The sequence below is a fragment of the Leptobacterium flavescens genome, assembly GCF_010671605.1.
Taxonomy (GTDB): Bacteria; Bacteroidota; Bacteroidia; order Flavobacteriales; family Flavobacteriaceae; genus Leptobacterium; species Leptobacterium flavescens.
Map to the genome: position 1 here is coordinate 691250 of NZ_JAABOO010000003.1, position 57671 is coordinate 748920.

Here is a 57671-nt window from a genome sequence, read left to right on the forward strand (position 1 = left end):
AAAAACTACCCTGGCCAAGATCATCGTGGGCGAAATAGAACACGGAGGAAACCTGAAGCTGGGTCACAATGTAGAGCTGGGTTATTTTGCCCAGAACCAGGCAGAGTACCTGGATGGGGAGATCACCGTACTGGATACCATGATCAATGCAGCTAATGAAGGAAATAGAAGTAAGGTAAGGGATATACTGGGATCGTTCCTTTTCAGAGGAGATGAGGTAGAAAAAAAGGTCAAGGTACTTTCCGGAGGAGAGCGTAATCGCCTGGCCCTGGCTAAAATGTTGCTGCAACCTTTTAATGTGCTGGTAATGGATGAGCCTACCAACCACCTTGATATCAAGTCCAAGAATGTGCTGAAACAGGCATTGCAAAGTTTTGAAGGCACCCTTATCCTGGTATCTCACGACAGGGATTTTCTGCAGGGGCTGACCAATAAGGTGTATGAGTTTAAAGACAGGAAGATCAAAGAGTATCTGGGAGATATTAACTTTTACCTCGAACAGCGAAATGTAAGTGACCTGAGGGAGATAGAAAAGAAAGACAAGCAAAATAATAGGCCTAAGGAGAGTAAGAACAAGCTGTCTTACGAACAGCAGAAGAAATTGAAATCACTTAACAACAGGATCAGTAAGATAGAATCCAATATTTCTCAGTTGGAGAAGGAACTTGCGGAGATAGATGTGGAGCTTGCTATTAACTACGATGAGATCACTTCGGATCCCAACTTCTTTGAGAGTTACCAGGCTAAAAAAGAGCAACTTGAACAATTGATGGTAGATTGGGAGACAGCTACCGAGGAGCTGGAGCTTTATTCTTAAGGGCATTTCTTAAATTTTTTATGAAATCTTTAACGATAGTTGCACATGCAACTATCTTGCTATACGCTAATTTTGCAGAAAATTTATAGCAATAAAGGTGCAGTACGATTTTGAAAAAACACTTTTACCCTGGCTGGGAAGGATCACCAAGGAGTTCAGCTTCCTGGCGGTAAGCGTTTTTGAGAATAATCAGATCGATCTGACCAGGCATCAGTGGCTTTTACTGAAAAAGCTGAATGACAAGGATGGCCAGCCTCAGAACGACCTCGCCTTTATTACCGATCGCGACAAAACCTCCCTTACCCGGCTGATCAATACCATGGAACGCAAAGAACTGGTAAAACGTGTTCCCGATGCAACCGACAGGAGGATCAATCTGGTTTACCTGACCCAAAAGGGCAGGGAGATCCTGGAAAAGTCCATTCCGATCATGAAAGAGCTTATTGGACAAATGCAAAACGGACTGAGTACAGAGGAGCTGGAAAATACCATTACAGCCCTGAAAAAAGTTAAAGCTAATCTCGAGAATATCCCACAAGAAAAAAACAATCGACTGAAATGAGAAATCTGACAATTGCAATCCTTAGTATCCTTATCCTGGGCGGAGCCTCCTACGGAGCCTATTCGCTCATCACCAAAAAGAAAAAGGGAAGACCCAAACCTCCCAAGGTTGTAAAGACCGTTTTTATAGATACGGTAGAGAATAGGACCGTTCCTATTGTGATCCCGGCTAACGGGAACCTTACGGCTTTGAGAAGGGTAGAGCTCTATGCGGAGGTACAGGGCGTTCTTAAAGGCGGAAATAAGCTCTTTAAGCCCGGACAGAAGTATGTAAAAGGTGAAAGCCTGCTGCGTCTGGATGCTTCAGAATATTATGCTACTGTACAATCTCAGAAAAGTAACCTGTACAACCTGGTAACTTCGATTATGCCTGACCTGCGATTGGATTACCCGGAAGCCTATCCGAAATGGCAAACCTATCTCAGTAATTTCGATATCAATAAATCGGTGCCTCCATTACCTCAGATGAATTCCGAACAGGAGAAATTCTTTGTAACCGGCCGTAACATTGTCTCAACCTATTACAATGTTAAAAACCTGGAAGAGCGGCTCTCTAAATACAGCATACGTGCTCCTTTTAGCGGAATCCTTACCGAGGCTCTGGTAACCGAGGGGACCCTGGTACGTAACGGTCAGAAACTGGGAGAATTTATAGACCCTTCCATTTACGAACTGGAAGTGGCCATCAATAAATCCTTTAGTGATCTTCTGAAGGTAGGTGAGGAAGTAAAACTGAACAATCTTGAGAATACAAAAAGCTGGACCGGAAGGGTAAGCAGGATCAACGGAAGAATAGATCAGGCCACCCAGACCATCAGCGCTTTTATTGAAGTGAAAGGTGAAGATCTGAAAGAAGGTATTTATCTGGAAGCTCATCTGAATGCGAGAAACGAAGAGAACGCCATTTCTATTTCCAGAAAACTGCTGGTAGATGAATCTCAGGTATTTGTGGTAAAAGATTCCATCCTGGATCTGATACCGGTAACACCTGTATATTTTTCCGATAAGGAAGTGGTAGTTAAAGGCCTTCCTAACGGAACACGTATCCTTTCCAGAACCGTTCCCGGAGCTTATGCGGGAATGCTGGTAAAAGTATATAGCGAAAAGAAAACCGAAACCGCAAAAGCAGAACAATGAGAAAGGTAATCAGTTATTTTATTAAGTATCCTGTTGCCGTTAATGTGGTGATCATTGCCTTTATTATTTTCGGTACCATAGGAATGATGTCTATGAGATCTTCCTTCTTCCCTCTTGTGGATACGAAGATCATAAATATTAACGTGACCTATCCCGGGGCTTCCCCTCAGGAAGTGGAGGAAGGGATCATTTTAAAGATAGAAGACAACCTTAAAGGCCTGATCGGAATAGACAGGGTAACTTCTACCTCCCGTGAGAACTCAGGAAATATTACGGTAGAGATCGAAAAAGGTTATAATATAGACGTACTGCTGGCAGAAGTAAAGAATGCAGTAGATCGTGTACCTTCTTTCCCTACGGGGATGGAGCCCCTGGTGGTGGCCAAGCAGGAAAGCGTTCGTCAGACCATTAGTTTTGCGGCCAGCGGAGAAGGGATCTCTCTGGCTACCTTGAAACAGATAACAAGACAGATAGAAAGTGATCTGAGAGCCATAGACGGGATCTCTCAGATCGATATTACAGGATACCCGGATGAAGAGATCGAGATCGCAGTTCGTGAAAACGACCTTCTGGCTTATGACCTGACCTTTCAGGATGTGGCCCAGGCCGTATCCAGGGCAAATATCCTGACCACGGGTGGAAATATTAAAACCGAAGCGGAAGAATACCTGATCCGGGCCAATAACCGATCTTATTACGGAGACGAACTCGATAACCTTATTGTTCGAGCCGATAACTCTGGAAGGATCATCCGCCTGAAAGATGTGGCTCATGTGAGGGATCGTTTTTCCGAAACTCCCAACGCTACTTATTTTAATGGGAATCTCTCGGTAAATACAGCCATTACAAGTACCAATTCGGAAGACCTGATCTCATCCGCAGAAAAGGTCAAGGAATATGTAGCCGATTTTAATGAAAAATACAATAATGTGCGCCTGGATGTGACCGACGACAGATCGATCACTTTAACACAGCGTACCCAGTTACTGGCAGAGAATGCAGGAATGGGGGTTCTTTTGGTATTGATCTTCCTTTCCCTCTTTTTAAATACACGTCTTGCATTCTGGGTGGCATTCGGGTTACCGATCGCCTTCCTGGGGATGTTTATTTTTGCTGCCGAACTGGATGTAACGATTAATGTTCTTTCCCTATTCGGGATGATCATCGTGATCGGGATCCTGGTAGATGACGGGATCGTAATTGCAGAAAACATCTATCAGCATTACGAAAAAGGAAAAACCCCTATCAGGGCTGCTATAGACGGGACCATGGAAGTAATTCCTCCTATTGTCTCGGCAATTGTTACCACGGTTCTGGCTTTTGCCACTTTCCTTTTCCTCGACAGCCGGATTGGGGAGTTCTTCGGAGAAGTATCAACCGTGGTGATCCTTACGCTGATAGTTTCACTGGTAGAGGCGCTTATTATCTTACCTTCCCACCTGGCACATTCCAAGGCACTGAGGATGAGAAACGGCAATGGAGAAGTTAAGAAAAAAGGCCTGGAAAAGGTTTTTCAGAAACTGAGAGAATTTAATAAGATAGGAGACTCTATTATGGTCTATCTGAGGGATAACCTCTATAGCCCGGTATTAAATTTTGTACTTAAGCAGAAACTCTTTTCTTTTTCCATTATTGCAGCTGCTTTGATCCTTACGATAGGTTCTATCGGAGGAGGAATCGTTCGAACCACAATTTTTCCGAGTATTGCCAGCGACAGGGTTTCGATTAATCTAACCATGCCGCAGGGAACCAATGAAAAAATGACCGATTCCATCATCACTATGATAGAAGAAGCGGTATGGAAGGTGAATGACGATTATACCGCCAAACAGACCGGAAATCGTCAGGTGGTAGAAAATGTGATCCGTCGTATAGGTCCTGGAAGTGCTCAGGCATCTTTAGCGGCTAATCTTTTACCGGGAGAATACAGGGATTTCTCTTCCCCGGAGATCACCAATGCGATCCGAGAAAAAGTAGGGACGGTTTACGGTGTAGAAAGCCTGACTTTCGGTTCCGGAGGAAACTTTGGGGGAAGCCCCGTAGCCGTTTCCTTGTTGGGTAGCAATATTACCCAGTTAAAAGCTGCCAAAAAGGAATTAAAAGACCGTCTGGCAGAAAACCCTTTATTAAAAGATATTACAGATAACGATCCGGCAGGGATCAAAGAGATAAAAATACAACTCAAGGAAAATGCTTACCTACTCGGGCTTAACCTGCAGGGAGTGATGAGCCAGGTAAGAAATGGTTTCTTCGGTTCTCAGGCACAGCGTTTTCAGCGTGGGCAGGATGAGATCAGGGTTTGGGTGCGTTACGACCGCGAAAACAGATCGTCAATCAATAACCTGGATGAGATCCGTATTTCCACTCCGAATGGACAGAGAGTACCTCTTGCGGAGATTGCGAACTATGAGATAGAAAGAGGAGAAGTAGCGATCAATCACCTGGAAGGTCAGCGAGAGATAAGGATAAGTGCCGATATGAAGGATCCGAATGAGAGTGCTACCGATATCCTGACCGAGATCAGAGAAGTGATCATGCCGGAGATCCAGTCCAAATATCCTACCGTACAACCTTTGTATGAAGGACAGAACCGCGAGGCTCTTAAGATGCAGCGATCTGCAAGAAAAGTGGTGCCGATTATTTTATTCCTGATCTACGCTACCATTGCCTTTACTTTCAGATCCTTTAGTCAGCCCCTGTTTTTATTGCTGATGATCCCTTTCAGTCTGATCGGAGTAGCCTGGGGACACTATATTCACGGTTTCCCTATTAACCTCCTGTCCTATCTGGGAATAATTGCTCTTATAGGAATTATGGTAAACGACGGCCTGGTACTTATCAGTAAGTTTAACAGCTACCTCAGGGAGGGAATGAAGTTTGACAAAGCATTATATGAGGCAGGACGAGCACGTTTCAGGGCGATATTCCTGACCTCCATCACCACCATAGCCGGTCTGGCACCGCTGATCTTTGAGAAGAGTCGCCAGGCACAGTTCCTTAAGCCTATGGCTATCTCCATCGCCTACGGAATTGGAATAGCCACAATACTTACGCTATTGTTGTTGCCTTTACTGTTATCGTTCAGTAACAACGTAAAAGTGTGGTACAAATGGGTAATCACCGGTAGAAAAGTAGAAAAAGAAGAAGTAGAGAGAGCAATTATAGAATTAAACGGAATGTCTGATGAGTTACACTAAGAGATTAATTGCATTTGCAGGAGTACTTTTATCCTTCGGCCCTTTAATGGCCCAGGAACTCCTAACCAAAGAGAAAGCAACCCAGCAGGTATTGGAAAATAACCTTGGGATTAAAATTGCTGAGAATTCAGCCGAGATAGCAGCCAATAATGCAGGGGTTCTGAATTCGGGTTATTTACCCTCCCTTACAGGAAATGCAGGAGCTAATTATGACCGTCAGAATATCGAGGCTCAGTTGACGAATGGTGAAGAGAGGTCTTCCGACGGAGTGGAAACCAGAAGATACAATGCGTCGGTCAATCTTAACTACACGCTTTTTGATGGCCTGGGAAGGTATTATAATTACAAGAGCTTAAAGGAACAGTCCGATCTTTCGGAACTGGAAGCCAGGGAAACCATAGAAACAACCATTTTACAGTTGTTTACCGTGTATTATGAAGTTGCCAGGCTAAGTGAAAACTACGATAATCTGCAGGAAACCCTGAAGATCTCAAAAGATCGCCTGAAACGTGCGGAGTATCAGTTTGAATACGGACAGAATACCCGCCTGGATTTTTTAAATGCTCAGGTAGATGTAAATACAGACAGTATTAATGTGTTAAATGCACGCCAAACCCTTCAGAATGCAAAAAGAGACCTGAACCTGATCATGAACAGGGAACTATCTATTGCCTTTGAGGTGGATACGCTGGTGACTTTTGTTCCCAATCTGTTGATGGAAGATATGGTAAGCCAGGCGATGCAAAAGAACGTAACCCTGTTACAGATAGAAAAAGGCCTGAAGATCAATAATTATAATTATAAATCTATTAAAGGTAATTACCTTCCTACCATAGGCCTTACGGGTTCTTATGGCTGGAATGAAAGTAATAACAATAACCCGGCTGCCTTTACCATACAAAATACCAGCTACGGGCTTTCTGCTGGGATCAGTTTGAGCTGGAGTATTTTCGATGGCGGAAGGACCATTACGTCTGCTAAAAACGCTAAACTTACGTATCAGAATCAGGAGTTGTTAAAAGAACAGACCGAAAAGCAGGTAGAGCGCGATATCAGGAATGCCTGGGAATCTTATAAAAACGCACTGTTTGTCCTGGAAGCACAGAAAGAAAATGAAATTACCAACAGGAATAATTTTAACCGTACTGAAGAGCGTTATAAAATAGGGCAGGCCACCTCTATAGAATTCAGACAGGCACAACTTAACCTGTTGAATGCCATTGTAGCTAAGAATCAGGCTAAATACACAGCTAAGCTGGCAGAATTACAGGTGTTACAGGTAAGCGGGGAGTTATTGAATACTGATTTCTAAACCCGACAGAACCTAAAAATGAGCATATGATCGAGCACTTTTTTCAATGCCTCCCGATAGCTATCGGGACTGGGAAGAGATCTCTATGCTCCTGGATAGTTCAATACGGGAGCAAACCTATGTGGAAGATTGTGAAGTGTGCTGTAATCCCATCGAAATAAGTCCGCTTTTCGAGGATAATGAACTTATAGCTTTTAGAGCAGACAGCCTGGAGCAGTAGGCTTGTAGCGTGTTGATGGTTGTTAAGATTGTCCCCTTGAGGGGACTTTAGGGGTGTATTTTAGTATTTAGAGGAATGTCACCTTGAGCATCTCGACTTGCGCCTCCACTGAAACTTCGGACTAGAAGATTATTTGTCATCTCGAGCGCAGTCGAGAGACGGAACTTAAAAAACAAAAAGAACAAGCAACAACACTCAACCCGAATAATAAGGCAGGTTTTGCTGCTTTGTTCTTTCTGCTTGCCTAACTAACCTAAAAAGCGGAATTTATAATTCCGGTTTTTCTTAATATTGCTCTTTATCAAACAATGCCGTTTCTCCGTTAGCGGTAAGTGTGATGGAAAGTTTTCCGCTATTATTGGCATTTACTCCGTTGATCTCATAACACTGCTCAGAACCTCCCGAAGCGGTAATTTTTAAAAAATAAAGCTCCGGACTGGTACTTTCTCCACAGACATGAGAAATGGAATAATTTGAAGTTGATACTAATTGATTCTCATAATACTGATGAATTTCTCCCGAAGAAGTGAATACCCATTTACTTTTACTGTCTTCTTCATTCACCCAGGTTGCGGTAATTTCAGGAAAAGGGTTTTCATCGGCGTATGCATTGACATTTGTTTGTGTCTGGGCTACGGTATTATCTACATAAAAGATAAATAGCAATAGAAATGCCCCTAATGTTTTTGTTACAGAACTGCTCATTTTTTTCATAATTAACTGGTTTAACAATATTATTTTCTTTACTTACTTGAAGGAATAGTAATACAAATATAATAAATATTATAAGATATATACTACAAATTTCGATGTAAATGCATTTTTTTTGTAAGTAACATTAGATTGAATATGATATGATGCATCAGGCTGTGTTTTAGTATTAAGTATTAAGAGGAATGTCATCGCGAACATAGTGAAGCGATCTCATTATGACATTGAAAGATTACCTGCCTGCCGCAGGCAGGCTTCGTCGTTTCACTCCTCGTAATGATCTAAATGAATGTCATCTCGAGCATCTCGACTTGCGCCTCCGCTGGAGCTAAGGCGGCACGCGGGCACTCGATACAGGCTCGTCGAGAGATGGAATTTGTGATTTGAAATTTATTTCCCCCTACCGAATCCATCAGAATAGAAAAAAAGTTTTATATCTTTCAAATTCAAAGCAATAAAACCTTTTAAACCGATGAAAACCATCCTAAAACTAAGCTTTTGTTTTATTCTTGTTCTGAATACGAATAATGCAGATGCACAAGACAAAAACACCGACTTCTCTGAGATTGATCCGCTTATAAATACGCTGTACGATGTAATTTCCGGCCCGGCCGGGGATAGGGATTGGGATCTGTTTAAATCTCTTTTTCATCCGAATGCCACCATGGGGTCTATCCGGCTTTCTCAGGATGGTAAAAGGGAATTTATCTATTTTGATGTAAACGGATATATTGAAAGAAGCGGTGCCTTTTTTAAGGATAACGGATTTTATGAAGAGGAGATCGGGAGAGAAGTAAAGATCTACGGAGGAGTTGCTCAGGTATTTACTGCTTATCAGTTTAAGCTTAACGATGATCCGAAAGTTGCGCAACGGGGCATTAATTGCATACAATTGGTCTTTAGCAAAGGACGCTGGTATATCACCAATATTGTCTGGGAAGGCGAGAGCGAAGCCAATCCGTTACCGGAAGCAATGGTTAAAAACAAATAAAGACTCACCCGCAGGGATGAGTCTTTACAAAATATTTTAGTTATACCTAAAATACTTCTACCGGACAAAGCATACCTCCGCTTAGGGTTCTACCCGATGTAATCTCAAGGCCCTCAAGGAAAAAACCGGGTCCGATTACCTGTGAGCAATCGGTCGCAAGCATGGCAATATTCTGCCCGTTTATGAATATCTCAATATCAGAACCAAAACGTCCCTCAGAGTCAGTACCGTTAATGGTGAACTCTCCTCCCTGAGATATGGTGGCTTCAAAAATCGTTTCGTCATCACCGGTGGCAATGCGTACGTCGGCTTCTGCTACCTCTCCAATGTATCTGAAGGAAAGGCTGACAATATCACTGTCGCAGTCAACACATCCTTCCATAGCTTCTGTTTCCAGCGAAATATTATCGATCGCTCCGGAATTGTTCATTGCAATCTCCATAAAAGCCACATTAGGTGTACTCTCCAGATCTACATTTAATTTGGAGTTGTTCCCGTTAAAGGGAAGTTCTTTACTCAGCAATACATTTCCGTCAATATCCCTTAAAGTAACCACCGTAGGTTCTGTACAATCTTCAAGATCCAGGATATCGAAGGAATGCAGGGTGAGGTTGGGGGTGGCGCTAAAATCAAAAATAAAGGATGAACCTATTACAAAAGCATCATCCGGATCACTGGAATCCAGGTCTTCCGAAAGGATAAGCACATTCCCGAGGGCAGTGTCGTTACTTTCGGTTCCTCCATCACCTCTTCCGGGGCCTCCGAAGGCCTCATTGGGCGTACCCAGGTCAAAATCATCACCTGTCGGATTGGAAGAATCAAACACCATAGCAGTATTGTTTTCTCCCAGATCGGGGTTATTCCCAAAAGCATTGGCATTCTGAAAGGGCGAAGGAAGCTCAATAACAGAGACAATATCTCCGGCATTGAAGTTCTCAAAATCAATAATAGCCGTGTGGATCACAGGAAATTCCTGTTGCAGGTCATAGCGGAATGACAATCCCGAACCCTTATCCGTATTAGCAGCTAATTCTGATGAAATCGTGTCTGGCTCGCATGAAAATAAAGCAAGTAGCGAAACCATAAGAAGTAGGGGCATTCTTTTCATGGCATATTGGTTTTAATGATTTGGCCCTATAAAGTTACGAAATTATCCCCAAAGTGCAATTTCAGGGCTTAAAACGACCTGAATATCAAATTCTTAAGCAATATTTGCTCGGGCTTTAGGAATTGGGTTTTCAACTGTATATTTGGGGTATTCAATATAGCTTTTATGCAATCTGTTCTTATTATCGGTTATGTATGGCCCGAACCGTCCTCTTCTGCAGCCGGCAGCAGGATGATGCAACTCATCCGGCTGTTTTTAGACATGGGATACAAGTTAACTTTTGCCACTCCCGCCCAGCCCGGAGAATTCAGGGCAGACCTCTCTGTTCTTGAGGTAGAGGAAGTGGAAATTCAGGTAAATGACAGTAGTTTTGACTCTTTTATAAAGGAGCTTAACCCCTCTATTGTACTATTCGATCGTTTTATGATGGAAGAGCAATTCGGTTGGAGGGTAGCAGAGCACTGTCCGCAGGCTATAAGGATCCTGGATACGGAAGATCTGCATTCCCTAAGAGCTGCAAGGTTCACTGCATACAAGGAAAAAAGAGAACTTAATGAAAAGGATCTTGCTTCCGGATTGGCCAAACGGGAAATAGCCAGTATTCTGAGAAGTGACCTTTCCCTGATCATTTCCCGGATAGAATACGATTTATTGGAGGAACACTACAAAATAGATACCTCCCTGCTGTGCTATCTTCCTTTTTTAATAGAACCGGTCCCGGAAGTTAAGTTTGGTAGTTTTCCTGAGTTCGAAGAGCGCAAACATTTTATCAGTATAGGTAATTTTATGCATGAGCCTAACTGGAATGCGGTCCTTTACCTGAAGGAAGAAATATGGAAACTCATCCGAGAGCAATTACCGGAGGCAGAGTTACATATTTACGGAGCTTATACCCCGCCAAAAGCATATCAGCTTCACAAGCCGGAAGAAGGCTTTTTTATTAAAGGAAGAGCAGCAAGTGTAGAAGAAGTCATGAAGAAGGCAAAAGTATGCCTGGCACCTCTTCGTTTTGGGGCCGGACTTAAAGGAAAGTTGATCGATGCGATGAAGCACGGAACCCCTAATGTTACCACATCCGTAGGAGTGGAGGGAATGAATGATAACTCAGACTGGTCCGGGAGCATTGCAGATGATCCCCGGGACTTTGCCAAAGAAGCGATAAAACTTTATACCGATAAGACCAGTTGGGAAAAAGCACAGCAGAAAGGGAGTTCCATCCTCAAAAGGAATTACGATCCGCAGAAATTCGCTCCTGTTTTTACGAATAAACTGAAACAGCTTGAAGAAGGACTGGAAAGCCATCGCCTTAAAAACTTTACGGGAAGCATGCTGATGCATCATCACAGTTTTGGCACTAAATACATGGCAAAATGGATAGAAGCAAAAAACAGGAATAAGGACTAAGCTGATATTTATCATATTTATTCCGGAGTGCACTTTATACTTTTGAATGAAAATTGAAAAAGATATGTGCCATACGATGATCCGGAAATACAATGTGGCGGGACCCAGATATACGAGTTACCCGACGGTCCCCTATTGGGACAATGCTGCGTTCTCTCTTAAAAAATGGAAGGAAAACCTGAAAAGAAGTTTTGAAGAGAGTAATGAAAAAGAAGGGATCAGCCTGTATATACACCTTCCTTTTTGCGAGAGTATGTGTACTTTTTGCGGGTGTAATAAACGGATCACCAAGCGCCATGATGTAGAAGATCCCTATATAACTTCTGTCATTAAGGAATGGCTGATGTATTGCGATCTTTTCGGTCGGCGCCCTCTTATCAGAGAGTTGCATCTCGGAGGAGGTACACCCACTTTTTTCAGTCCGGAGAATCTCGAAAAACTTATCCGGGGGATCCTCAGAAAATCCAATGTAGCCCCGGATGCGGAATTCAGTTTTGAAGGACACCCCAACAATACTACAAAAGAGCATTTAAAAGCCCTGTATAACCTTGGATTCAGAAGAGTAAGCTATGGAGTACAGGACTACGATAAAAAGGTACAGACCGCTATTAACAGGGTACAGCCTTTTGAAAATGTAAAAAGAGCTACCGAAGAAGCACGCGAAATAGGCTATACTTCGATAGGCCATGATATTATTTTCGGACTTCCTTTCCAGACAGAAGAAGCGGTAACAGATACCATCCTCAAAACAAAGGAACTGATGCCGGACCGATTGGCGTTCTACAGTTATGCCCATGTGCCCTGGATTAAAGGTAACGGACAACGGGGCTTTAAGGACGAAGACCTTCCCGGACCGGAACAAAAGAGAAATCAATATGAGAACGGAAAAAAACTATTGGCAGAGGTAGGTTATGCCGAGATCGGGATGGATCATTTTGCTCTGAAAACCGATTCTCTCCACAAAGCAATGACAAACGGAACCCTGCACCGTAATTTTATGGGTTATACTACTTCCGGGAGCCAGTTAATGATAGGACTGGGAGTTTCTTCAATCGGGGACAGCTGGTATGCTTTCGGGCAGAATGTAAAAAGCCTGGAAGAGTATCATCACCTGGTAAAGAACAACATTTTTCCTATTTACCGCGGACATGTCCTTAGTGAAGAGGATTGTATCATCAGAAAACATATTCTCAACCTTATGTGCCGTTTCAGGACTTCCTGGAGTGAAGACGAATTGTATTTCCCTCAGATAAAAGATATCCTTGTAAAGCTGCAGGAAATGGAAACGGACGGCCTGATAGAGATCGATACCAATGAAATACGCATAAGCGAAAAGGGAAGACCTTTTGTTCGGAATGTTTGTATGGCTTTCGATATGCTTCTGCAAAGAAACAAACCCGAGACACAGTTGTTTTCTATGACGGTTTGAGAGTTAAGGACAAAAAGAGAGTTTAGGCTCTCTTTTTAATTTGACTTTATCGCATCTACGATCTGATCTTTAGGTAATACTCCCGACTGTCTCCACAGCTGTTGCTTATTCTTAAAAAGGATCATGGTAGGCACTCCTCTTACCTGGAATTGTGCGGCCAGAGGCTGATTTTTATCTACATCTATCTTTACGATCTTCACAGCTTCTCCCAATTCTTTCTTTACATCTTTAAGGATAGGAGCCAACATTTTACAAGGTCCGCACCAATCTGCAAAGAAATCGACAAGAACGGGAACTTCAGAATCTATAATATCACTAAAACTGGCTTTCATTTCTGCTTTTTTAAGGTTTTGTATATTATTGAGTCGGATAAGAAAGGAATTAATGACATTCCATTGTAGAGGAAACCATTTCGGTAACAGGTTTGGGAGAAACATAGGGAATCCCAAGCCCCATTCCGCGAAGAATAAAAAGAAGGCCGATGATTACTACAAATACCGGAACAGCTTTGCGTATACGTTGCTTTACTGTTGAGGTCAGGAAATTACCGAGATATACGGCCGTTGTCATTAATGGGATGGTCCCCAGGCCGAAAAAGAGCATATAAAGGCTTCCTTCCAGGGCAGTACCAAAGGAAATTGCTCCGAAAACTGCCATATAAACCAAACCACAAGGTAAAAAACCGTTAAGGAAACCAATGGTAAGGAGTACATCCGGGCTCTTTTTTTTCAGTTCTTTCCCAAGAGCGCTTTTTACTTTGGAAATTAGCTTGTACAGTGGTCTGGAAATACTGTATTTACCAAAAGAATTATAAGGAAGAATTACAGCCAGGATCATAAGAGCTCCCACAAAGATCGATAGCTGCTGCTGCATTCCAAAAAGGTTAAAACTCTTTCCCAACAGGCCGAAAATAAGCCCCATGATACCATAGGCCAACAGACGACCCAGATGGTAAAGAGTGATCTGAGCAAATTTTTTCAGGCTGTTACTACGGTCTACGGGCAGCATAAACGCTATGGGGCCACACATGCCCACACAGTGAAAACTTCCTAATAGTCCCAGTATAAAAGCCGAATATATCATCAGTAAGTGATCTGATCTTTAAATAAATATGATTTTCCCTCGTATTGCCAGTCAACGGTAATGTTCCAGCGGCCACCCAACAAACGCTTATCAGGTATGAGCAAATATGTGTCGGATATCACTATTGGTAAGTTGAAATCCAACCGTTTATCAGATGGCCTGTATAGGAACACTTTTCCTTCTATTTTGCCGGGGTCCAGAGAAGCAGGGAATTTCAGTAACCAACCTTCAGCCGTTTTTTCGCCCGAAATATTTTCTTCCAGATGAACGGCATTCTGCTCCGCATCGATCTCTTTCTGAAAGCCCAGTTCCTTTTTGTAATACTCTTCAGATACCAGATCGTGATTGTATTGCTTATTGGTACTCATCGTAATTACGAAATACATGATAAAGCCTATAAAAGCTGCAAAAACCAATACTATTCCTGTTCCCCAATTAATTTTCATGATCTTTATTTTTTTTGCAATTCCTCCTTCGCTTTCGCTCTGGAGTACCGGGCTTTCGGTAGTCGCTTTTTGTTAAAAGAGCTCCGACAATACCTCAATCCCTATTGCGGGTTTAAATTATTTGGTAATATTAAAAGATCGTTTTACAATGACCTTTTACTTAAACCAGTATCTACATTCTTTGACAACCCTTAAAGCTAAGCGCTAATATTTGCAAGCTTGTCATTAACGCTTAGCCATCAGGTTATCAACTAACATCTAAAAACATTCTATTAAGAACTTTCTTTATCTTTTAATAAATCCTCCCACTACTCATCCCTCATCCCGATAGCAATCGGGGCTAAATTCCAAACTCCAAATTCCATCTCTTGACGAGCCTGTATCGAGCGTAGTCGAGATGCTCGAGATGACACTCCTCTCACTACTTATATCTCACTACTCTATACTAAGTACTCAGTACTTATTTATAACTCCTCGGTCCTAAAAAGGCAGTAGTAGTGGTCTCTATAAGTTTCTCTCCGCTGTAGATCCCGATTTTCAACCGCACTTTATCATCTTTCAGGGCCGAACTGTTAATCTCTATAAACAAGGTCCCTTCAGCAAGCTCCCTTTCGGGTATATTGAGTGTTTTATGAGAAACTACTTCTATTTGTCCCTTATGGGACATCAGCTTAAACTGTACATCTTCAATGGCGTTATTGGTCTTATTTACCAGTTTATAGGTATACACATTGCTGATGATATTCCCTTCCTTATGTTCGTACAACTGTCCGGGTAGCCTGAGGATATTGGCTTCCACATCATTTCTTAGGAATAACATACCTATAAAGACCGCTGTCAGGATCCCTAATACCACCGTATAACCTTTTAAACGGGCTGAGAACTGGAACTTCGCCTTTTTCTGAATATTATCTTCACTTGCATAGCGTATAAGTCCCTTGGGCAGGTTTACGCTTTCCATCATATGGTCGCAGGCATCGATACATGCGGTACAGTTCACACATTCCAGCTGAGTTCCGTTCCTGATATCTATTCCGGTAGGGCAGACATGCACACACTGAAAACAGTCTATACAATCTCCTTTTCCGCTGGCAACCCTGTCTTCATTCTTTTTAAACTTGGCGCGTCCCTTTTCTTTTTCACCTCTTTTGTGGTCATAGGCTACTACAATCGATTTATTATCGAGTAATACCCCCTGAAGACGTCCGTAAGGACAGGCTATAACACATACCTGTTCTCTGAACCAGGCAAAAATAAAGTAGAATACTGCCGTAAAGATCAGCAGGGAGACCAGGGTGGTCATGTGCATTGCCGGGCCATCCGTAATATATCTTATCAACCGGTCACTTCCGATGAGGTAAGCCAGGAAAATATTGGCTATCAGAAAGGAAATGATGGCGAAAATGGTCCATTTAAGAGCCCTTTTCCTTATTTTTTCTGCATTCCAGGCCTGTTTGTTCAGGCGTATCTGCTTCCCCCGGTCTCCGTCAATCCAGTATTCGATCCGCCGGAAAACCATTTCCATAAAAATGGTCTGAGGACATATCCACCCGCAGAAAATGCGGCCAAAAGCAACAGTAAAGAAGGTAACAAATACAACGCCTATGATCATCATGATCACAAACAGATGAAAATCCTGTGGCCAGAAGGGAAAACCAAAAATATTAAACCGGCGTTCCAGAACATTGAACATCAGGAACTGATTGCCATCTATCTTGATAAAGGGCGCGGAAAACAAAAAGGCCAATAGTACATAACTTACCAGTTTTCTGTACTCGTAATAGGATCCCTTTGGTTTTTTAGGAAAGATCCAGGCTCTTTTCCCCTCTTCGGTGATGGTGCCTATAGAATCTCTGAATTTTTCGTTTTCCGGTGCTTGCACGGTTTTTTTAATTAATGATCACTATTATGGAGCTGATCAGGTTTTCTATTGTTTTGTTTCAGTATCCGGCTCTGTCCAGATATCTCCTTCCGGAGCCTTGGGCTCTGCAGGGGTTGTTCCCTGGAGTGTAAGGATATAACTGGCTACCTGTGCCATTTCAACGGGCTTGAGGTCCTGTTTCCATGAGATCATCCCTTTTCCATCCCTACCTCCTTCAGAAATAGTTCGGAATACATTTTTTATTCCTCCGCCCAGGATCCAGTATTCATCGGTCAGGTTAGGTCCTATACCACCTCCGCCATCGGCTTTATGACAAGCAACACAGTTGTCCATAAAAACAGTCTTTCCCGCTTGCAGGTCGGAAGCATCGGTCAGAAGGGTTACCGTATTTACATCTACAAGATCTTTAGCAGTACGTTTGTATTCTTCAATGGCAGCACGAGCCTCCGCTACTTCAATTTCATATTCCTCTGCCTGATTTACCCCGTCAAAAATATGGTAACGGGCCATGTAGATCACTGCAAAAATGATGGTGGCATAGAAGCCGTATAACCACCAGGGCGGAAGGTCATTGTCCAGCTCCTTGATCCCGTCGTAATTATGATCGAGAATAATTTCGTGTTCTTCGGAAAGAGGCTTACTCCCCAGCATTTTCTTATAAAAACGCTTTAAGCCTCCAAACTGATTGGCTTTGCGTTCTGCTTCAGCCTCCATGTACTTTTCTTTGGCTTCGGCCTTAAGTGTCCTGACAAGGATACTTCTCAGGGCTTCCACACATATCTCGGTCGCCATAGAAAATAACAACACAATTCCGAGTATGGCCCAGATTACGGGATACTTTTCAATGGCCATCTGATCGCCTGAATCGATGGTAAGCTCCATCAGCAGGAAGGAAAAGATCAGATATCCGATTATTCTTAAATAGGATGCTGTTGTTCTCATAATGGCAGTTCGTTTTCGTTATTAGTATCTAAAGGTATTTGGCTTACTTCCTCTATATGCTCTTTTTTAGCGGTAAATACCCACCAGAACAGAGCGACAAAAAAGATAAAAAAGATCAGCAGTGAGATCATGGGATAGACCTCTATCCCGGTGATCGACTCCATATGGTTTTTTACGAATTTCAACATGACTATTAGTTTTTATTGGAGGTTAATTCGTTGGCATCTTTTATCTTGATATCAGTTCCCAATCGCTGCAGATAGGCAATCAACGCAACAATTTCCCTGTCTCTCATCTCAACAAACTCTTCTCCGTTTTCCTGAGCGTATTTTTTATCTGCTTCATAGGTTTTAGCAAAATCCGGATCAGAATAAAGGTTCTTTTCTATTTGTGTTCCCTGTTCGGTCATCCATTCCTGAGCCCTGGCAATATCTTCATCCGTATAAGGAACCCCCAGTTTTACCATGGTTCTCATCTTGGCTTCCGTATCCGATTTGTCCAGCTCGTCCTTAATAAGCCATTTATAGGCAGGCATGATAGAACCGGCAGAAGTACTCTGAGGATCGTACATATGGTTCAGGTGCCAGTTATCGGAGTATTTTCCACCGATCCTCATCAGATCGGGCCCGGTACGTTTACTTCCCCAGAGGAACGGGTGATCGTAAACATACTCTCCTGCTTTGGAATACTCACCATAGCGCTCCACCTCACTTCTGAACGGACGTATCATCTGAGAGTGACAGGATACACAACTTTCTCTGATGTATATGTCCCTTCCTTCAAGCTCCAGTGGAGTATAGGGTTTTACACTGGTAATTGTCGGGATATTTGATTTGACCATAATGGTCGGAACGATCTGTACAACTCCCCCGATAAGGATAGCAATGGTAGCGAAGATGGTAAGTTTTACCGGCCTTCTCTCCAACCAGGTGTGGTATCCTTCTCCGGCAGTCCTTCTTTTGGTCACTTTTTGCAGTGCAGCAGCTTCAGCCAACTCATCGGTTACCTTGCTTCCGGATTTTATGGTCTTAACCATGTTGTACACCATGATAAACATACCAATGATAAACATAGTTCCTCCTATGGCACGCATCCAGTACATCGGGATGATCTGATTTACAGTTTCCAGGAAGTTCCCGTAAGTAAGTGTTCCGTCAGGGTTAAACTGCTTCCACATAGAAGCCTGAACAAAACCGGCTACATACATCGGAAGTGCATAGAGAATGATCCCCAGGGTACCTATCCAGAAGTGCGTATTTGCAAGTTTGGTAGACCATAGTTTGGTCTTAAATAAACGAGGTACCAGCCAGTATGCCATTCCGAAGGTCAGGAAGCCGTTCCATGCAAGGGCACCTACGTGAACGTGGGCAATAACCCAGTCGCTAAAGTGAGCGATCGCATTTACATTTTTAAGGGAAAGCATAGGACCTTCGAAGGTAGCCATCCCGTATCCGGTGATCGCAACCACCATAAATTTTAAAACAGGACTGGTTCTAACCTTGTCCCAGGCTCCTCTTAACGTTAGAAGTCCGTTAATCATTCCTCCCCATGAAGGAGCGATCAGCATTACCGAAAAAGCAACCCCCAGATTCTGTGCCCAATCGGGTAAAGCAGAATATAACAGGTGGTGAGGCCCAGCCCAGATATATATAAATATTAATGACCAAAAGTGTACAATAGACAGTCTATATGAATAAATAGGCCTGTTTGCCGCTTTGGGGACAAAGTAGTACATCAGCCCCAGAAACGGAGTGGTCAGGAAGAATGCTACCGCATTATGCCCGTACCACCATTGTACCAATGCGTCCTGCACCCCGGCATATACCGAATAACTCTTAAGAGCACTTACCGGAAGCTCCAGGCTGTTAAAAATATGGAGTACGGCAACGGTAACGAAGGTAGCGAGGTAGAACCAGATGGCAACGTATAAATGACGCTGTCTTCTTTTAAGGATAGTACCGATAAGGTTCCATCCGAAAGCTACCCAAACCAGAGCAATGGCTATATCGAATGGCCATTCCAGTTCTGCGTATTCTTTGGAAGTAGTATAACCTAAAGGAAGTGTGATAGCGGCACCTACAATAATAAGCTGCCATCCCCAGAAGTTAATATTACTGAGGAGATCACTGAACATCCTTGCTTTGAGCAAGCGCTGGGTGGAGTAATAAACCCCTGCAAAAATTGCGTTCCCCACAAAGGCAAAGATCACCGCATTAGTGTGCAATGGCCGTAAACGACCAAAACTCAGCCACGAAATACCGTCGGTGAGGTTCGGAAAGAGGAACATAAATGCCAGGAGCAACCCGACACTCATTCCTATTATGCCCCAGAACATAGTGGCATAGATAAACTTTTTTACGATCTTATTATCGTAATAAAACTGTTGTACTTCCATAATTATGATTGTTTTTCTTGACTAGCTTTAATAGTTTTATTTTCCTTATCCTTGACCAGTTCATCCTCGAACAGCATACGCACCGATGGCGTATATGCATCATCATATTGCCCGCTCCTTACCGAAAAAATAAAGGCGGCAAAAAAAATGATGGCGACAATGACGCTAATGGTTAATAATACATAGATTACACTCATACCTCTCTGTAATACGGGTCAAAAGTACCCTTGGTTATTTTCTTAAAAAATGACATTTATCAGCTTTTGTGTTATTTCATTTTCCTGCAGATCATATTGGTTGCCAGGGTGGTAAATACCACAATGCTGATGGAGCTCAAAGGCATTAAAATGGCCGCAATAACCGGTTGTAATTGTCCGGTTACGGCAAAGTATAGCCCTGTTATATTATAGATCAGGGAAAGGAGAAAACTCCACTTGATGATCCCGATCGCCTTTTTCGACGCTTTTATATAGTCCGGAAGGAACCTGAATTTGGAAGCATCCAGAATGGCATCGCAGGCAGGAGAAAAAACATTGACATCTTCTGAAATAGCCACCCCCACATCGCTCTGGGCAAGGGCCCCGGCATCGTTAAGGCCGTCTCCTATCATCATTACAGTTTTATCCTGCTGCTGGAGCGATTTTATATCTTCCAGTTTTCCGTCCGGCTTCCGGTTAAAGTGAAAGGAAGTATTAACCGGCAGCATCTGCTGCAGATATGCTTTCTCTCCTTCATTATCTCCGGACAGAATAGCCAGTTCGTATTCCCGGTCCAGGGAGTTGAACAATTCAGGTAACCCTTGTCTGTATTCGTTGTGAAAAATAAACTGCCCTTTATAATGATCGTCTGCACTGATATGTACAGCGGTATTATCTGATCCGGAATTGCTGCTCTGCTCTACAAATGCAGCCGAGCCGACTTTTATCTTATGACTGCCGGCGTGGGCCTCAAGGCCTTTTCCGACATATTCCTTATAATCGTCCAGGGTACGGATATCGTACTCTGCAAGAAGCTCGTAAAGCTGTCTGCTCAAAGGGTGATTGGATGCCCTGAGGGTACTTTTCAGCAATACGGCCTCTTCTTCAGACAGCGGATTCCCCTCGTAAAGGATATTTGCTGTATTGTTGGTAGTGATCGTTCCTGTTTTATCGAAAATGATCGTATCTACTTTTGCCAGCTGTTCGATAACGGAGGCATTCTTTAAATAAAATTTCTTTTTCCCGAGTATCCGCAGAAGGTTACCCAGTGTAAAGGGCGATGCCAGTGCAATGGCACAGGGGCAGGCAATAATAAGTACGGCTGTAAAGACATTGAGAACCTTGGAAGGATCTGCAAACATCCAGTAGAGGCTGGCTATGGCGGCAATAGCCAATACTGCTATGGTAAAACGCTTGCTGATGCTGTCTGTTAAGGTCTGGAAACGGGAAGTTTTATCTTTGCTGAATACATCATTGCTCCACAATTGGGTAAGATAACTCTGTTCTACAGATTTCAGCGCCTCCATCTCAATAACTCCCGAAAGTTGCTTCCCGCCGGCAAAAAGTTTTTCACCCGAGCTTTTTTGCACGGGATTGGATTCTCCTGTAACAAAACTGTAATCTACGAGTGCATTGCCGTTTATCAGGATCCCGTCTACAGGGATCAATTCTTCATTCCTGATAAGCAGGCGATCTCCCTGTTTAATATCGTATACCTGTATGCTTTCTTCTTTCTTGTCCGGATCGATCTTGGTAATGGCTATAGGGAAGTAGGAGCGATAATCTCTTTCAAAAGATAGAAAAGCATAGGTTTTCTGCTGAAAGAACCTGCCCAGAAGCAGGAAGAATATCAATCCGGTCAGGCTGTCAAAAAAACCACTTCCCAGATCGAAGATGATCTCTGCCGTACTGCGGATAAAGAGAACGGATATTCCCAGGGCGATAGGCACATCAATATTCAACAGGCCGGAACGCAATCCTTTGTAGGCGGATATAAAATAATCTTTTCCCGAATAAAAAACTGTAGGGACCGAAAAGGCAAACATCAACCATCGGAAGAGATGCTTGTATTGCTCCAGCCAGTATTCGTTTACTTCAAAATATTCCGGAAAGGAAAGGAACATCACATTCCCGAAGGCAAAACCTGCCACTCCCAGTTTATAAATGATATCCCTGCTGATCTTTTTACTGCCCGTACTGTAATCTTCCAGGGAAATATACGGCTCATATCCAATGCCGCTAAGTTGTAATACGAGTTCTTTAAGGGAGATCCGGTCCGAAGAAAAACTGATACGGACGGTCTTCTTACCGAAATTTACCTGAGAACTAATGGCAGCAGGATTGAGCTTGTTGAGGTTTTCCAGTACCCAGATACAGGAACTGCAATGAATATGGGGGATATACAAGTTGATGATCTGTGTTTTTCCATCATCAAATTCCAGTAATTTTTCTGTAATGGATGTATTATCGAGGAAATCGTATTTCCCTTCCACCTCCCTGGGAATGGCCCCGGGAGATTGCTGCAGATCGTAATAGCAGCTGAGATCATTTGACGAAAAGATCTCAAAAACAGCCTTACAACCGTTACAACAAAAGGTCTTCTCATCAAAACGGATCGTAGTAGACCCGCATTCGTCCCCACAATGATAACATGTAGACTTCATTTTTTATTTGCTCATAATACCGATGGCAAAGGTTGAAAATGAAGGAGTTAAAAAATATGATAAATGTCAGTTTTCATAATGTTACTTAATTGTATCTTTGTAGCATGAGCAGATGTGAAAATTGCATTATCAGACAGTTTAATTCCCTTAGGGCAATGAATAAAGAGGAATTAAAACGGGTATCTGATAGTAAGGTCACAAAAACCGTTAAGAAAGGCGAACCTATTTTTGAGGAAGGGGAAAAACTCAATGGGGTCTATTGTGTTCGTAACGGGATCTCCAAACTTTCCAAGTTAAGTCCTAACGGAAAAGATCAGATCGTTAAATTGGCTACCAGGGGAGAGATCCTCGGACAACGCTCTGTTGTGGTGGAAGAAAGTACCAATTTAAGTGCGGTGGCCGTAGACGACATGGAACTCTGCTTTATTCCCAAAGAATGTATTACCGATACGATCAGTAAGAATCCGAACTTCACCAAGGAAATGTTACGACATATGGCCCATGAGCTTAAAGAGGCCGATGATGTGATCGTTAATATGTCTCAGAAGAATGTAAAACAAAGAATGGCTGAGGCTTTCCTTTATCTGAAGAATAATTTCGGAGAGGATGAAGAAGGTTTCCTCAGGTTAACACTTTCCCGTGAAGATCTTTCCAATGTGGTGGGAACAGCTACGGAGTCTTGTATACGTATCATCTCTGAATTCAAAAAGAAAGGCTTGCTGGAATCTTCAGGTAAAAAAATTAAAATAGCTGATTTTAAGGGGCTTCAACGACTTTCCGAAAGCCTGTAATTCCAAAACCTGACATTTGTCATAGTTTATTTTCAGATCCATAGCTAGTTTTGAACTATGATTAAAAATGGGTTCCTGAGGTGAACCACAATGGAGTACATATCAAATCGATATACCTAAGTGGCTAATTGTATCAGACCTGAAAAAAAAATAAGCAGATGAAAAACGTTTTATTACCAACTGATTTCTCGAACAATGCCTGGAATGCTGTAGAATATGCTGTTCAGTTGCTAAAAAATGAAAACTGTCACTTTTTTCTGTTAAATGCTTATACACCTGCTATCGTCCACAGCAGGTTTTTTGCTGCTAATGCAGCCGATTTATCCATGGCAGATGCAGCCAGGAATACCTCAGAAAAAGGACTGCAAACAATTAAAAAGAAGATCCTCGAACAATACCCCAATAAAAAGCACCGCATTAGCACTTTGTCTTCCTTTAGTATGTTAACCGATGCCGTAAAGGAAGCCGTTGTACAGGAGGATATAGAAATGGTGGTCATGGGAACTAAAGGAGCGAGTGGGATCAAGGAAATTTTTATGGGAAGCAATACGGTTAATGTTATAAAGACCATAAAAGAATGCCCTGTTCTGGTTATTCCGGAGCATTTCAGTTACTGTATTCCGGATGAAATTGCCTTTGCAACCGATTTCACCCATTTTTACAGTGCTTCAGAATTAAAACCGCTTATCAATCTGGTAAAGACCTTTAATGCAACACTGAGAATAGTACATATACAGAAAGAATTGAAACAACTGAACGATGTACAGAAGTTTAATTTTAATACGCTCAGAAAGTATCTTAAGGAAGTGGAGTTCTATGTACATACCATTACAGAATTAAATTCGGTGTCCAAATCTTTGGAGCATTTTTCAGAAGAACTGCACATCTACCTTCTTGCCATGTTAAATTACCAGCACAGTTTTATTGAAAAAATGACCAGGGAACCCATTGTCAAAAGAGTGGCGTTTCATACACAGGTTCCGCTGCTAATTATTCCGGAGTTATCCGTCATTTCAGAAAAGACCCTGGGTCATAATGCAATGGAAAACGCTGAATAAAAAAAGCCGGAAAGAATCCGGCCTTTTCTCCCTTCAAAAAGGAATTAAGAAACTAAAAAATAAAAAAATTGCTACCTGATCTTGTTCTTAGCAAGGAATTTTAAGATCCTGGAAGCAATATCATCGCCTTTTTCCTCCAGTGCAAAATGCCCCGTATCCAATAAGTGAAAATCTATGTTTTTCAGATCTCGCTTGTAAGGGTGTGCTCCGTCAGCAGGGAAAATGTGATCGTTCTTTCCCCATACAATTAGGGTAGGAGGTTGATATTTTCTGAAATATTCCTGCCATTCCGGATATAGAGGAACATTGGTCCTGTAATCGTAGAACAGTGCCAGCTGAATTTCATTGTTTTGCGGTCTGCGTAGGTGCTGCAAGTCCACATTCCAGTTATCGGGGCTAATGGTAGATACATCTTTTACTCCATGCGTATACTGCCATTTTAAACCGTCGAGTGAGTGGAATGCTTCCAGGGGTTTCCCGTTTTCTACCTTGTAATCCTTCCAGTATTTTCGCAGGGGATCCCAGAATTCTTTTAAACCTTCTGTATAGGCATTTCCATTCTGAACGATAAGCGATTGTACTCTTTCCGGATATTTGGCAGCAATCCTGTAACCGATAGGAGCTCCGTAATCCATCAGATAAATACTGTATTTCTCGATATTAAGTTTGTCGAGGAAGTTTTCTACCACGTGGGCCAGGTTATCAAAACTATACTCAAAATCCGCCATATCGGGCTGGGAGCTTCTTCCGAATCCTGGATAGTCCGGAGCTATCACATGATAATCCTCAGCCAGTTGAGGGATGAGGTTCCTGAACATATGAGAGGAGGTAGGGTAGCCGTGTAAAAGAAGGATAGTAGGCTTTTGAGAAGAACCTGCTTCCCGGTAAAAAATTTCAAGTCCGTTTACATCTACCGTTTTAAAGCGCGTCTGACTGTCTGTCTCTGTAACAACAGTACTGGTTTTGTTGTTTTCCGTATTTCCGCTAAAGGAATAGATCAGAAAACCGATTAATACTAAAGCTGTTAGGCCGAATACTCTTTTTAAATTTTTCATTGTCGTCATTTTTATGAATTATTAATAGATTAAATTTTATTTACCGAACGTTTGGTAAAATATTAAGATCAAAAAAAACTATGAGAGATAGCTTTCTTTTATTTCTTCTATGCTTTGCTTAAATACTTCTTTGTCCTGAAGCCCGTTAGCCACAATCAGTGCACCCTGGATCTTTATTAAGGTGTTTCTGGCTTTAAGGCCGGCTTCCGCTTTATCAAAACCCAGGTCTGTTCCCAGTTTTGTAAAACTACTTGTCCACAGATCGATACTTTGAGCGATCTGTTCTGCAAATAACCGGTATCCTTCACCTACCGACAGAGCCGGAATAATACATGGAAGTCCTCCGTTTTCGTAAAACTCTTTTATATTGTCGAGTACCGACAAGAGTCGCTCGGCGACCTTTCTGTTTTCATCATAGGCGATTTCGCGAAGATTCCTGTCAAAGAAATTATCAATATGTTTCAGAACAGCCTCAGTCATCTCAGTCTTTCCGTTAGGGAACCGATGATACAGGCTTGCCTTCTTAAGGCCCGAAGCCTCCGATAATTCGGCAAGGCTGGCGCCGTCATATCCCCTGGTGCGAATAACGCGGGAAAGTACATTTACTAATTCTATGTCATCTATCTTGCTGGGTCTCATAACAAGGCAAAGATAGTTAAATTTAGTATTTTACCAAACGTTCGGTAATAAATTAACAAAATTTTACCAAAAACCAAAAGATTTGAGGTTCTTAGAATTTTTTGAGATACTCTCTCAGGTCGGTATTTTCGTCCAGAGCCAGTTTTTTCTTGATCCTGTACCTGGAGGTCTGCACCGATCTAGGATCTATATGCAGGATACGGGCAATCTCCTTGGTCTGCATGTGCAATTTGATAAATACACAATGACGCAGTTCGGCTTCCGTAAGTGAAGGATGGAGCTGATAGATCTTATCAAAAAAACCGGTATGGACCGCGCTAAAATGCTTCTTCAGGTTTTCCCAGTCATCATCGTATTCCAGCTGGTATTCCAGCTGAGAACTGATCTTGGAGAGCTTTGCTTTAATAGAAGGGAGGTCGCCTGAGGTCCCTTTTTCCAGATCGAGTTTTAATTCCTTGAGGTATTGCTGGTTGTTCAGGGAATTAAGGGAAAGGCTCATCAATTCCTGATCTTTATTACTGACCTTATTTTTCAGATCCAGAATATCCTGAGCAAGACGTTTTTCGCGTTTCTTCCCGTTTGTACAAACCAGTAGAAAAAGGGACAGGGTAATAATAAGTATGGCACTGATAATGTATGAAGCTATTTTGACCTCTCTTTTTGCCCTTTCGGCCAGATCCAGCCTCAGGTCTCTTTCTTCAATCTCCATTTTGTACTTAACTTCCTTGATCCGGGCACTGAGCTCTATATTTTTAATACTGTGTTCTTTGAGAAGGAGGGGAAGCATCTCCGGACTGTTATTCCCAATAAGTTCCAGGTTAAAAAGACAGTCTGTTGAAGCCCTTTGCGCCTGGTGTACCGAAATACTTAATGTGTTGAGTCCGTAAACAAAATCCTCGGGCAGAAGGATCTTTGTTACAAATACCTTTTCATTCCTGTCGAGTACCAGATGAGATGCTGTGGTGTTGTAATTTATCTCTCCCTCCGGCATATTGTTTCTCCATACTTCCCGTCCGTTAAGGTATACCACGATCCCGTCATCTCTTTGCACTTTTAACTCATAAGCCAGGAACTGGAACGGATTCTCCATGCTAAAGGTCTTTTTAAAGTATTTGCTAACATGTTTATTATCGGGATCTCCGCCGTAACTAATGATTGTTTCGATATGTTCATCCCCATATCCGAAGGGTGATATGCCGGTTTTCCATTTTTCATCTTTAGGAGAGCTCGTAACCCAGTTAATATGCGGAATACTGTCTGTGTCATTATACATCCATTCATCTCCTTCTCCGATGATCTTTTGCTGGCCGTAAATAATAGAAATGTTCCCCTGGAAATAAAAAGCTAAAACAAATAGAATTAAGGTATGTTTTATCATTTGGTATCGTATATAAATATGGCTGCAAAATGCTTGTAATTATTTATATAGAAATTCCATTGAACGAAAAAAAAGCCGAAATAGTAGGTTTGTCGGCAATATGAATACTGTTGTAGTACATTAATTGTAGTTCAAAAAGAGTTAAAAAGCCCACTTGGGTATACTTTTGATTCCGCCCGGCAGATTTAGTTTGCGATCCCCGGAATTTATTTTAGGTCTTTGGCTCGCAATCCGGTAATAAAATAAGAATATATACGGAAAAAAGATTTTATAGCATAAGGGCCGGTAACACTGTATAGGTAGTTATGGTTTTAAGGTTAATTGTACAGACTACTTATGTCTGATGTTACCTCGCTTACCGGAGGAGAAATGGACAAAGGTTCTGATCGTCGTTTTTGGGAAACACAGGAACCGGGGGATGAGGGGTTACCGATTTCTGGGGCTATCCCCGTCCATACTCCGGTTCGGCCTCAAAGTATTGAGTGTTTATCAAGGTGATCTGAGCAAATTTTAGCCCCCCGATTGTATGATTGCCTTGAACACTCCTCCCTAAGAAGGATCCAGCATTTTTTCAAAACATCTGCTGTCGGTAACTTCTGCATACTGTCCGTAGTTAGGAATAGAACAATAGCCGCTCTTATGGTAAAGAGCAATGGCTTCGGGTTGTCTTATTCCGGTTTCCAGAATACACCTGGAGTAATTTAGTTCTGCAGCCCAGTTTTCCAGTTCTTTTAAAACTCTGCCTGCAATTCCCATTCCCCTGTTTGCGGGAAGAGTATACATACGCTTAACTTCTACAGTGGCGGCCTCGTATTCTTTGATGGCCCCGCAACTCACGGCTTTTTCATTCTCATAAGCTATGACCACATACTTTATCATATCTATTTTGTTGAACTGGGCATAAAAGGCATGATCTTCCCCGTCTCTTTTGGCCAGATCTGCATCGAGCTGTTTTACCAGGGCAATAAAATCTTTATGATTGGAATCGGTTCGGTGTAGTTGTATCATCCGGCTTGTTTTCTGTTGTGTTCTGCGAAACTATTTATTTCTGCGGCGGATCACAAGCCCGGAGCTCAATCGGCTTTCCATTTTTCAACAAAAACCTTAAAGTTTTTCATCCATTTTTCTCCCTGTTTGCGGTACATCCCTTTAAAGAGGATGGCGATGAGTTTTGGCATGATCCAGCTGATACGGGTATATTCTACCTCTGATTCATAACGGGTAAGAGTTTCCCCAAGCGGAGTAAAAGTGCATTTAAGGGTGTTATCCATATGTTTGTGATGATAGGTGGCTTCAAAACTATGCGGCAGGCGATTGGCGGTAATGGTCTCGGTAAGCTCCATGTCCCGTTTGCCGTATTTGTAGTACATTTTAGAAACAGCTCCATCCTTGCCGGCTTCCCCGCTGATGAGTTCTTTTTTTATAAAACCCTCCTGGTATTCCTTAAGATATTTGGGGTCTGCAAAGAGTTCCGCAACAATATCCAGGCGACGGTTGATATCTATAGATCCCTTGAACTTCATATCTCACTTTGTTTTAAAATAAGAAAAGGGCGAGCCTTAAAGTTACTGATTTTAAGGGAAGTGCTCAAATAAGAGCAGATTGTGAATGGTTTTGGATATCTCCTGACAGATACAAACCAGCCGGTTTTTGATTTCCCGGCCGGTTCCGATATTCTTATTCTACGGGGATACACATATCCACAATAAATTTTTTCTCGGGGTGTTCGTTAAAGTTGTTGTGATAGATCTCAAACGGGTACCGGTCCGCTTTCCTGTATCCGTTTTCATTCATCCAGATAAAGAGGCTGCTCCAGGATTTTTCAAATTCGGAAATCCCGATCTCGAAACGGGCCACAATACATTTTCCTCCTTCCATGGAGGTAAGACCTACTTCTTCTTCGGTTTCCACTTCTTCATCCAGAATTATACAGGCGCTCATCCTTACCTTGTTACTATCGGTTACCTTAAAGCTGTCGTAATAGACCGTTGCCAGTTTCAGGTCAGGCTTTTCCATAAGACCTTTGGGCCCTGCCCATTTTATAAGTTTTTCGAAAGCTTTATCCAGGCCTTTATCTCCTATATGGGTAATATAGGCCAGGTTAAATCCCGGCATTTGTTTTACTTCGACTTTTGCATTCATTTTAATCCAGTTTTTATGGTTATCAATGTTGCAAATGTATTCTTCAAACAATGAGTCCTTTTGCCCATTCTTGCTTTCCGTTTTACATATCTTGCTATATTTTCCCGGACTCAACTTACGGAATTCGGTAGGGCTCATCCCGTAGAATTTCTTAAAAGCTCTGGTAAAGGAGGAATTACTGTTAAAGCCATATTCCATGGCAAGTTCCGTTATCATGGTACCTTTCCTTCTCATCAGTACGGAAGCCGTTTTCTCTATTCGCTTCCGGTTAATATAGGAGTTCAGGGTTTCATTGGTGATAGCCTTAAAGATCCTGTGAAAATGGAAGGGAGAATAATGAGCTACCTCTGCTACCTCTGCCAGCGACAGTTCCTGATGCAGGTGCTCCTCTATATAATGCAGCGCCTTATCGATACGCCTGATATAATCTTTAGGTATTTCCTTTTCCGTAAGGCTCATCCGGGTAACATTCTTTAGGTGGTATATTGATAGATTTACAGTTGGAAATAAATATATAATTAATTTTCTATATAAGTCCCGGAAGGAATATTAAGATACGGGAACAAGGCCCGGGATTTATTTAGTAATTTAGTTTTATGGGAATAACCGGCTATTGCCAATCAACTCTAATAGAATGAAAGAAGAAGTGTTTTTTGATTATTTGTCAGGTTTTGTAACGCTAAGCAATGATGAAAAGGAAATTTTCCGGTCAAAAATAACTTCCAGGAGATATCTGAAAGGGCAATATTTACTTCAGCAGGGAGATCATTGCAATCATATGGATTTTCTGCTTTCCGGTTCCACCCGTACCTTTCATGTTGATGAAGAGGGGAAAGAACACGTTTTCAGGTTTGCAATTGAAAATTGGTGGGCAACCGACGTACCGGCTTTCCTGGAGCAAAAAGTGTCTGCAACCAATATTCAATGCCTGGAGAATACCGAAGTTATTCGGTTAGACTTTTATCGACTGGAGGAATTATATCTGGAAATCCCGAAAACGGAACGCCTGTTCCGTATACTTTTCCAGAAGGTGGCTGTTTCCCTGGAGAAACGTATTATCGATAACCTGAGTCTTTCTGCCAAAGAACGCTTTCTGATCTTCCGGGAAGAATATCCCCAGTTCGAACAACGCATCCCTCAATATATGATAGCTTCCTACCTCGGGATCACCAAACAGTATTTGAGTGAGATCCGGAGTCAACTTGCCCGTTCTTAAAGTTCAACTAGCCGAACCTTTTTTCTTCATATACCCGATCTTTCGGGATTACCTTCTCTTTGCACCTTTGTAACCGAAATAAGATTGTTAAAGGTAGCAGGCTAATCAGTATTTGACAAGATACTGTAGCTAGGGGTTTTTTAACAAAAACTAATAATTAACAGATAATCGAAAGCCCTTTTATTTCTGCCTTACTTATCTGTTTTACAATTAAATTTTTGACAAATGGCACAATTAAATGTTTTATTCAATTTTACCAAATCTGCCACACCGTTAAAGGCCATTTTATGGTCGGGGTTGGTAGCAGGAATACTGGATTCTCTGGCGGGAGTGATCGTGTACTATATTTATTTCGGGATGAACCCGTTTCAGGTTTTACAGTTTATTGCAACGGGAGTACATGGCCCTTCCGCAATGGAAGGAGGAGTTCGGATGATCCTTGAAGGGCTTTTGTATCATTTTATTATTGCTTATGTCGTGGCAATTATATATTTCGTGGCCTACCCCAAACTGAAGGTATTGCAAAAGTTTACTCTAAGCTCCGGGCTGATTTACGGTTTAGGAATTTGGCTGGTCATGAATTTGCTTATCCTTCCTTATACCAATGTAATTAAAAGCCCATTCGATCTGAGCCTGGCCATAGTAGGTATTGTTTGGCACATGATCCTGGTAGGTGTACCCATAGCAATTATCACCGATCTGTTTTATAAGAATTTATGGAAAGATTAGGGTGTTTTGAGCCCGGAACTATTTTATAATTTGCTTTAATCACGGACAAATGCCTTTCCGGGTTTGGAATGCCTTTTCCATAAAGTTAATGTTTCACTGCTGTATAAGCAGGATTTTGGTTAATAGTAAAGCCGGGGTATAGCCCGGCTTTCTTTATTTTTTCTGATCGATCAATACATAGTGTTGGGATTGGCCGATTTTTCGGGGATCTGCTGAATGGAATCCCAGTGCTCAACGATCTTTCCATTCGGATCAAAGCGGAAAAAATCCATAGTCACATACTGATCATTGCCCGGCCAGGTCTGATGTGTATGCAAAGCAACAAGATCACCTTCTGCAATACAACGCACAAAATCGATGCTCTTTTGAGGGTACTCTCTTCGCATTCTTTCAAAATAATCTATAAACCCCTGTGTTCCGTCTGCCACATCTGGATTGTGTTGAATATAGTCATCGCCAACATAGAGTTCTATGGCTTTTTCAGGATTACCTTCATAGGCCATTCTGTAAAAGGCGATGGCATTTTCTTTATTCTTTTCAAGATCCATTCTTTTCGTTTTATCTAGTGCCTGATTACCAGGTCCAGTTGTTTTCCGTTATCCTGCGCCTTCTTGTCCATAGCACTTCCAACAAGGATCCCTATCATCATCCCCATGGGTAGCCCAATTCCCAGAAGTCCCATATTGCTCAGGCTGACGCCGAAAGCCATTCCGATAGGTATTCCGAAAGTAGCCATTCCCAATGCCATCCATTGATTGCGGTAATGGTTCTTTACAACCAGCTTTAGCTCTTTGGCTACGAACATTAGGATCTTACTTTGTGTTTTTCTCAGCTGTTTTGCCAATTCAGGGTCTGTATCCCGAAACGAGTTGATATGATCTATGGATTCATTAAGGGAATTGATCACCTTATCATTGAGTTCTTTCTGTTTCAGTTCGTTTATCAGTTTCTCAAACTGAAGATATTTTTTGCCTGACCTGCTATCCCGGCCTAAACCGGGCCTTTTTTTAAGCTCTTTAAGCTCCATATGTTTTGTGTTAGAAATAAGTTTGGTTACGGATACTAAAACTACAAAAAAGGAAGAAGAGTTAAAATAAAATCCCTGCCCGATAACGGAACAGGGATTTTACTAACACTATAAACAATCAATAAACCTAATTTAGCGTCGGGTAATCCAGATAACCTTCAATACCCGGAGTAAAAAAAGTATCGGGGTCCGGAGCATTCAACTCCAGATCATTCTCTATTTTATATACCAGGTCGGGATTGGAGATAAAAGGTACCCCAAAAGCAACTAATTCTCCTTTCTCCTCATTTAATGTAGCTTCGGCTGTATCTTTATTCAGACCTCCGTTTATAATGACATTTCCTTTAAACGCACTGCGGATGCTGTCTTTGATAGATTGAGGAACTTCCGGAGCTCCCTGAGCAGAAAGATCTACCAGGTGTAAGTAAACCAGCTTAAGCTTGTCGAGTTCACGAGCCAGGGAAATAAAGGCTTCATCTATACCTTCGTAAATCTCCATATCGTTAAAAACACCATAAGGAGACAAACGCACCCCTGTTTTATCTGCCCCGATAGCATTTGCTACCTGCTCGGCGAGTTCGATAACAAAGCGATTCCTGTTTTCGGCAGACCCGCCATATATATCGTTACGCTGATTGGAAGCAGGATTCAGGAACTGATTGGCCAGATAACCGTTAGCTGCATGGATCTCCACTCCGTCAAAACCTGCTTCTATGGCATTCCTGGCAGCTTCAACAAATTCGGCTTGTGCCTGTTTAATTTCTTCAATACTCATGGCTTCCGGAGTAGGATAAGGTTTCAACCCTTCCTGGTCGGTATACATTTCTCCGCTTAAAGCAATAGCGGAAGGAGCGAGGATCCTGGCGCCCTCTTCCATATTTAAAGGATGTGATACTCTTCCGGTATGCATGATCTGCATAAATATCTTTCCTCCGTTATTATGAACAGTCTTGGTAATCTTTTTCCATCCGTTTATCTGGCTTTGGGAATAGATCCCGGGAATACGGGCATAACCCAGGCCGTTAGGGGAGGGAGCAGTACCTTCGGTGATAATAAGACCAGCATCGGCTCTTTTGGCGTAATAGGTAGCCATCATATCATTCGGAATATTCCCGTTGGCTCTTGCCCTCGTCATCGGAGCCATAACGATCCTGTTCTTTAGTTCGATATTCCCCAGTTTGTGTGTACTGAATAATTTCATTTTTTCTGCTTTCATTTTTTAGTTTATCTTATTTGTAATAGACCAGTCGTCTTTAGTTTTCGAAAAAAAAATTAAATAATGTATGATCTTAAGAAATCCACAAACACTTCCAGGGGTTGTACCGTTTTAATTGCCTTCATTCTCAGAAGTGCTCCTTCCCAGCTGTTCAGGATAAAGTCGGCGATATCAGACGCTTTTTTATCCGATTTTATTTCACCTGCCTCCTGAGCTTCTGCAATACAATTCTCAAATACCGAATGCCATTGGTTCAGTTCTTTTGCAATGGCAAGCCTTAGTACATCGGAATTATCGGAAAGCTCAATGCTGCAATTCCCCAGCAGGCAACCCTCCGAATATTCTTTGGAGGTATAAAATGCTTTCATATCCTCAAAAAAAAGCAGCATCCGCTCTCTGGGAGATCTGGATTTATCTTCAAAATAAGACTGCAGATGTACCAGGGCACTTTTGTTATAGTGGCTGATAACCTGAAGTCCGAAGTCTTCCTTGCTTTTAAAATAATGGTAAAAGGAACCTTTGGGGATATGCGCTTCGTTAAGCACTTCCTGTATCCCGACATTGTTGTAGCCTTTCTGAGTGATAAGGCGTACCCCTATGTTCAATATGTTCTCTTTTACCTGGGTTTTCATAAAACTAAAATAGACCAGTCGTCTACAAAGGTATAAATTTTTTTAATTATAACATCTGGCAGAAGATTCTCGCCCTGTTGGTATCAGGATTTTGGTCATTGGAAACTTCCTTATAAGTTCCCGGCCTGTTAAAAAAGAAAGCTTCGAACGCGTTATGGTTCGGTTAAAATTTCTTTGAAAAATTTAGTGTAACTGATTGACATGGTGGAATTAATGTATGCGATGTTGGAAATTTTAGCTTTTATGAATTGTGCCCAGGATTGGTTATCTTTAAACTAACTCTCATCAAAAATCAAAAAATGAAATATACAATATTGTTCATCATCCTTCTTTTTATAGGGTGTAATGATCCTTCAAAAGAACAAACCAAACGTCATCAGGATGATACAGTTGCTGGATATACATTGACTAATGATAGTTTTCCGGTAGAGATCATCGAAGCCTTTGTTCCTTTTACGGGAACTTCGTTTACAGCAGATAATAAACGTAATCTGTTTTATGAATTAACGGTCTTAAATAACCGCAGGATCCCGTTTACCCTGCAGAAACTTGAAATATACGATACGAAAAAGCCGGAAGCGCCAATTGCGGAGTTTGATACGGACTATTTGAGTGTTAATTTCCAGCGTCACGGGATAGACCGGGACAGTAATACCCTTGAGTTGAAGGGAAATCAATTCGGGGTTGTAAACATATGGCTTTCACTCGATGGATCAGATACGATCCCAGGCCAGGTTTTTCACAAACTTATTTTCGAAAGAACTAAGAGTAATGGAGAAACTACCATCCATCCTATGGAAGTTGCCTTAATGGATATTCCTCCACCAACTGAAATTACGCTGGCAGCTCCTTTTAAAAAGGGAAAATGGATGTACGGAGCAGCCATCCATCAGGGCTCGCGCCAGATTACAGAAGGAAAGACCAGCTATCCGCAGCGCTATGCCATTGACTGGTTAATGCTGGATGAAGAAGGGGCTTTCGTAAAAGATGAGAAGGCCAAAAATGAAAACTGGACTTCCTATGGTGTCGAGTTACTTGCTGTAGCTGACGGGACGGTAGTAGATGTAAAAGACGGAATTATTGAAAACATTCCTGTAAGCGGAAAGATGGCAGTTACCATGACCAGACAAACTATTGCAGGAAATTATATTGTGTTGGATATCGGTAATGATGTATATGCATTTTACGCTCACCTTATTCCGAACAGTTTAAGGGTTAAAAAAGGAGACACGGTTAAACAAGGCCAGGTAATAGGCCTGCTTGGAAATAGCGGGAATTCCGATGCTCCTCATTTGCATTTCCATTTGGAAACAAAAAGTAAAATAACCCTGGGAGGAGAAGGTATACCCTATCACTTTAAAGAATTCAGTCAGCTGAAAAAATTTACCAATGAAGAATTTGAATCATTACTTGAGCTGTCAAAAATTCCACTGGATAATTTAAATCCGTCAAAACGCCTTAACGAATTACCCATAGGTACCGGTATTGTTGAGTTTTAAAGTTTTATAAAGAAGAAGGTGTGGAAAAAAGCAGGTTTTTGGCCAATATAAACAGATCCTTCCATGTCTTGGAAGTGATTATTTCGGATCGGAGATACGCTTAATGAATTCGGGATCGAGAACCAGGTTGCCATTTTCTAACATTTGTGTGTATTCCTTTAATGTAAACCTGGGCGTAATATGTTGCGGACAATTCCAATCGAAGGCTTTTACATTCAATAAGATAAAACGATCTACTTTGGCATTGTACTCTTCCAGGACAAGTTTCTGGTATAGTTCTGTATTGCCGGCATCTATTATTTCTGTTTCCGCCCAGATCTTTAGCCTTCTCCTGTTGGGATAATCCATTAAAATGAGTGCTGCCTTTCCCGTAGCCTTCATATTCCCGGTTGAAATATATTGCATATTCCCTCTGAAGTCGGCAAAACCGATTTGAGTAGGTGAAAGTACCTTAAGAAATCCTTTTGGTCCGCCCCTGAACTGAACATAAGGCCAGTTATTTTCGCCAACTGTGGACATATAGAACATATCCCGGTTTTCTATGAACTCTTTTTCTCCATGAGACAGGTAATTCATTTCCATTCCTTCCATGCCGAGATAGTTATTTCTGGAACCATTAGCCCGCTGTATGTCTTTAACACTCTCCGTAAATGCGATATCTGTAAAATTCTTAATCATCTTTCTAGATTTCAATGGTTATATCGGAAGTGGGTTTTGCGCAACAAATAAAGATATTTCCTTCTGCAGCTTCAATAAAGGGCTCCGGATCATACTCAATACTTCCGCTTATTAATTTTGATTCACAGCTTGAACAGGTTCCCATTCTGCAGCTACTGTCCGGTCTGAGTCCGTTGGCTTCTGCCAGATCGAGTAGACTTCCTATCTCATGGACCCAACCAACCTTAAGATCGGATCTTGAGAATTTTACACTTATACCGGTATTGCTGGAACTGGAATAGGAGGACCTGGTCCCCAATGGTTTTGCATCTCCGAAAAACTCATAAAAAATACGGGTTTCAGGAATGTTAAGCTTCCTCAGATGATCGTACATGGCTTCCATAAAACCAGTCGGGCCACACAGAAAATAGCTTTTTTCCTCGCCAAGGGTTTTAGCCAGTGCATCTTGTGTAATGAATCCTTTTATATCGTAATCTTTCCCTGTTTCTTCTGTTTCCAGAGGAGCAGAATGAAAAATAGAAAGACTGAGATTCCCGTACTGTGCATCGAGTTGTTTCAATCTGTTAAAGAAAGGTTGTACATCTTTGTTATAACTGGAATGCAAAAATTCTACTTTTCTATGGGGCTGATGCGCCACTATATATTCCAGCATACTCATCATTGGGGTAATCCCCACACCACCAGATATGAGTACTATGGGCTTTTGAGAGTTTATATCTAAGTGAAAGTTCCCCATAGGACTGCTCACTTCAATCTCACTTCCTTCGATGAGATGATCGTGAAAATACCTGGATACCTTGCCTTGTTTTTCCCGTTTTATGGTCAGGCGATAATAGTCGTCATTAGGACTGTCTGAAAGTGTATAACTTCTGGAAATTGAGTTGCCGTCTTCCAATGCAATTTTTACATTGATAAACTGACCAGGAAGAAACTTTTCCAAATTTTTACCATTTCCGGGTTTTAAATAGAAAGAACTGATGGTGGTACTTTCTGAACGAATTTTATCTATATAGAACATATGAAACATTTTTAAGGGTTAAACGGAGAATAACTCCCGAACTCCCAATTGGCAGTATGCTGGTTTTCTGTAATGACCCACTTGGAGATCTTAAAGGTCCAGTACCGTCCGGTGCCTCCTGTTTTTGCCAGATCTTCTTCAGAGTTTTGATCGAGTAACAATTCGGCATGACCTATGAGCTGCAGTGTTTTTCTGTTTTCAAAATCAATGAATAATAAACCGGCTTTTGGATTCTGAATCAGGTTACCCAATGTATTGTACAGGCTGTTACCGTGGTAATCCGGTATTTTTAAGTGATCATCGAGAATTTCAACAAAACCGGGTTGCCCTCCTCTGTGAGATACATCCATCCGCCCTTCTCTACTGGCAGAGCCAATGAATAAAGTGTCCGAAGAAGATATCCAATGCCTGATCTCCCCGGTAAATGTATCCCCCTGTATTTTTGAAGATCTTACCGGTTTAAATGATTCCGGTTGCTTTAGCTGGCGTTGCTGAATATACTTGGGACAATTAGGGTAGGATTCTGCAATCGAAACGTCAATTCTGTTTTTCCCTGCTACGGTCGTACCATTGATACGAAATCTTCTTCTTGTGGATAATTCTATAAATAATGTACCGATCTCACTCCCGTTGGCAATATTCTGATAGAAAATATCATCCCTGTCACTGTATATCTTTTCCAGATCAAAGGACAGGGCAGTGGGGTGGGGTACTTCAACAAAACCAAAATCCCCGAACAGAACAGATGCCCAGATATTATCATCATTATCCACACTGCTAACAATAGCCATAGGCTGTTTTTCTATAAAAGGAATGGCACCTTTGATAATAGTATTCGAAATAAGCCTGCCATTATTATTTGCGGTGGTCGCCTCTCCAATCCTTTCCTGAACCTTCAGTTCGCCTTCATGAAATTTATTTGCCATCATTATAATTTTTGCAGATCAAAGAAAAAAGCTCCTGTAAATGCACAGGAGCTTTTTACATTTAAAAAGTAAGGACATTATATCCCTCGCTGTGTAATTTGGCGAAGCTGGATAAACCTGATGATCCGGGTAAAGGATTATCGGCAATTAGATCCAATCCTGATGGATTTGCTTCAAAAACCTCGGCACAGGCACAGGAAATACCTTCGATAGTATCTTCTACTGCCTTATAAAGATCATTTGCAGGATGCTTTTCTTTCTGTAATTCTTCGGGCCATCTTGTTCCCGCTCCCTGAAATATGACTTTTACTTCTCCATTAGCCTGCTTAAAATCATAAGCCGCTGCCAGTGCATTAAATACGCGTCCCAATGCTTCATCGGAACCTGCTTTTGGTTCGGAAAGAACCACAATCGCTGTTTTACTCATTTTATGTATTAAATTAAAAGTTACAAACCAAACGTTTGGTAGGTTATATGATTAAAATTTTTTATTTGTTCAGATACATTTTTTCAATGTTATTTAAGGTGTTTAAAAAGTAATCATTGGATTTAAGTCCTTTAGACACTATAAGACTACCCTGGATACCTATCAAAACCTGAGATGCCATGTTTTCGGATGTTTCTTCATCAAAACCAAATGCGAGCGCCAGTTTTTTGAAGGCACTTATCCATTTGTTCATACTTGTATTTAACTCATCGCTAAAAAGCTCCAATCCCGGATTCATGGATACGGCTTTCATTATACAGGCCTTATTTCCATCCTCGTAAATCTCCTTAATATTTTCGAGTGCCGTGATCAAACGTTGTTGCGGTGATTTACTTTCATCATCAATAACATCGGTAATATTGGCATCAAACCATTTATCCACATACTCCAGGACCGCTTGTGCGATCTCCTTCTTACCCATGGGAAACCTGTGATAAAGACTGGCTTTTTTTAAGCCTATTGCTTTTGCCAGATCGTTTAGACTGGCACCTTCATATCCATTATCCCTGATAACGGTCATGGCAGCTACAATAAAATCTGTGTCTTCTACTTTTTGTGGTCTCATGGGGCAAATATAGTAAAAATTAGTTACCGACCAAACGGTTGGTAACTATTTAAGAATAAAATAACATCAGTTGGAATGCAATTCTATTTTTGTTTTTCTGCCTTCAAGATCTCCAGGGTATATTTGATTTCTCTTGTGCATTCCATCAATAAATACTCCGGACCATTGTTTTTTCCTGTATTCTATATCCTTAACTTTAGAGTTATAATTGAATGTATAAATGATCTACATAGCGCAATAGTTTTTATATATAATGCAAAGAAAAAATATAAGGAAATATTATTGTAAATTTGAGAGGAAATAACAAAATAACAATCAGTAATTTATTTAATCTATAACAACAATGGAAAAGAATAATCAGGCAAATGTATCAACACATCCTAAAGGTGGTGATCCAGCTATGTGTCCATTTTTGAATGGTCCAATAAATCAGAGTGCCGGTGGCGGAACTTCTAACCGCGATTGGTGGCCGAATCAGTTGAAGTTAAATATACTTCGTCAGAATTCTTCTTTATCGAATCCGATGGATGAGGAATTTAATTATGCAGAGGAATTCAAATCTCTTGATCTTCAAGCTGTAAAAAAAGATCTGAATGATCTTATGACCGATTCTCAGGATTGGTGGCCGGCAGACTACGGTCATTACGGTCCTTTGTTTATCCGTATGGCATGGCACAGTGCCGGAACGTATCGTATTGCCGATGGTCGCGGAGGTGCAGGATCCGGAACTCAGCGTTTTGCACCGCTAAACAGCTGGCCCGATAATGCAAACCTCGATAAGGCGCGTTTGTTGTTATGGCCGATTAAGCAGAAATACGGAAAGAAGATCTCCTGGGCCGATCTTATGATCCTGGCAGGGAACGTGGCTCTTGAATCTATGGGCTTTGAGACTTTCGGATTTGCAGGAGGACGTGAAGATATCTGGGAACCGGAAGAAGATGTTTACTGGGGAGCTGAAACCGAATGGTTAGGAGACAAGCGTTATACAGGAGACCGCGAATTGGAAAATCCGCTTGGAGCAGTACAGATGGGATTGATCTATGTAAACCCTGAAGGGCCTAACGGAAATCCTGATCCGCTGGCTTCTGCCCGTGATATTCGTGAGACTTTCGGACGTATGGCAATGAATGCAGAAGAAACAGTAGCTCTTGTAGCCGGAGGACATACTTTCGGGAAAGCGCACGGAGCTGCAGATCCGGATAAATATGTAGGAGCAGAACCTGCAGGTGCCGGTATTGAAGAGCAAAACCTTGGGTGGAAAAACACTTACGGAAGCGGACATGGAGACGATACGATCTCCAGTGGAATAGAAGGTGCATGGACACCAACCCCGACGCAATGGGATAATACCTTTTTTGATGTTCTGTTCGGTTACGAATGGGAACTGACCAAGAGCCCGGGGGGAGCACACCAGTGGAAACCGACAGATCCGGCCGGTACTGCACCAATGGCGCACGACAGCTCAAAAAGACAGGCACTTATGATGACCACTGCAGATATGTCGCTTAAATTAGATCCTATCTTTGAGCCTATCTCCAGACGTTTTCACGAGAATCCGGAAGAGTTTGCAGATGCATTCGCCAGAGCATGGTATAAATTAACACACCGAGATATGGGGCCGGTAGCACGCTACCTTGGTTCTGAAGTACCTCAGGAAGAACTGATCTGGCAGGATCCGATCCCTGCAGCAGATCACGAGTTGATCAACGATCAGGATATCGCTGCACTTAAGAGCAATATTCTTGCATCCGGTTTATCGATCTCTCAGTTGGTATCAACTGCCTGGGCATCCGCATCTACTTTCAGAGGTTCTGATAAAAGAGGAGGAGCCAACGGAGCCCGCATAAGACTGGAGCCGCAGAGAAGCTGGGAGGCAAATAACCCTGCACAGCTTTCTCAGGTACTGGATACCCTGGAAAGAATTCAAAAAGAATTTAACGATACACAATCCGGAAACAAAAAGGTTTCTCTTGCAGATCTTATTGTTCTTGCCGGTAATGCTGCAATCGAGCAGGCTGCTAAAAATGCAGGACAGGAAGTTAGCGTTCCGTTTACGGCAGGACGCGGGGATGCTTCACAGGGTCAGACGGATGTAGAATCCTTTGCAGTTCTTGAGCCTTTTGCAGACGGATTCCGTAACTATGAAAAAGCCAAGTATCATGTTTCTACCGAAGAAATGCTGGTAGACCGTGCACAATTACTTACTCTTACGGCACCTGAAATGACCGTTCTTTTAGGAGGTTTACGCGTGTTGAATACAAACTTCGACGGATCGAAGCACGGGGTGTTTACCAACCGTTCTGAAGCGCTTACCAACGATTTCTTTGTAAATCTGCTTGACTTCGGTATCAGCTGGAAAGCAACTTCTGAAGCTGATGAGGTTTTCGAAGGGCGTGACCGTAAGACAGGAGAAGTAAAATGGACCGGTACGCGTGTAGATCTTATTTTTGGGTCGAACTCAGAACTAAGAGCACTTGCTGAGGTTTACGGATCTTCTGATTCTCAGGAAAAATTCCTGAATCACTTTGTAGCTGCATGGGCTAAAGTGATGAACCTAGATCGTTTTGACCTGGCGTAATTAACGTCGGCTTATATAAAACTGAATAATGACCAGGTGGTTTGGAAACAAACTACCTGGTTTTTTTATTTGAAAATTATATGAAAACAGATCCGAACCTTCTCGTATTTACAAACCAATAATTAAAAAACTGTGAAGCGGGAATCAGTTCAGATTCCGATATACTCCGGGGCTCATCCCGGTTTTGGTCTTAAACATTTTGCTGAAGTGCTGGGGATATTCAAATCCCAGGTCATAGGCTATTTCACTCACCGTAGATCTGCTGTTTAAAAGGATGGTCTTTGCCTTTTCTATCAGAAAGAGATGGATATGCTCCTTGGCGCTTTTACCTGTTTCGTTCCGGAGCAGATCGCTTAAATATCCCGGAGATAAATTTGCTTTTTCTGCCAAATAACCCACAGTCGGAAGACCCGATCTCTGATAGTTTTCCGGACTGTAATACTCCTTTAAGGCGGTTTCCACTACAGAGAGTACATCCTTGTTTGTGGAGGCTCTTGTATTGAACTGCCGCTCATAAAAGCGGGAGCAGAAATTCAGCAGAAACTCCAATCCCGAAGCAATGACCTTTCTGCTGTGCTTGTCTATGCGTTCCCGGATCTCTTCTTCGATCATCTTTACACAATCGGTTATGGTTTTCTGTTCCTGATCGGATAAATGCAGGGCCTCATGCACACTATAGGAAAAGAAATTATAGTCATCTATTGTTTTGGCCAAAGGCGTGTTTCGAATGAGTTCCGGATGGAAGTACAACATCCATCCATGTATCTCTCTTTCCGGTTTTGATGTCACCGAAAATACCTGCCCCGGGGCCATAAAACTCATTACCCCGTCTTCAAAATCATAAGTATTCCTCCCGTATTCCAATCCGCAACTCCCGTCTTTTAAGGAAATGTAATAGAATGAATTTGTGAACCTGACGTTGATCCATTCGTCCTTTACGACATAATTGGCCATATCGATAATACTTATCAATGGGTTCTTTGGTTTTTCCAGGTCGTATGCCTGGTGTATTTGGCTTATGGATTTTAACTCGTGTTCCATGAATATAAAGGTATTGATAATTACAAAAACAACTTTGGATTAATTCCATTTCAGAAAAGAAAATGCTCCCCGTCCCGATTTTTTATTTTCGACAGGGAGACATCTCCACTCAATTAAAAAACTAACCGCATTAATTATTTCTTAGTCCGTTCAGAAGAAAATTGTCAAATGCCTTGTCGCCGAATTGTTGACGAAGATTGATCAGAGTTTCAGCTAAAAACCCCCTGACGTATCTGGTTTCGGGCTCTTTGGTTTCCACAATCTCATTGATGAGTTCTGAAATTTCTTCCGGCTGGGATGCGGAAGTCAGGTTTAATCCTCCTTCCTGCAGTAACTTAAACATATGCCCGTAGTTGGTATCCCTGGCATATTTTTCAACATAACCACCCATCACATTGTAAAAATTAGTATTGATTATTCCCGGTTCGACAATCACCACATCAATACCGAAGTCCTTAACTTCCAGTCGCAGGCAGTCACTCCAGCCTTCCAGGGCATGTTTGGTTGCATGGTACCAGGCTCCCAGTCCGAAATAGATTTTCCCTCCCATGGAAGAAATATTGATGATCTTTCCTGATTTTTGCTTTCGCATATGTGGTAAAACAGCTTTGGTAACTCGTGCGGTTCCAAAAAGGTTCACATCAAACTGTGCAATGGCATCTTCCATGGTCACTTCTTCCACAGGAGCATATAAGCCAAATCCTGCGTTATTGATAAGAACATCGATCCTGCCTTGCTCTTTGATGATTTTGGCCACCCCTGCTTTTACTTCCTCATCTTTGGTGATATCCATATTCAGGGCATGACCCCCAATTTTATTCAGGTACTTGTTCTTTTCGTATTGGATATCCCCTCCGTAAACAATATGACCTTCTCTTATCAATCGCTCTGCATGGGTCTTACCCATTCCGTTGGCGGTTCCGGTAATCAATATCACCTTGGGCTCTGCGTTTACCGGGTTTTTATCGAATTGATAAATACGAAGACTTAACTTTTGGGTTGTAAAATCAGACTCGCCGTAGCCAACAAAATATTTGTCATTCAGATATTTATACTTGTCGGAGTTACTGGTCAGTTTCAGGGTTTCCCGATACGTGCCTTTACTTGGATCATCGGCATTCGGAACCAGGATCCCATCCACTTTAACCGCGATCTTTTCACCTGTTCTTGTAGTGATTATACCATGTACATCAATAATGGTACTGCGATTAGGTAATATCGTGATATAGTCGATTCCTTCAATGGTGCCATTGAGTTTACCTTTGGATGTTTTACCTGCAAACGGAACATCCATCCTGATGCCTTCCTCCGGAATATTTACCTGTCCGGAAAATACTTTTGCCGGATCAATACCGAAACTCTCCATTCCCGCAGGCGCTCCGTTTACTTCGTACACCAAAGTGGCCCTGGGGTCTGTATCCAAATTTTTTACATCTATCGGAAAGTTCTCATAATCTATGTGATTGGTCAGGGTATAAGGCGCGGTTTTGGTAATCAACGGATCTTCCTCAAAACCATAATGTTTAATGACCACACGATTACTGGTCCTGTCAAAGTACCCTTTGGAAAGCACGTGTAAGCTATTAAGATATTTGTATTTTGGGTGATTGGTCACCAGTTTTGTGATCTCAAATACAGGTGCCTGGTTTTCCATTGAAGCGGATACCTTGCCTGTAGAATGTACCGAGATAGTTGCTCCGTCTTTGGTTTTTATAACCCCTCTGGCGTTGATCTTTACCATCCCGTAAGGCATTGTTGTGGAATAATCCGTTCCTGAATATTCTCCTTCCAGGGTGCCTGAGACCGATCCTTTATAATTTCCGTTCATTCTAAGACCTGTAGGCGGTATTAGTCCTTTTTTTGTGAATATCTCCTGAGGGTTTACCCCGAAAGCTTCTCCTCCTGTTACAAGTACATTGGTTTCGAACAGTAGCTTTACATCTTTGTTCTTTTCCAGACTGTGGAAAAGAATATCCTGGGAGATCCCTATCATTGAGCTTAGCCCAAGTAATAGTGTTAAAATTGATTTTTTCATGTTTTTTTGTTTTTAAAGCCCGAAATTCTTTTTCATCTCCCTGACAAAGGCTTCATCACCAATGGCTTGCCTTCCGTCTAAGTATTGATGAGCATCTGCTCCGGCTCTGTATCTTAATGTATCGTTGTTATCTGTAGCAGCTTCAAAAATTACGTCGGCAACAACTTCGGGTTCTGATGAATTCTGACCTGCCTGACTAAAACCTTGCATTACGGCCCCTACAACTGGTTGATATTCTGCAAGACCTTCATTGTTCTGGAAATCGAAAGAACGACCTGAGAAGTCCGTATTGATCATACCCGGTTCTACTAATTTTACTTTGATGCCGATTGATCCCAATTCGAAAGAAAGGGATTCCGAAATACCTTCTACGGCAAATTTGGTCCCGTGGTATAAGCTACCCAAAGGAAAAGTTATCTTACCGCCAATAGAAGAGATATTAATGATCACGCCCGATCTGTTCTTACGAAAATGGGGAAGAACGGCACGGGTAACATCCAATAGACCGATGACATTGGTGTTAAACTGCCTTACTATATTTTCTCTGGGGAATGCCTCCAAAGGACCATAAGCTCCATAACCAGCATTGTTGACAAGCACATCTATCTTCCCAAATTCCTCAATTCCTGCCTGTACCGACTGGTTTATGGAGTTATGATCTAGTACGTCCAGTTTGGTGACCAGCACATGGTCTAACTTAGTAAGTTCTTCCTCTTTTTCCGGGCTACGCATAGTGGCTATTACGTTCCATCCCTGGTTTTGGAAATGTTTTGCGGTAACTTTTCCTATTCCGCTACTTGCGCCCGTTATTAAAACTGTTTTATTCATTTTTATATTTTTTTAATTGTTTAACTATGCAAATTTCCAAAGAGGCCATCCTGTTCTTGTATATATATTGACGGAGATTGTATACTTTTCCCTGATTGCCCGGATGTATTCAAAAAAACCTTGTGTAAAACCCTGTAAAAGTGAGTTTTAGGTAGGAGATATTTGGGCGATGAGTTAAAGAGAAAGGAAGTTTAACCGGAATGCATCTGATAAGGAAAAGAAAGCCTGATTTCCGGTTGAATAAATTGTCAACCGATCGACTGACAGGTTTTATGAAGTTTGACGGGCTTTGACCCTGGAAGAAACAAATTTTATATGACTACAATTCTTCCAATCGCCCTTTTATTTCTTCCAGCCGAAGCCAATTCTGATAAAAAAAGGGAAGGGTGATTACACTTTCTATATATTGAAAAACATATACGATCAGAGAAAACAAGGCCCCATACTCAAGATTAGCTGTTTGTACGGAGAGAATGATAGAGGCTACTAAAAATGCCATCAGAAGAAACCACGATATTGAAAAATTGAATACCTCTAAGTCCGATAATTTAATATTCCATTTCATCATGTTCTTTAAATGAGATTCTAACCATGTTCTGTTGTTGGTACTTATAATATTTACCTGCTTTTCAAGCTCATTGTTATAAGCGCCATTCAAATAGGTGGTTTTTTTTCTCGTTAAAAAATAAATGAGAAAAACGAAAAAAGTAGTGATAAGACCTGCAATAAATACCTTCGTATTAAGGCTGGCAATAATGATTACCACACCTAGCAACCCAATAATATTTCCAACTAATGCCGGCAGGGAATTTTCCAGAAATTCAACAATCTCATTGATCATACTCAATCTGGCGGTTTTAACGGAGGAAAGGTTTTGTTCGATTTTCATAAGAGTTAAATTGCCCAGCCTGCGATACACTTTTGCATAGATCCTGGAATCAAAGAATCTTCGTCCGCCACCAATTAAGATGATAAGAACACCCAAGCCGCCAAGTTGAAAAGCTCCGAGATAACTTCCTTTGATAGCATCATCTATTGCAAAACCAATGAATAAGGGTATAAGCAGTCCGATGATAGATTCTACAAGGATGAGAGAGAATATTAAAATAAGTTTCCACTTAAACTGTAAAAGTATCGCCCTGATCGTAATTCTCTCTATATCCGGTTCTTTTCTATCCTCGACTTTATCTATCATATTCTGTACACTTTAAAGGAGGTCTATTTTAATCGTTTCCATGTTTCGCTATCAACATAGCCCCAGGCAGAATAGCTAATGGTCAGGGTGTTGTGATCTTTTAATTTAAGCCTGGCCCTGAATTCGTATTTTTCTCCTTCATGGGTGAACATATAAGTTCCGGTGCCGCTCCCTCCCTTAAATGTTATATCTTTTATTGCGACCGATTCGTACTCCTCTCCGTTTCCCTTATCATCTTTAACAAAGACTGTATAACATTTAAGCACTCCCTGTTCTTTTCTGAACTCGTGGATTACATATGATTTCTCATTGTCTTCTTTATACTCAACTTCCCATTTTCCAATTAACGGATCATCGGTTTGGGCAGTTGCCTTTGTTAGTGATACTAATAAAATTGCCATTGCGAAAAGTGTTTTTAGTATTTTCATAATATCGTGTTTAACTGTTGGTCAAAAGTATTGAAGGCGAGGGGTAATAATGACTTTCCCTATAATACTGAACATAAAAAAAACGCCCTAGGACAAGGTCGTTTTTACTATTCGTGTTATTTTAAATTGAGCTTACGCTTTGGAAGCTTTTTTAAACTCTGTTGGAGTCTGTGAGGTTACTTTTTTAAAGGCAGTGTAGAATGCAGCTTTACTGTTAAAACCCACATCCAGTGATATGGCAAAAATAGTATCGGGTTTTGGCATCAGAAGCTTCTTTTTGGCTTCCTCAATCCGAAAACTGTTGATAAAGTCCGGGAAGCTCATACCCGCATTCTGATTAATAGCCTGCGAAATATGATGAACAGAGCTTCCTAATCTCTCTGAAAGGGTATTTAACTTTAAGTCGAAATCTAAAAAGAGCTGCTCTTCTTTTATCAGGATTTTTATTTCATTAAAAAGCTCCGAAGAATCTTTTAAGGATGATTTGGCATATTTCTTTTTTGCCTCTTCGGGCAGATCTTCAAAATCCCCGGAAAATGCAAATACAGGAAAATGCATGATAGAATAGGCAAAAATGAAAAAGAAAATTGCGATCAATAAGGATTCAAACTTCAAGGAAACTTCATAGTTGACAAAGCTAAACCCGGAAACCGTTTGATTTATAAAGATCCCGACCTGAAAAATAACAAACGTAATTAAGATTAGTTTTGCCCATTTGTATTTGAGTGCCTCGCTCTTATTTAAGACTAATGCTGTTGGGGCCTGTCTTAACCTGTAAAAAGCCAGGAAGAATAATAAAATATTGAATAAGCTTACCAGGAGGTATTCTATTAATAACCATTTATCATAATCGGAGGCCTTTAAAAATGTCAAAAAATCCTCCATATTTTCGTATTCAAAAAGAGGGTAAAAGAAAAACCATCTTAATAAAGTGATACCGATAATGATAAGCAACCATTTTTTAAACCTGATATTTAATTTTATTAAAAGCGCGATAAAATAGTAGAATAGAAAGCCCACCAAATGATAGAACATATATGATATTCCGAAATACCAGTTATTTCCGTCTTCACTTATGGTCGTATAATAATCAAAGGATACCAGAGTAAAATAAGATACCAGAGCAGCCAGAATATATCGAAGCCTTTTATCTTTCCCTAAACCGGATTTACGGAATAAAATAAACGCCAACAGAAATACTCCTACTGTCAGGCTTAATAAAGGCGTTATATTTAATATATTCATAGAGCAAATTTAACATTTAAACCCCATAAAAAAAACGGAGCAAAAGCTCCGCTTTTCTATAGAATGAATTCCTCTTTATACTTAAAACCAATGTACTGATACGATTTGAGAAATATCATTCTATACAAACAAACTGCATTATCCAAAAAAGAAAATCACAAGCGCATCTATGATGAGGATTACGGCTAAAATTAGCACCCAGCCCCACAGTTTCAGGTGAAAATTCTTGGCTATTACCAATTCTGCCCACCACCAAACAGTTATATACCCGATCCACAGCCACGTATTATCTATTTTGTTTATTAGCATAATGACCATTCCGATCAGAAAAACGATCATTACTGCCAGGAATTTTATGATGTCAACTTTCGATGGTTTCATTTGGATGATTTTTTTGCTTTCTGCTTCTGATGACATAAAATAAAGATGGGATCAGGTAGAGTGTTAATACAGTTGATGTGATCATTCCTCCAATGGTTACAATGGCCATCGGAATTCTGTATTCTGCCCCTGCATCTCCCAAACCGATAGCGTTTGGAAGCATTCCGAAAATAATAGCTATCGTTGTCATAATAACCGCTTTCATTTTGGTCTTACCCGAAAGAATAGTGGCATTGTAAATATCCATTTTCTTTTTACGCATTAACTGCTCGGTATAGTCATGTATCAGGATATCATCATTAACCACTAAACCGAGCAGGGTAATGATGGCCATTAAAGACATAATGTTCATGGTAGTTCCTGCAAAATACATGATCACAAAAACACCTATTAAGGCCATAGGAACGGTGGTGAATATGACCAGGGGCTGCCATAAACTTTCCATGAGCGAGGCCAGTAACATGTACATTAATAACAGTGCCAGTAAAAATGTAATCGTCATATCGGTAACGGTGTTGTCTAATTCTTCTACGTTACCTCCCCATTTGAATTCAACACCGGAGGGCAGGCTTATCTCTGTGAGTTTTGAATCGATCACAGACCGGACATCTCCCAGGATATAACCCGGAGCCAGGGTTGCACTGAACTCTGCGGTTTTAGACTTTTCCTTATGAATAATTTGAGCAGGAGCCTTTTCATAGGACACCTCGGCCAATTGCCCTACCTTGAACATTCCCGCCTGTGTATGAATGGGCAGCTGCTTAATGTCTTCTATAGAGTTGGCCTGAGAGACGGGAACCTTGATGTTTATGTTGTACTCCACATCATTTTCACTCATCACCGTAGCTTTGATCCCGGTTATAGCACTGCGGATTACCAATGCCAGTTCATTGACAGTGATCCCTAATTCGGCCAATAAACGCTTTTTAGGCTTGAACTGAAGTAAGGGAGGGCCGTTTCGCAGGCTTGATTCATAAGAAATTAAGCCTTCAACATCTTTCAGAAGATCTATAACCTGATCGTTAGCTTCGGATAGCTGCGAACTGTTGTTGGATTTTAAGGAGAATCCCAAATCCCCGCTTTCTTCGGAATTTGTGGTGGAGACCACCGGTTTTATTTCGGGAATGTCTTTGAGCTCATCCAGTATTTTCTCCCCAATTTGGGCATTCGATAACTTGCGCTCAACATTTTTGTTTAGCTTCAAAGAGATGTTGGTGTAATTGGAGCCGGTCGTAAAAGAATTTTTACTTCCCAGCATACTCAACACAGCTTTTACCTCCGGGTGTGTAGCGATCTTTTCTTCTACCAGTTTTGTTAACTCCCTGTTTTTTTCAATGGAAGTTCCCGGTTGCATTTCCAGTTCTATAAACAGATCTCCGTTATCGGATTCCGGCTCGAATTCAAATCCGATCTCTCCTAATAACCCCATGCTCATTATAAAGAAAAAGAACATCACGGCAAATAAGATCACAGGGTTCCGTTTTCTTGAGATCAATCTTCTGAGCGAATTTTCATAAAGCTCCTGAAGTCTTTCAAATGCCTTGATGATCCAATTCGAAAATCTGGAGGGTTTTGGATTATTCTTCAATAATATTGAAGCGAGCATAGGGGTTAAAGTGATGGAAACCAGAAGTGAAAAAATTGTTGCGAACGAAATGGTAAGTGCGTATTCCCTGAAGAATGCACCGACAATAGAATTCATGGAAGCGATAGGCAGGAACACCACCAGGTTAGTTCCTGTGGATGCCAAAACTGCTGTAAATACCTCCTGGGTACCTGTAACGCAAGCTTCTTTTATGGGCAGGCCTTCTTTTCTGAGGCGAAGAATATTCTCCAGAACCACAATAGAATTGGAGACCAGAGCTCCGATGGCCACTGCAAAACTCATTAACGACAGCATATTGAGGGATCCGTCGAAGAGTCTCATGGCCAGGAAATTAATGATGAGTGATACCGGAATTGAGATACTCACGATTGCGGTAGCTTTAATATTGTTTACAAATAGGAATAATACCAATCCGGTGATGATAATCCCAAGAATAACGTTCATCATGGCATCGTTTACCGAACTTTCAATATATTCTGAAGAGTCGAAAGGCAGGCTTAAGGTAACACCTTCGGGTAGATTCTTTTGAATTTCCGGAACCAGTTCCTTCACCGCTTTGGCAATGGATACCGCGTTGGCGGTACTGCTCTTCTGTACACTTATTCCAACAATATTATTGAGCTTTTTGTTCTCAATCCCATCGTAGAAGAAGGCATCGTTTTTGGATATACGGAAAGTGTCTTTTATCGTAGCGAAATCTGTCAGTTTCTTTTCCCCGTAGGGTGTGGAAATAAATGTGTTTCTGACCGATTCGACAGAACTGTATTTATTCCCTGTTTTTATAATGGACTCCCGGTCTCCGCTTACTATATCCCCTCCGGACATATCTACATTGTTGCCCTTTAGCTGGGTTGCGATCTCCGTAATATTCATTCCAAATTCATGGAGCCCGTTTTTGTCGACCTCTACGTGAATTTCACGCAATTTTCCTCCATTAAACTCAATTTTGGTAACCCCTTCAATACGTGAGATTTTGTCTTTGATCTCTCGCCTGGATATCTGATAGAGTTGGTTGGCATCTACATTTCCGGTAATTATCAGGTCTACCACAGAGCCACTATTAACACTAAAAGGAGCTAATAATGGTTTGGAACGCTTGCGCACAAAAGGCAGCTTGGCCTCTTTGGGCAAAAAAGAAACTACCAGGTCTATTTTGTTACGCAGTTCGGCCATTGCCTTGTCCTGATCTTTGTCCAGCTCAAACTGAACGATGATCATCGACATATCGGGCATGGAATAAGACTGCATGAGCTTGAGCCCGTTAATAGTAGCGACTTCCTTTTCGAGTAAATTGGTTATTTCGGTTTCCACCTCACCGGGAGTGGCTCCCGGATAGTCGGTTATTATAACCATGGCCGGGAGGTTGATCTCCGGCATTAAATTCACGGGAAGCTTTACATAAGACATTAATCCAAATAGCAATAGTGCTAGAAAAACCATGCAGGTTGTTACCGGTCTGGATACAGCAAAATTCGTAACTTTCATATCTATTCTGTTTATTCGACAATTAAGATCAGGCTGTTTCTCTCAACTTTTTCCGAACCCGCTGTAATTAATCGCTGTCCTTCCTTCAGGCCTTCGATTATTTGTGCTGAGGTTTCATTTCGCCGCCCGACTTTCACATCTTTTTCAATGGCTTTATCGTTTTCAATTATGAATACATAATTTCTTTTTCCTGTTTGTTTTAAGGATTCTACGGGGATCCAAATGCTCGAAAGTTCTTCCCTGGTTTCCAACTGAACTTCAGTACTGCCTCCTGCAAACAATACCCCTTCATTATGAAATGAGGCGGTTACCTGAAACGCTTTTCGTTTAGGGTCCATCTGAATAGAGGTTTTTGTGATTTTTCCTTTGATCCTTTGATCACCCAGATTCAGATACGCAATTGTTCCTATCTCTATTTGAGTAATATCCCGGGGTGTCACGTAAAAGTTTATATCGACTGCAGATGTTTCTGCCATACTGAATATAGCTTGCCCCGTACTCACTTCTTCGCCAATTTTGGCAGGAACCTGAGTAATAATCCCGGAAAAAGGCGCCCGGATCGTATTCATATTTTGCAATTGCTGAATTGTTTTAGTCTGAATATCCAACTGGGTTTTATAGGCTTCAACAGATACCCTGGAAACAGCACCGGCATTAAATAGTTCCTTTTGCCGTGTATAATCCTTTATGGTCTTATCCTGTTCAATCCTTGCCTGATCTATCTGTAATTGATGATTTAAGGGAGGGTATACGGCAATGATCTCACCGCGCTTTACTTTTTGACCGGGCTGAATATTTAGTTTTGTTATTACTCCCGGTTGTTGAGCTACAAAACTCGTCGATTTGGAGAACTGCAATTCTCCATAATAAGTTTTTGTTTGCTTATTAGATTCTTTTTTTAAGGTAACTGCCTTTACATTGATCCGTTCATCCTTAACTGATCCATGCCGGGTTTCCGGCCAATAACAAGCCGTCAGTATAGAACATGAAATGGCTATTATTAATAAACGTTTTATTGTTTTCATTTTTTGATCCTTTAGATTTTCTGATTTAACCGCTTAGTTTTTTTGACCCGTAATTCGTATGATCTGAAGCTGTGCTATATGTAAATCCAGATATGCATTGAGCAACTCCTGTTTGGATTGAGTGAGCCGTAACCGACTTTCCTTGAATTCGATTGTAGTGACAACACCAAGGCTTAATTGCTTTTTGAAAATCTCTATCTCATTTTCATTCAACAGAATAGTTTCCTTATGGGTTTGAATATTAGCTATGGCATTGTTGTAGTTATTCTCAGCTGTTTGAAGTTGGTTTAGTAAATTCTGTCTGGTTTTGGCAAGGTTAAACCTGGCTGTCTCTTCCTCGATCACCGCTTTTGAGATTTTGGCCCTGTTTCTGCCACCAGAAAAGATTGGCATACTAACGCCAAGCTGTAAAAAGAACAATTTGTTTGAATTATCATTGAAATTAAAATTATTGGCCTGGGCGCCGTAGTTATAAGTGGCTGCAAGGTTTAGTTTGGGGTACCAGAATTTCTTGTCTATACTGATCTGTTTATTGGCAATTTCAACTTCTTTTTTTAAGACCTGAAGCTGTGGTTGTGTTTCCAGATCTGATTCACTGGAATTTATAAGGCCATTTAATTTTATGGATTCAAGATCTTCCGTTAAAACGATATCTTCAATTAAAGGGATATCAGCTAATATCTTAAGGTCATTCAATAATTTTTTAAATTGATTTTCAGCATTTTTAAGGGTTGGAAGTGTTTTTTTGTAGAAAACCTCCGCTTGTTGCAGTTGTAAGTCGCTTGCTAAACCTTTTTCGTGAAGTTTCTTAATTTGCGCCAGCTGATCTTTTGCTAAACTTGAATTTTCAACAAGCACCTTAATGCTTTCTTTGGTGAAAATTGCCTGCCAGTACAAGGAAGAAGCCTGTGTGCTAATTTCATTGGTAAGATGCGAGTCATTTAGTTTACTGATCTCCTCCGTAAGCTTTACCACTTTGATCGCTGAGAAAACAGAGAGGTCAAAAAGGGTTTGATTTAATACAGCATTAGCATTTACACTGTTATTAAAGTTGGTTCTTAATCGCGTCAAGCCTCCATCAAAGTCGTTAATAAAGAGAAAATTTCTATTGAAGTCGCGTTGGTAAAACCCATTAATACTCACATCCGGTAATAATGCGGATCTGGCAATTTTGGTTTCCTGTTTTGATACCAGAACCTGGTTGGCACTTAGCTTTAAATCGATATTACTTTTTTTAACTAAATCGAGATATGACTTTAAGTCCAGTTCCTGAGAAAATAACAGGTTGTTAATTAATAAAAATGCACCAAAAAGTAAGGTGCTTAATAAGGGAAGTTTATCCTTCATTTGCTTCATTGTTTAGTTGTAAAATGATTACCAACATTTTCGAAGCAAAAGTAGAATCGCTTTATACTATATAAGACCGGCCCTATAAATCAAGACAAACTTATCTGTGGTAAAAGTGTCTTGAATCATCGGGAAGTATGTCTACAGGCTGATTGTCCGGGCAAACTCAAAAATCTCATGTAAACCTTATAAAAGTGAGTTTTAGATAAGGGGGAATACAAAAAAACCTCTTGAGAATTCAAGAAGTTTTTTGTAGCAGGAGCAGGGCTCGAAACTGTAACCTTCGGGTTATGAGTTTTTATTTAAAAACCCTCCCCGGCTTAAATACCTGATGATATATGCGTTGCTAATTCAGTTAGTTTTTCTTTTGCATTTGTATTTTCAGGATTTAGTTCTAAACTTTTCTGATAGTTTGCAATTGCTTTTTTGTCTTTTCCGTTTTTCATATAAGCTTCTCCTAAAGAATCGTATGCATCATAAGACCCGGGAAAAAATAATACCTCGAGTGTAAATAGGTCTATTGCTTTTTCATAAAACCCTCTTTTAATCATTTCATATCCTTTGGTATTCAGGTCAATTTCAGAAAGTTTGAATTTTGAATTGTTTATTAGTGCTTTAGCTTTGTCAATCCCTTCGTTTAGACAAGTTTTGATCACTTCTTTGGTAAAAAAATAATTATTCAGTTTGGGCGTAGCGCCTGAAATGGTTTTTTCTATAAAAAAACGAGCATCAAAAAAGCCCTGATCCAGGTCCTTATTGGTAAGAAGAATTGCGGTGTAATTCTGTTTTTCAAAAACCCTCCATTCAGCGCCCACACCAAAATGCCCTCCGCTATGTCCGTAAATTTCAGAACCCTTAGCTCCTGCAAATTGCATCCCGTATCCATACCAGCCGTCTTCCGGTTCTTTTTTCATTAAATCGGTATAATAGGTGTTTAAGAGTTCGTTATTTTTAAATGCACAAGCGAATTTATATAAGTCATTAATGGTCGAATATCCGCCACCTGCAGAACTGCCTTTTACGGCACCCATAAAGATTGTTTTTTGAAGCTGGTTTGGATTAACATCTGATAGCGTATAGTTTTCTGCTGCATTTTCAATACTGTGATCAATTTCAAAATTATCTGTGTTTTTCATACCTGCGATGGAAAAAATATTCTTTTTGATATAGTCTTCATATGACATTTTACTGACCGCTTCAATAATCCTGCCCAGTACAACATAGTTGGTGTTTCTGTAGGCAAACTCTTCATTAGGATTAAACTCCAACGGTTTGTCTTCATATAATTTTTTAAGGCTTTCCATTGTTCTGAATTGATCCTTAGTGGTGTTTAAAAAGAACTCTGAATGAAAGTAATTAGGCAATCCACTTCTGTGTTTTAGCAATAATTCTATAGTTACAGAATCTCTTGCGGTTTTATTTCCATAGTTGGGAAGAAATTTTCCTATAGGGTCCTGCAACGATAGCTTTCCTTCCTGAATTAACTGAAATATTGCAACTGATGTGAATGACTTTCCAATGGAAGCATAGGAAAATTTAGTTTCCGTATTGTTTTTAACTCCGTGCCCCAAATGAGCCAATCCGTATGCTTTTTTAAATAGAATACTATCATTTTTAGCAATTAAAACTGCTCCGCTAAATCCTTTCAGAGAATCAAGATAGTTGGCAATTTGGTCAATTTTAGAGTCTTTAAACGCTCCTGTCTTCTCCTTTGTACAGGAAAATAGTATAATTGATATCAGTATATAGGTTAGGTTCTTCATTTTATGATATTACAGTTTTTGGTTATCTTTTTTAGAATTTTATACAGTTGATCTAACTCTTTATCTGAAATAGAGTTCAATGCAGTTTCTCTGTTCCTTTTTATCATAGGCTTTAGCTTTTCTATGATTACTTTTCCTCTTTCAGTAATTTCCAGCTTGGCCTTCCGCTTGTCCTGATTATCTACCGTTTTCGTTAAGTAGTCTTTTCTCACCATTAATTTTACGATACGGGTCATAGATGCATAGTCCTTAAAAACAATATCTGCGACTTCGGTTTGAGTCATATCATTGCTTTCAAGTATCAGTAAGATCAATGCCTGGTCTACTGTAATATCAGGTACAATTTGAGAGATATTCAGCTGACTCAGTTTGCGATATGCTTTTATGGTTTCCTCAATAGAATAGAGTACTGTGGTGGTAGGTGTATTAAAATCCATATTTTATTTGATATATCAAGCAAAAATAAATAATTATTTGATATATCAAATAATTGCGCTGAATAATTTTAATTACATCAATTTGAAACAGTAAATTCCGGAGGAGAAGTTTTCTATTAAATTATATAAACCTGTTGTGTGGGGGTACTATAATATTATCCTTAACCAAATAAGGGTAGCAGTGTTTCTTGTAAGCTCCTATCTTTTTAAGTTATGAACTTGATTCATTGGTTTCGACATAAAGATTAGCTGCCATTTTATGCGACATTTTAAGCTGTTTTGTATTGATGTCGATATCCAGTAAACCATCAAAAGGTTCCTTATGCTGTATGGTGAATTTTGTACCAATAGCTATATGCTGTTTGTCCAAATATTGCAGAAAACTTGATGAAGTATCTTTTACACCGATAATCACACCGCTATCTCCCGGCTTGCATTTTGAGAGCAGAGATTTGTTCTTTTTCTCAAGGTTTCCGTTCTTATCCGGAATAGGATCGCCATGCGGATCATTTTTGGGATAACCCAGCAATTTGTCGATAGAGTCTATGAGCTTTTCACTTTTTATATGCTCCAGCTGCTCTGCAACCTCGTGTACTTCATCCCATTTAAAACCCAGGTGTTCCGCTAAAAACAATTCCCATAAACGGTGTTTCCTCACAATGTTCAGCGCTTGCTTTCTTCCGTTCTCCGTCAATCGTACACCATAATATTTCTGATAATCGACTAAATTTTTATCTGCCAGCTTTTTGATCATTTCTGTCACCGATGCAGCTTTGGCCTGTAATTGCTCGGAAAGATTGCTTGTAGCTACTCCTGCTTCACCTTCTTGTTCCAGGTGAAATATCGCTTTTAAGTAATTCTCTTCAGACTGTGTAAACATAAGATCCGTATAAAAACACAAAAATACATTTTATTAATTAAAATTAAATTATTAGGTTTGCCTAA

At 41.0% G+C, this 57671-nt stretch carries 53 protein-coding genes and 1 pseudogene (1 of these 54 cut by a window edge); 15 read left to right on the forward strand and 39 right to left on the reverse strand.

All coding sequences use genetic code 11. The annotated features are described in order from the left end of the window. From GWK08_RS15355 to GWK08_RS15380, 6 genes and pseudogenes are all read left to right on the forward strand, one after another. Window positions 1-817, forward strand: partial view of an ABC-F family ATP-binding cassette domain-containing protein gene (locus GWK08_RS15355; RefSeq protein WP_163608112.1) — the end only. The gene continues 1094 nt to the left of window position 1, outside the view; only the last 817 of its 1911 coding nucleotides appear in the window; its start codon lies beyond the left edge, outside the window; it ends in the stop codon at window positions 815-817. Window positions 818-914: 97 nt separating this feature from the next. Beyond that, window positions 915-1379: a MarR family winged helix-turn-helix transcriptional regulator gene (locus GWK08_RS15360; RefSeq protein ID WP_163608113.1), complete on the forward strand. Its 465-nt coding sequence runs from the start codon at window positions 915-917 to the stop codon at window positions 1377-1379. Next, complete coding sequence (locus GWK08_RS15365) at window positions 1376-2515, forward strand: efflux RND transporter periplasmic adaptor subunit (RefSeq protein ID WP_163608114.1); 1140 nt, start codon at window positions 1376-1378, stop codon at window positions 2513-2515. The genes GWK08_RS15360 and GWK08_RS15365 overlap by 4 nt, the downstream gene beginning before the upstream one ends. Further along, entirely contained in the window at window positions 2512-5712 is a 3201-nt protein-coding gene (locus tag GWK08_RS15370; protein WP_163608115.1) for an efflux RND transporter permease subunit, read from the forward strand. The genes GWK08_RS15365 and GWK08_RS15370 overlap by 4 nt, the downstream gene beginning before the upstream one ends. Further along, window positions 5699-7024 carry a TolC family protein gene (locus GWK08_RS15375; RefSeq protein ID WP_163608116.1) on the forward strand — a complete coding sequence of 442 codons (1326 nt, stop codon included), beginning with the start codon at window positions 5699-5701 and terminating at the stop codon, window positions 7022-7024. The genes GWK08_RS15370 and GWK08_RS15375 overlap by 14 nt, the downstream gene beginning before the upstream one ends. Before the next feature lie 26 nt (window positions 7025-7050). Continuing rightward, window positions 7051-7244: pseudogene (locus GWK08_RS15380) on the forward strand (CPXCG motif-containing cysteine-rich protein). A gap of 285 nt (window positions 7245-7529) precedes the next feature. Here the strand turns inward: GWK08_RS15380 and GWK08_RS15385 are convergent. Beyond that, the gene (locus tag GWK08_RS15385; protein WP_163608117.1) at window positions 7530-7958 is read right to left on the reverse strand and encodes a hypothetical protein; all 429 of its coding nucleotides are present in this window, start codon (window positions 7956-7958) and stop codon (window positions 7530-7532) included. A 469-nt stretch (window positions 7959-8427) separates the two neighbouring features. Between GWK08_RS15385 and GWK08_RS15390 the strand changes: the two genes are divergently transcribed. Next, the gene (locus GWK08_RS15390) at window positions 8428-8946 is read left to right on the forward strand and encodes a hypothetical protein (protein ID WP_163608118.1); all 519 of its coding nucleotides are present in this window, start codon (window positions 8428-8430) and stop codon (window positions 8944-8946) included. A gap of 46 nt (window positions 8947-8992) precedes the next feature. Here GWK08_RS15390 and GWK08_RS15395 read toward each other — a convergent pair whose 3' ends face one another. Continuing rightward, on the reverse strand, window positions 8993-10054 hold the full coding sequence (locus tag GWK08_RS15395; RefSeq protein WP_163608119.1) for a hypothetical protein: 1062 nt from the start codon (window positions 10052-10054) through the stop codon (window positions 8993-8995). A 165-nt stretch (window positions 10055-10219) separates the two neighbouring features. On the opposite strand from GWK08_RS15395, the gene GWK08_RS15400 reads away from it, so the two are divergent. Together GWK08_RS15400 and hemN are read left to right on the forward strand one after the other, a co-directional pair. Continuing rightward, window positions 10220-11458, forward strand: coding sequence for a glycosyltransferase family 4 protein (locus GWK08_RS15400; protein WP_163608120.1), 1239 nt, complete (start codon window positions 10220-10222; stop codon window positions 11456-11458). A gap of 64 nt (window positions 11459-11522) precedes the next feature. Beyond that, the gene (gene hemN, locus GWK08_RS15405; protein WP_163608273.1) at window positions 11523-12887 is read left to right on the forward strand and encodes an oxygen-independent coproporphyrinogen III oxidase; all 1365 of its coding nucleotides are present in this window, start codon (window positions 11523-11525) and stop codon (window positions 12885-12887) included. A 35-nt stretch (window positions 12888-12922) separates the two neighbouring features. Here hemN and trxA read toward each other — a convergent pair whose 3' ends face one another. From trxA to GWK08_RS15450, 9 genes are all read right to left on the reverse strand, one after another. Beyond that, a complete protein-coding gene (trxA, locus tag GWK08_RS15410; protein WP_163608121.1) occupies window positions 12923-13219 on the reverse strand; it encodes a thioredoxin in 297 nt (98 codons plus the stop codon). Between the two features lie 49 nt (window positions 13220-13268). Further along, on the reverse strand, window positions 13269-13970 hold the full coding sequence (locus GWK08_RS15415; protein WP_163608122.1) for a sulfite exporter TauE/SafE family protein: 702 nt from the start codon (window positions 13968-13970) through the stop codon (window positions 13269-13271). Continuing rightward, window positions 13970-14416 carry a FixH family protein gene (locus GWK08_RS15420; protein WP_163608123.1) on the reverse strand — a complete coding sequence of 149 codons (447 nt, stop codon included), beginning with the start codon at window positions 14414-14416 and terminating at the stop codon, window positions 13970-13972. Before GWK08_RS15420 ends, GWK08_RS15415 begins: the two co-directional genes overlap by 1 nt. A gap of 460 nt (window positions 14417-14876) precedes the next feature. Continuing rightward, a complete protein-coding gene (gene ccoG / locus GWK08_RS15425) occupies window positions 14877-16298 on the reverse strand; it encodes a cytochrome c oxidase accessory protein CcoG (RefSeq protein ID WP_163608124.1) in 1422 nt (473 codons plus the stop codon). A 45-nt stretch (window positions 16299-16343) separates the two neighbouring features. Then, window positions 16344-17240, reverse strand: a complete 897-nt coding sequence (locus GWK08_RS15430) for a cbb3-type cytochrome c oxidase N-terminal domain-containing protein (protein WP_163608125.1) — start codon at window positions 17238-17240, stop codon at window positions 16344-16346. Then, on the reverse strand, window positions 17237-17428 hold the full coding sequence (locus tag GWK08_RS15435; protein ID WP_163608126.1) for a CcoQ/FixQ family Cbb3-type cytochrome c oxidase assembly chaperone: 192 nt from the start codon (window positions 17426-17428) through the stop codon (window positions 17237-17239). Before GWK08_RS15435 ends, GWK08_RS15430 begins: the two co-directional genes overlap by 4 nt. Before the next feature lie 5 nt (window positions 17429-17433). After that, a complete protein-coding gene (gene ccoN / locus GWK08_RS15440; RefSeq protein ID WP_163608127.1) occupies window positions 17434-19635 on the reverse strand; it encodes a cytochrome-c oxidase, cbb3-type subunit I in 2202 nt (733 codons plus the stop codon). A gap of 2 nt (window positions 19636-19637) precedes the next feature. Next, on the reverse strand, window positions 19638-19832 hold the full coding sequence (gene ccoS, locus GWK08_RS15445; RefSeq protein WP_163608128.1) for a cbb3-type cytochrome oxidase assembly protein CcoS: 195 nt from the start codon (window positions 19830-19832) through the stop codon (window positions 19638-19640). 71 nt (window positions 19833-19903) lie between these two features. After that, window positions 19904-22276: a heavy metal translocating P-type ATPase gene (locus GWK08_RS15450; RefSeq protein ID WP_163608129.1), complete on the reverse strand. Its 2373-nt coding sequence runs from the start codon at window positions 22274-22276 to the stop codon at window positions 19904-19906. A 155-nt stretch (window positions 22277-22431) separates the two neighbouring features. On the opposite strand from GWK08_RS15450, the gene GWK08_RS15455 reads away from it, so the two are divergent. Beyond that, window positions 22432-23067 (forward strand): Crp/Fnr family transcriptional regulator, encoded by a 636-nt coding sequence (locus GWK08_RS15455; RefSeq protein ID WP_163608130.1) that lies wholly within the window; start codon window positions 22432-22434, stop codon window positions 23065-23067. A 158-nt stretch (window positions 23068-23225) separates the two neighbouring features. After that, window positions 23226-24125: a universal stress protein gene (locus GWK08_RS15460; protein WP_163608131.1), complete on the forward strand. Its 900-nt coding sequence runs from the start codon at window positions 23226-23228 to the stop codon at window positions 24123-24125. A gap of 71 nt (window positions 24126-24196) precedes the next feature. Here GWK08_RS15460 and GWK08_RS15465 read toward each other — a convergent pair whose 3' ends face one another. The 6 genes from GWK08_RS15465 to GWK08_RS15490 form a co-directional block, all read right to left on the reverse strand. Next, the gene (locus tag GWK08_RS15465) at window positions 24197-25180 is read right to left on the reverse strand and encodes an alpha/beta fold hydrolase (RefSeq protein WP_163608132.1); all 984 of its coding nucleotides are present in this window, start codon (window positions 25178-25180) and stop codon (window positions 24197-24199) included. A 78-nt stretch (window positions 25181-25258) separates the two neighbouring features. Continuing rightward, the gene (locus tag GWK08_RS15470; RefSeq protein WP_163608133.1) at window positions 25259-25819 is read right to left on the reverse strand and encodes a TetR/AcrR family transcriptional regulator; all 561 of its coding nucleotides are present in this window, start codon (window positions 25817-25819) and stop codon (window positions 25259-25261) included. A 91-nt stretch (window positions 25820-25910) separates the two neighbouring features. Further along, window positions 25911-27197: a helix-turn-helix transcriptional regulator gene (locus tag GWK08_RS15475; protein ID WP_163608134.1), complete on the reverse strand. Its 1287-nt coding sequence runs from the start codon at window positions 27195-27197 to the stop codon at window positions 25911-25913. A 549-nt stretch (window positions 27198-27746) separates the two neighbouring features. Further along, window positions 27747-28205 carry a GNAT family N-acetyltransferase gene (locus tag GWK08_RS15480; protein WP_163608135.1) on the reverse strand — a complete coding sequence of 153 codons (459 nt, stop codon included), beginning with the start codon at window positions 28203-28205 and terminating at the stop codon, window positions 27747-27749. Window positions 28206-28270: 65 nt separating this feature from the next. Beyond that, window positions 28271-28720, reverse strand: coding sequence for an SRPBCC family protein (locus GWK08_RS15485; protein ID WP_163608136.1), 450 nt, complete (start codon window positions 28718-28720; stop codon window positions 28271-28273). A 154-nt stretch (window positions 28721-28874) separates the two neighbouring features. After that, window positions 28875-29798, reverse strand: coding sequence for an AraC family transcriptional regulator (locus GWK08_RS15490; RefSeq protein ID WP_163608137.1), 924 nt, complete (start codon window positions 29796-29798; stop codon window positions 28875-28877). 175 nt (window positions 29799-29973) lie between these two features. Between GWK08_RS15490 and GWK08_RS15495 the strand changes: the two genes are divergently transcribed. Together GWK08_RS15495 and GWK08_RS15500 are read left to right on the forward strand one after the other, a co-directional pair. Further along, complete coding sequence (locus tag GWK08_RS15495; protein WP_163608138.1) at window positions 29974-30555, forward strand: Crp/Fnr family transcriptional regulator; 582 nt, start codon at window positions 29974-29976, stop codon at window positions 30553-30555. A gap of 225 nt (window positions 30556-30780) precedes the next feature. Continuing rightward, a complete protein-coding gene (locus GWK08_RS15500) occupies window positions 30781-31284 on the forward strand; it encodes a DUF1440 domain-containing protein (protein ID WP_163608139.1) in 504 nt (167 codons plus the stop codon). Between the two features lie 170 nt (window positions 31285-31454). Here the strand turns inward: GWK08_RS15500 and GWK08_RS15505 are convergent, their stop codons facing one another. From GWK08_RS15505 to GWK08_RS15520, 4 genes are all read right to left on the reverse strand, one after another. Continuing rightward, entirely contained in the window at window positions 31455-31832 is a 378-nt protein-coding gene (locus tag GWK08_RS15505; protein WP_163608140.1) for a nuclear transport factor 2 family protein, read from the reverse strand. 14 nt (window positions 31833-31846) lie between these two features. Beyond that, a complete protein-coding gene (locus tag GWK08_RS15510) occupies window positions 31847-32311 on the reverse strand; it encodes a hypothetical protein (RefSeq protein ID WP_163608141.1) in 465 nt (154 codons plus the stop codon). Between the two features lie 127 nt (window positions 32312-32438). Beyond that, complete coding sequence (locus GWK08_RS15515; RefSeq protein WP_239524930.1) at window positions 32439-33527, reverse strand: alkene reductase; 1089 nt, start codon at window positions 33525-33527, stop codon at window positions 32439-32441. A gap of 56 nt (window positions 33528-33583) precedes the next feature. Then, window positions 33584-34159 (reverse strand): TetR/AcrR family transcriptional regulator, encoded by a 576-nt coding sequence (locus GWK08_RS15520; protein WP_163608142.1) that lies wholly within the window; start codon window positions 34157-34159, stop codon window positions 33584-33586. A 299-nt stretch (window positions 34160-34458) separates the two neighbouring features. On the opposite strand from GWK08_RS15520, the gene GWK08_RS15525 reads away from it, so the two are divergent. Further along, window positions 34459-35658 carry a M23 family metallopeptidase gene (locus GWK08_RS15525; protein WP_163608143.1) on the forward strand — a complete coding sequence of 400 codons (1200 nt, stop codon included), beginning with the start codon at window positions 34459-34461 and terminating at the stop codon, window positions 35656-35658. Window positions 35659-35736: 78 nt separating this feature from the next. On the opposite strand, the gene GWK08_RS15530 is transcribed toward GWK08_RS15525, so the two are convergent. From GWK08_RS15530 to GWK08_RS15550, 5 genes are all read right to left on the reverse strand, one after another. Beyond that, complete coding sequence (locus tag GWK08_RS15530; protein WP_163608144.1) at window positions 35737-36336, reverse strand: pyridoxamine 5'-phosphate oxidase family protein; 600 nt, start codon at window positions 36334-36336, stop codon at window positions 35737-35739. A gap of 4 nt (window positions 36337-36340) precedes the next feature. Continuing rightward, window positions 36341-37354 (reverse strand): FAD-binding oxidoreductase, encoded by a 1014-nt coding sequence (locus GWK08_RS15535; protein ID WP_163608145.1) that lies wholly within the window; start codon window positions 37352-37354, stop codon window positions 36341-36343. Between the two features lie 11 nt (window positions 37355-37365). Continuing rightward, window positions 37366-38280 carry a pyridoxamine 5'-phosphate oxidase family protein gene (locus GWK08_RS15540; RefSeq protein WP_163608146.1) on the reverse strand — a complete coding sequence of 305 codons (915 nt, stop codon included), beginning with the start codon at window positions 38278-38280 and terminating at the stop codon, window positions 37366-37368. A gap of 61 nt (window positions 38281-38341) precedes the next feature. Further along, entirely contained in the window at window positions 38342-38707 is a 366-nt protein-coding gene (locus GWK08_RS15545) for a DsrE family protein (protein ID WP_163608147.1), read from the reverse strand. Between the two features lie 61 nt (window positions 38708-38768). Continuing rightward, the gene (locus GWK08_RS15550) at window positions 38769-39332 is read right to left on the reverse strand and encodes a TetR/AcrR family transcriptional regulator (RefSeq protein ID WP_163608148.1); all 564 of its coding nucleotides are present in this window, start codon (window positions 39330-39332) and stop codon (window positions 38769-38771) included. Between the two features lie 343 nt (window positions 39333-39675). On the opposite strand from GWK08_RS15550, the gene katG reads away from it, so the two are divergent. Continuing rightward, the gene (katG, locus tag GWK08_RS15555; protein ID WP_163608149.1) at window positions 39676-41910 is read left to right on the forward strand and encodes a catalase/peroxidase HPI; all 2235 of its coding nucleotides are present in this window, start codon (window positions 39676-39678) and stop codon (window positions 41908-41910) included. 144 nt (window positions 41911-42054) lie between these two features. Here the strand turns inward: katG and GWK08_RS15560 are convergent, their stop codons facing one another. The 13 genes from GWK08_RS15560 to GWK08_RS15620 all read right to left on the reverse strand — a co-directional run bounded on the left by GWK08_RS15560 (window position 42055) and on the right by GWK08_RS15620 (window position 57606). Beyond that, entirely contained in the window at window positions 42055-42951 is an 897-nt protein-coding gene (locus tag GWK08_RS15560) for a helix-turn-helix domain-containing protein (protein WP_163608150.1), read from the reverse strand. A 130-nt stretch (window positions 42952-43081) separates the two neighbouring features. After that, window positions 43082-44986 (reverse strand): oxidoreductase, encoded by a 1905-nt coding sequence (locus tag GWK08_RS15565; protein ID WP_163608151.1) that lies wholly within the window; start codon window positions 44984-44986, stop codon window positions 43082-43084. Window positions 44987-44998: 12 nt separating this feature from the next. Continuing rightward, entirely contained in the window at window positions 44999-45814 is an 816-nt protein-coding gene (locus GWK08_RS15570) for an SDR family oxidoreductase (RefSeq protein WP_163608152.1), read from the reverse strand. 319 nt (window positions 45815-46133) lie between these two features. Next, entirely contained in the window at window positions 46134-47009 is an 876-nt protein-coding gene (locus tag GWK08_RS15575; RefSeq protein ID WP_163608153.1) for an ABC transporter six-transmembrane domain-containing protein, read from the reverse strand. A gap of 23 nt (window positions 47010-47032) precedes the next feature. Further along, window positions 47033-47437 (reverse strand): hypothetical protein, encoded by a 405-nt coding sequence (locus GWK08_RS15580; RefSeq protein ID WP_163608154.1) that lies wholly within the window; start codon window positions 47435-47437, stop codon window positions 47033-47035. Window positions 47438-47569: 132 nt separating this feature from the next. After that, window positions 47570-48682 carry a helix-turn-helix domain-containing protein gene (locus tag GWK08_RS15585; protein ID WP_163608155.1) on the reverse strand — a complete coding sequence of 371 codons (1113 nt, stop codon included), beginning with the start codon at window positions 48680-48682 and terminating at the stop codon, window positions 47570-47572. Window positions 48683-48820: 138 nt separating this feature from the next. Continuing rightward, on the reverse strand, window positions 48821-49063 hold the full coding sequence (locus tag GWK08_RS15590; RefSeq protein ID WP_163608156.1) for a hypothetical protein: 243 nt from the start codon (window positions 49061-49063) through the stop codon (window positions 48821-48823). After that, window positions 49044-52154: an efflux RND transporter permease subunit gene (locus GWK08_RS15595; protein ID WP_163608157.1), complete on the reverse strand. Its 3111-nt coding sequence runs from the start codon at window positions 52152-52154 to the stop codon at window positions 49044-49046. The genes GWK08_RS15590 and GWK08_RS15595 overlap by 20 nt, the downstream gene beginning before the upstream one ends. A gap of 11 nt (window positions 52155-52165) precedes the next feature. Then, window positions 52166-53179 (reverse strand): efflux RND transporter periplasmic adaptor subunit, encoded by a 1014-nt coding sequence (locus GWK08_RS15600; RefSeq protein WP_163608158.1) that lies wholly within the window; start codon window positions 53177-53179, stop codon window positions 52166-52168. Between the two features lie 33 nt (window positions 53180-53212). Next, window positions 53213-54526 (reverse strand): TolC family protein, encoded by a 1314-nt coding sequence (locus GWK08_RS15605; protein ID WP_163608159.1) that lies wholly within the window; start codon window positions 54524-54526, stop codon window positions 53213-53215. A gap of 320 nt (window positions 54527-54846) precedes the next feature. Further along, window positions 54847-56289, reverse strand: coding sequence for a serine hydrolase (locus tag GWK08_RS15610; protein WP_163608160.1), 1443 nt, complete (start codon window positions 56287-56289; stop codon window positions 54847-54849). Continuing rightward, window positions 56286-56726, reverse strand: a complete 441-nt coding sequence (locus tag GWK08_RS15615; protein WP_163608161.1) for a MarR family winged helix-turn-helix transcriptional regulator — start codon at window positions 56724-56726, stop codon at window positions 56286-56288. Before GWK08_RS15615 ends, GWK08_RS15610 begins: the two co-directional genes overlap by 4 nt. Window positions 56727-56937: 211 nt before the next feature. Then, window positions 56938-57606 (reverse strand): metal-dependent transcriptional regulator, encoded by a 669-nt coding sequence (locus GWK08_RS15620; protein WP_163608162.1) that lies wholly within the window; start codon window positions 57604-57606, stop codon window positions 56938-56940. Window positions 57607-57671 lie beyond the last annotated feature (65 nt).

Excerpts from the sequence above, each read along its gene's own strand:
- GWK08_RS15365 (WP_163608114.1), top strand. The coding sequence starts at position 1,376 with ATGAGAAATCTGACAATTGCAATCCTTAGTATCCTTATCCTGGGCGGA.
- GWK08_RS15370 (WP_163608115.1), top strand. The coding sequence starts at position 2,512 with ATGAGAAAGGTAATCAGTTATTTTATTAAGTATCCTGTTGCCGTTAAT.
- GWK08_RS15375 (WP_163608116.1), top strand. The coding sequence starts at position 5,699 with ATGAGTTACACTAAGAGATTAATTGCATTTGCAGGAGTACTTTTATCC.
- GWK08_RS15385 (WP_163608117.1), bottom strand. The coding sequence starts at position 7,958 with ATGAAAAAAATGAGCAGTTCTGTAACAAAAACATTAGGGGCATTTCTA.
- GWK08_RS15390 (WP_163608118.1), top strand. The coding sequence starts at position 8,428 with ATGAAAACCATCCTAAAACTAAGCTTTTGTTTTATTCTTGTTCTGAAT.
- GWK08_RS15395 (WP_163608119.1), bottom strand. The coding sequence starts at position 10,054 with ATGAAAAGAATGCCCCTACTTCTTATGGTTTCGCTACTTGCTTTATTT.
- GWK08_RS15400 (WP_163608120.1), top strand. The coding sequence starts at position 10,220 with ATGCAATCTGTTCTTATTATCGGTTATGTATGGCCCGAACCGTCCTCT.
- hemN (WP_163608273.1), top strand. The coding sequence starts at position 11,523 with ATGTGCCATACGATGATCCGGAAATACAATGTGGCGGGACCCAGATAT.
- trxA (WP_163608121.1), bottom strand. The coding sequence starts at position 13,219 with ATGAAAGCCAGTTTTAGTGATATTATAGATTCTGAAGTTCCCGTTCTT.
- GWK08_RS15415 (WP_163608122.1), bottom strand. The coding sequence starts at position 13,970 with ATGATATATTCGGCTTTTATACTGGGACTATTAGGAAGTTTTCACTGT.
- GWK08_RS15420 (WP_163608123.1), bottom strand. The coding sequence starts at position 14,416 with ATGAAAATTAATTGGGGAACAGGAATAGTATTGGTTTTTGCAGCTTTT.
- GWK08_RS15430 (WP_163608125.1), bottom strand. The coding sequence starts at position 17,240 with ATGAGAACAACAGCATCCTATTTAAGAATAATCGGATATCTGATCTTT.
- GWK08_RS15435 (WP_163608126.1), bottom strand. The coding sequence starts at position 17,428 with ATGTTGAAATTCGTAAAAAACCATATGGAGTCGATCACCGGGATAGAG.
- ccoN (WP_163608127.1), bottom strand. The coding sequence starts at position 19,635 with ATGGAAGTACAACAGTTTTATTACGATAATAAGATCGTAAAAAAGTTT.
- ccoS (WP_163608128.1), bottom strand. The coding sequence starts at position 19,832 with ATGAGTGTAATCTATGTATTATTAACCATTAGCGTCATTGTCGCCATC.
- GWK08_RS15450 (WP_163608129.1), bottom strand. The coding sequence starts at position 22,276 with ATGAAGTCTACATGTTATCATTGTGGGGACGAATGCGGGTCTACTACG.
- GWK08_RS15455 (WP_163608130.1), top strand. The coding sequence starts at position 22,432 with ATGAATAAAGAGGAATTAAAACGGGTATCTGATAGTAAGGTCACAAAA.
- GWK08_RS15460 (WP_163608131.1), top strand. The coding sequence starts at position 23,226 with ATGAAAAACGTTTTATTACCAACTGATTTCTCGAACAATGCCTGGAAT.
- GWK08_RS15465 (WP_163608132.1), bottom strand. The coding sequence starts at position 25,180 with ATGAAAAATTTAAAAAGAGTATTCGGCCTAACAGCTTTAGTATTAATC.
- GWK08_RS15470 (WP_163608133.1), bottom strand. The coding sequence starts at position 25,819 with ATGAGACCCAGCAAGATAGATGACATAGAATTAGTAAATGTACTTTCC.
- GWK08_RS15475 (WP_163608134.1), bottom strand. The coding sequence starts at position 27,197 with ATGATAAAACATACCTTAATTCTATTTGTTTTAGCTTTTTATTTCCAG.
- GWK08_RS15480 (WP_163608135.1), bottom strand. The coding sequence starts at position 28,205 with ATGATACAACTACACCGAACCGATTCCAATCATAAAGATTTTATTGCC.
- GWK08_RS15485 (WP_163608136.1), bottom strand. The coding sequence starts at position 28,720 with ATGAAGTTCAAGGGATCTATAGATATCAACCGTCGCCTGGATATTGTT.
- GWK08_RS15490 (WP_163608137.1), bottom strand. The coding sequence starts at position 29,798 with ATGAGCCTTACGGAAAAGGAAATACCTAAAGATTATATCAGGCGTATC.
- GWK08_RS15495 (WP_163608138.1), top strand. The coding sequence starts at position 29,974 with ATGAAAGAAGAAGTGTTTTTTGATTATTTGTCAGGTTTTGTAACGCTA.
- GWK08_RS15500 (WP_163608139.1), top strand. The coding sequence starts at position 30,781 with ATGGCACAATTAAATGTTTTATTCAATTTTACCAAATCTGCCACACCG.
- GWK08_RS15505 (WP_163608140.1), bottom strand. The coding sequence starts at position 31,832 with ATGGATCTTGAAAAGAATAAAGAAAATGCCATCGCCTTTTACAGAATG.
- GWK08_RS15510 (WP_163608141.1), bottom strand. The coding sequence starts at position 32,311 with ATGGAGCTTAAAGAGCTTAAAAAAAGGCCCGGTTTAGGCCGGGATAGC.
- GWK08_RS15515 (WP_239524930.1), bottom strand. The coding sequence starts at position 33,527 with ATGAAAGCAGAAAAAATGAAATTATTCAGTACACACAAACTGGGGAAT.
- GWK08_RS15520 (WP_163608142.1), bottom strand. The coding sequence starts at position 34,159 with ATGAAAACCCAGGTAAAAGAGAACATATTGAACATAGGGGTACGCCTT.
- GWK08_RS15525 (WP_163608143.1), top strand. The coding sequence starts at position 34,459 with ATGAAATATACAATATTGTTCATCATCCTTCTTTTTATAGGGTGTAAT.
- GWK08_RS15530 (WP_163608144.1), bottom strand. The coding sequence starts at position 36,336 with ATGATTAAGAATTTTACAGATATCGCATTTACGGAGAGTGTTAAAGAC.
- GWK08_RS15535 (WP_163608145.1), bottom strand. The coding sequence starts at position 37,354 with ATGTTCTATATAGATAAAATTCGTTCAGAAAGTACCACCATCAGTTCT.
- GWK08_RS15540 (WP_163608146.1), bottom strand. The coding sequence starts at position 38,280 with ATGGCAAATAAATTTCATGAAGGCGAACTGAAGGTTCAGGAAAGGATT.
- GWK08_RS15545 (WP_163608147.1), bottom strand. The coding sequence starts at position 38,707 with ATGAGTAAAACAGCGATTGTGGTTCTTTCCGAACCAAAAGCAGGTTCC.
- GWK08_RS15550 (WP_163608148.1), bottom strand. The coding sequence starts at position 39,332 with ATGAGACCACAAAAAGTAGAAGACACAGATTTTATTGTAGCTGCCATG.
- katG (WP_163608149.1), top strand. The coding sequence starts at position 39,676 with ATGGAAAAGAATAATCAGGCAAATGTATCAACACATCCTAAAGGTGGT.
- GWK08_RS15560 (WP_163608150.1), bottom strand. The coding sequence starts at position 42,951 with ATGGAACACGAGTTAAAATCCATAAGCCAAATACACCAGGCATACGAC.
- GWK08_RS15565 (WP_163608151.1), bottom strand. The coding sequence starts at position 44,986 with ATGAAAAAATCAATTTTAACACTATTACTTGGGCTAAGCTCAATGATA.
- GWK08_RS15570 (WP_163608152.1), bottom strand. The coding sequence starts at position 45,814 with ATGAATAAAACAGTTTTAATAACGGGCGCAAGTAGCGGAATAGGAAAA.
- GWK08_RS15575 (WP_163608153.1), bottom strand. The coding sequence starts at position 47,009 with ATGATAGATAAAGTCGAGGATAGAAAAGAACCGGATATAGAGAGAATT.
- GWK08_RS15580 (WP_163608154.1), bottom strand. The coding sequence starts at position 47,437 with ATGAAAATACTAAAAACACTTTTCGCAATGGCAATTTTATTAGTATCA.
- GWK08_RS15585 (WP_163608155.1), bottom strand. The coding sequence starts at position 48,682 with ATGAATATATTAAATATAACGCCTTTATTAAGCCTGACAGTAGGAGTA.
- GWK08_RS15590 (WP_163608156.1), bottom strand. The coding sequence starts at position 49,063 with ATGAAACCATCGAAAGTTGACATCATAAAATTCCTGGCAGTAATGATC.
- GWK08_RS15595 (WP_163608157.1), bottom strand. The coding sequence starts at position 52,154 with ATGAAAGTTACGAATTTTGCTGTATCCAGACCGGTAACAACCTGCATG.
- GWK08_RS15600 (WP_163608158.1), bottom strand. The coding sequence starts at position 53,179 with ATGAAAACAATAAAACGTTTATTAATAATAGCCATTTCATGTTCTATA.
- GWK08_RS15605 (WP_163608159.1), bottom strand. The coding sequence starts at position 54,526 with ATGAAGGATAAACTTCCCTTATTAAGCACCTTACTTTTTGGTGCATTT.
- GWK08_RS15610 (WP_163608160.1), bottom strand. The coding sequence starts at position 56,289 with ATGAAGAACCTAACCTATATACTGATATCAATTATACTATTTTCCTGT.
- GWK08_RS15615 (WP_163608161.1), bottom strand. The coding sequence starts at position 56,726 with ATGGATTTTAATACACCTACCACCACAGTACTCTATTCTATTGAGGAA.
- GWK08_RS15620 (WP_163608162.1), bottom strand. The coding sequence starts at position 57,606 with ATGTTTACACAGTCTGAAGAGAATTACTTAAAAGCGATATTTCACCTG.